At 66.9% G+C, this 54,716-nt stretch carries 59 protein-coding genes (1 of these 59 running past the window's edge); 29 read left to right on the top strand and 30 right to left on the bottom strand.

Features of this window, described 5'->3' with window-relative positions; genetic code table 11:
- The 3 genes from V6M37_RS15545 to V6M37_RS15535 form a co-directional block, all read left to right on the top strand.
- Positions 1-710 carry the 3' portion of a DMT family transporter gene (locus V6M37_RS15545; protein WP_332674828.1) on the top strand. The gene continues 184 nt to the left of window position 1, outside the view, so only the last 710 of its 894 coding nucleotides appear in the window; the start codon falls outside the window, past its left edge; it ends in the stop codon at positions 708-710.
- A 6-nt stretch (positions 711-716) separates the two neighbouring features.
- Positions 717-1,532, top strand: a complete 816-nt coding sequence (locus tag V6M37_RS15540; RefSeq protein ID WP_442881021.1) for a zinc-dependent peptidase — start codon at positions 717-719, stop codon at positions 1,530-1,532.
- A 187-nt stretch (positions 1,533-1,719) separates the two neighbouring features.
- The gene (locus V6M37_RS15535) at positions 1,720-2,172 is read left to right on the top strand and encodes a host attachment protein (RefSeq protein ID WP_332674850.1); all 453 of its coding nucleotides are present in this window, start codon (positions 1,720-1,722) and stop codon (positions 2,170-2,172) included.
- 112 nt (positions 2,173-2,284) lie between these two features.
- On the opposite strand, the gene V6M37_RS15530 is transcribed toward V6M37_RS15535, so the two are convergent.
- Positions 2,285-2,764: an aminoacyl-tRNA deacylase gene (locus V6M37_RS15530; protein WP_332674824.1), complete on the bottom strand. Its 480-nt coding sequence runs from the start codon at positions 2,762-2,764 to the stop codon at positions 2,285-2,287.
- 217 nt (positions 2,765-2,981) lie between these two features.
- Between V6M37_RS15530 and V6M37_RS15525 the strand changes: the two genes are divergently transcribed.
- Positions 2,982-3,623: a glutathione S-transferase family protein gene (locus V6M37_RS15525; protein WP_332674823.1), complete on the top strand. Its 642-nt coding sequence runs from the start codon at positions 2,982-2,984 to the stop codon at positions 3,621-3,623.
- 104 nt (positions 3,624-3,727) lie between these two features.
- Here the strand turns inward: V6M37_RS15525 and thpR are convergent, their stop codons facing one another.
- Genes thpR through ipdC form a run of 4 tightly spaced genes read right to left on the bottom strand, consistent with a single transcriptional unit; the run spans position 3,728 to position 7,158 of the window.
- On the bottom strand, positions 3,728-4,294 hold the full coding sequence (thpR, locus tag V6M37_RS15520) for an RNA 2',3'-cyclic phosphodiesterase (protein WP_332674821.1): 567 nt from the start codon (positions 4,292-4,294) through the stop codon (positions 3,728-3,730).
- Positions 4,287-4,784 (bottom strand): 2-C-methyl-D-erythritol 2,4-cyclodiphosphate synthase, encoded by a 498-nt coding sequence (gene ispF, locus V6M37_RS15515; protein ID WP_332674819.1) that lies wholly within the window; start codon positions 4,782-4,784, stop codon positions 4,287-4,289. Before ispF ends, thpR begins: the two co-directional genes overlap by 8 nt.
- 1 nt (position 4,785) lies before the next feature.
- The gene (ispD, locus tag V6M37_RS15510) at positions 4,786-5,487 is read right to left on the bottom strand and encodes a 2-C-methyl-D-erythritol 4-phosphate cytidylyltransferase (RefSeq protein ID WP_332674817.1); all 702 of its coding nucleotides are present in this window, start codon (positions 5,485-5,487) and stop codon (positions 4,786-4,788) included.
- A 51-nt stretch (positions 5,488-5,538) separates the two neighbouring features.
- A complete protein-coding gene (ipdC, locus tag V6M37_RS15505) occupies positions 5,539-7,158 on the bottom strand; it encodes an indolepyruvate/phenylpyruvate decarboxylase (RefSeq protein WP_332674816.1) in 1,620 nt (539 codons plus the stop codon).
- Positions 7,159-7,394: 236 nt separating this feature from the next.
- Here ipdC and amrB point away from each other — a divergent pair, with 236 nt between their 5' ends.
- From amrB to V6M37_RS15470, 7 genes are all read left to right on the top strand, one after another.
- A complete protein-coding gene (amrB, locus tag V6M37_RS15500; RefSeq protein ID WP_332674815.1) occupies positions 7,395-8,222 on the top strand; it encodes an AmmeMemoRadiSam system protein B in 828 nt (275 codons plus the stop codon).
- Positions 8,200-8,745, top strand: coding sequence for an AmmeMemoRadiSam system protein A (amrA, locus tag V6M37_RS15495; RefSeq protein ID WP_332674814.1), 546 nt, complete (start codon positions 8,200-8,202; stop codon positions 8,743-8,745). The genes amrB and amrA overlap by 23 nt, the downstream gene beginning before the upstream one ends.
- Before the next feature lie 151 nt (positions 8,746-8,896).
- Entirely contained in the window at positions 8,897-9,970 is a 1,074-nt protein-coding gene (gene amrS, locus V6M37_RS15490) for an AmmeMemoRadiSam system radical SAM enzyme (protein ID WP_332674812.1), read from the top strand.
- Positions 9,971-10,069: 99 nt separating this feature from the next.
- On the top strand, positions 10,070-10,804 hold the full coding sequence (locus tag V6M37_RS15485; RefSeq protein ID WP_332674810.1) for a dienelactone hydrolase family protein: 735 nt from the start codon (positions 10,070-10,072) through the stop codon (positions 10,802-10,804).
- Positions 10,805-10,903: 99 nt separating this feature from the next.
- The gene (gene mfd / locus V6M37_RS15480; RefSeq protein ID WP_332674808.1) at positions 10,904-14,371 is read left to right on the top strand and encodes a transcription-repair coupling factor; all 3,468 of its coding nucleotides are present in this window, start codon (positions 10,904-10,906) and stop codon (positions 14,369-14,371) included.
- Between the two features lie 253 nt (positions 14,372-14,624).
- Positions 14,625-15,047 (top strand): VOC family protein, encoded by a 423-nt coding sequence (locus tag V6M37_RS15475; RefSeq protein ID WP_332674806.1) that lies wholly within the window; start codon positions 14,625-14,627, stop codon positions 15,045-15,047.
- 53 nt (positions 15,048-15,100) lie between these two features.
- Entirely contained in the window at positions 15,101-15,331 is a 231-nt protein-coding gene (locus tag V6M37_RS15470) for a hypothetical protein (protein WP_332674805.1), read from the top strand.
- A gap of 20 nt (positions 15,332-15,351) precedes the next feature.
- Here the strand turns inward: V6M37_RS15470 and V6M37_RS15465 are convergent, their stop codons facing one another.
- Both V6M37_RS15465 and V6M37_RS15460 read right to left on the bottom strand, forming a co-directional pair.
- Positions 15,352-15,831 (bottom strand): BBE domain-containing protein, encoded by a 480-nt coding sequence (locus V6M37_RS15465; protein WP_332674803.1) that lies wholly within the window; start codon positions 15,829-15,831, stop codon positions 15,352-15,354.
- On the bottom strand, positions 15,741-16,208 hold the full coding sequence (locus V6M37_RS15460; RefSeq protein ID WP_332674801.1) for a hypothetical protein: 468 nt from the start codon (positions 16,206-16,208) through the stop codon (positions 15,741-15,743). Before V6M37_RS15460 ends, V6M37_RS15465 begins: the two co-directional genes overlap by 91 nt.
- 231 nt (positions 16,209-16,439) lie before the next feature.
- Here V6M37_RS15460 and gor point away from each other — a divergent pair, with 231 nt between their 5' ends.
- Entirely contained in the window at positions 16,440-17,849 is a 1,410-nt protein-coding gene (gor, locus tag V6M37_RS15455) for a glutathione-disulfide reductase (protein WP_332674799.1), read from the top strand.
- A gap of 27 nt (positions 17,850-17,876) precedes the next feature.
- On the opposite strand, the gene V6M37_RS15450 is transcribed toward gor, so the two are convergent.
- The 4 genes from V6M37_RS15450 to V6M37_RS15435 form a co-directional block, all read right to left on the bottom strand.
- Positions 17,877-18,956, bottom strand: a complete 1,080-nt coding sequence (locus tag V6M37_RS15450) for a sulfate/molybdate ABC transporter ATP-binding protein (protein ID WP_332674797.1) — start codon at positions 18,954-18,956, stop codon at positions 17,877-17,879.
- On the bottom strand, positions 18,953-19,849 hold the full coding sequence (gene cysW, locus V6M37_RS15445) for a sulfate ABC transporter permease subunit CysW (protein ID WP_332674795.1): 897 nt from the start codon (positions 19,847-19,849) through the stop codon (positions 18,953-18,955). The genes V6M37_RS15450 and cysW overlap by 4 nt, the downstream gene beginning before the upstream one ends.
- Positions 19,846-20,736, bottom strand: coding sequence for a sulfate ABC transporter permease subunit CysT (gene cysT / locus V6M37_RS15440; RefSeq protein ID WP_332674793.1), 891 nt, complete (start codon positions 20,734-20,736; stop codon positions 19,846-19,848). The genes cysW and cysT overlap by 4 nt, the downstream gene beginning before the upstream one ends.
- A gap of 83 nt (positions 20,737-20,819) precedes the next feature.
- Positions 20,820-21,830, bottom strand: coding sequence for a sulfate ABC transporter substrate-binding protein (locus V6M37_RS15435; RefSeq protein ID WP_332674792.1), 1,011 nt, complete (start codon positions 21,828-21,830; stop codon positions 20,820-20,822).
- Positions 21,831-22,209: 379 nt separating this feature from the next.
- Here V6M37_RS15435 and V6M37_RS15430 point away from each other — a divergent pair, with 379 nt between their 5' ends.
- Together V6M37_RS15430 and V6M37_RS15425 are read left to right on the top strand one after the other, a co-directional pair.
- Positions 22,210-22,881 (top strand): tetratricopeptide repeat protein, encoded by a 672-nt coding sequence (locus V6M37_RS15430; RefSeq protein ID WP_332674791.1) that lies wholly within the window; start codon positions 22,210-22,212, stop codon positions 22,879-22,881.
- Positions 22,865-23,167 (top strand): DUF1330 domain-containing protein, encoded by a 303-nt coding sequence (locus V6M37_RS15425; protein ID WP_332674790.1) that lies wholly within the window; start codon positions 22,865-22,867, stop codon positions 23,165-23,167. The genes V6M37_RS15430 and V6M37_RS15425 overlap by 17 nt, the downstream gene beginning before the upstream one ends.
- Here the strand turns inward: V6M37_RS15425 and ylqF are convergent.
- A complete protein-coding gene (gene ylqF / locus V6M37_RS15420; protein ID WP_332674789.1) occupies positions 23,155-24,069 on the bottom strand; it encodes a ribosome biogenesis GTPase YlqF in 915 nt (304 codons plus the stop codon). The genes V6M37_RS15425 and ylqF overlap by 13 nt on opposite strands.
- Before the next feature lie 88 nt (positions 24,070-24,157).
- Here ylqF and V6M37_RS15415 point away from each other — a divergent pair, with 88 nt between their 5' ends.
- The 4 genes from V6M37_RS15415 (at position 24,158) to amaB (ending at position 27,553) form a co-directional block, all read left to right on the top strand.
- Positions 24,158-24,718: a DUF1415 domain-containing protein gene (locus tag V6M37_RS15415; protein WP_332674788.1), complete on the top strand. Its 561-nt coding sequence runs from the start codon at positions 24,158-24,160 to the stop codon at positions 24,716-24,718.
- Positions 24,719-24,804: 86 nt separating this feature from the next.
- Entirely contained in the window at positions 24,805-25,617 is an 813-nt protein-coding gene (locus V6M37_RS15410) for a class I SAM-dependent methyltransferase (protein ID WP_332674849.1), read from the top strand.
- Positions 25,618-25,708: 91 nt separating this feature from the next.
- The gene (locus tag V6M37_RS15405; protein WP_332674787.1) at positions 25,709-25,990 is read left to right on the top strand and encodes a hypothetical protein; all 282 of its coding nucleotides are present in this window, start codon (positions 25,709-25,711) and stop codon (positions 25,988-25,990) included.
- A gap of 57 nt (positions 25,991-26,047) precedes the next feature.
- Positions 26,048-27,553 (top strand): L-piperidine-6-carboxylate dehydrogenase, encoded by a 1,506-nt coding sequence (amaB, locus tag V6M37_RS15400; protein ID WP_332674786.1) that lies wholly within the window; start codon positions 26,048-26,050, stop codon positions 27,551-27,553.
- Positions 27,554-27,568: 15 nt separating this feature from the next.
- Here the strand turns inward: amaB and V6M37_RS15395 are convergent, their stop codons facing one another.
- The 3 genes from V6M37_RS15395 to V6M37_RS15385 all read right to left on the bottom strand — a co-directional run bounded on the left by V6M37_RS15395 (position 27,569) and on the right by V6M37_RS15385 (position 30,262).
- The gene (locus V6M37_RS15395) at positions 27,569-28,867 is read right to left on the bottom strand and encodes a hemolysin family protein (protein WP_332674785.1); all 1,299 of its coding nucleotides are present in this window, start codon (positions 28,865-28,867) and stop codon (positions 27,569-27,571) included.
- Positions 28,868-28,934: 67 nt separating this feature from the next.
- Complete coding sequence (locus tag V6M37_RS15390) at positions 28,935-29,474, bottom strand: YaeQ family protein (RefSeq protein ID WP_332674783.1); 540 nt, start codon at positions 29,472-29,474, stop codon at positions 28,935-28,937.
- 11 nt (positions 29,475-29,485) lie between these two features.
- A complete protein-coding gene (locus tag V6M37_RS15385) occupies positions 29,486-30,262 on the bottom strand; it encodes a hypothetical protein (protein ID WP_332674782.1) in 777 nt (258 codons plus the stop codon).
- A 190-nt stretch (positions 30,263-30,452) separates the two neighbouring features.
- Here V6M37_RS15385 and V6M37_RS15380 point away from each other — a divergent pair, with 190 nt between their 5' ends.
- Positions 30,453-31,445 carry a serine/threonine protein kinase gene (locus V6M37_RS15380; RefSeq protein ID WP_332674781.1) on the top strand — a complete coding sequence of 331 codons (993 nt, stop codon included), beginning with the start codon at positions 30,453-30,455 and terminating at the stop codon, positions 31,443-31,445.
- A 13-nt stretch (positions 31,446-31,458) separates the two neighbouring features.
- Here the strand turns inward: V6M37_RS15380 and V6M37_RS15375 are convergent, their stop codons facing one another.
- Complete coding sequence (locus V6M37_RS15375; protein WP_332674780.1) at positions 31,459-31,959, bottom strand: HAD domain-containing protein; 501 nt, start codon at positions 31,957-31,959, stop codon at positions 31,459-31,461.
- A 198-nt stretch (positions 31,960-32,157) separates the two neighbouring features.
- On the opposite strand from V6M37_RS15375, the gene fabI reads away from it, so the two are divergent.
- The 3 genes from fabI to folE are packed head-to-tail and all read left to right on the top strand — an operon-like array spanning position 32,158 to position 34,253.
- Entirely contained in the window at positions 32,158-32,937 is a 780-nt protein-coding gene (fabI, locus tag V6M37_RS15370) for an enoyl-ACP reductase FabI (RefSeq protein ID WP_332674778.1), read from the top strand.
- 18 nt (positions 32,938-32,955) lie between these two features.
- Positions 32,956-33,552 (top strand): hypothetical protein, encoded by a 597-nt coding sequence (locus V6M37_RS15365; protein ID WP_332674776.1) that lies wholly within the window; start codon positions 32,956-32,958, stop codon positions 33,550-33,552.
- 59 nt (positions 33,553-33,611) lie between these two features.
- The gene (folE, locus tag V6M37_RS15360; protein WP_332674774.1) at positions 33,612-34,253 is read left to right on the top strand and encodes a GTP cyclohydrolase I FolE; all 642 of its coding nucleotides are present in this window, start codon (positions 33,612-33,614) and stop codon (positions 34,251-34,253) included.
- A 15-nt stretch (positions 34,254-34,268) separates the two neighbouring features.
- Here folE and V6M37_RS15355 read toward each other — a convergent pair whose 3' ends face one another.
- From V6M37_RS15355 to V6M37_RS15340, 4 genes are read right to left on the bottom strand one after another with little or no spacing between them, the layout of a single operon-like run.
- Positions 34,269-34,613, bottom strand: a complete 345-nt coding sequence (locus V6M37_RS15355) for a DUF3301 domain-containing protein (protein WP_332674773.1) — start codon at positions 34,611-34,613, stop codon at positions 34,269-34,271.
- An 11-nt stretch (positions 34,614-34,624) separates the two neighbouring features.
- Positions 34,625-36,220, bottom strand: a complete 1,596-nt coding sequence (locus tag V6M37_RS15350) for an inorganic phosphate transporter (protein WP_332674772.1) — start codon at positions 36,218-36,220, stop codon at positions 34,625-34,627.
- Between the two features lie 39 nt (positions 36,221-36,259).
- Positions 36,260-36,616 (bottom strand): nucleotide pyrophosphohydrolase, encoded by a 357-nt coding sequence (locus V6M37_RS15345; protein WP_332674771.1) that lies wholly within the window; start codon positions 36,614-36,616, stop codon positions 36,260-36,262.
- Positions 36,613-37,458, bottom strand: coding sequence for a 23S rRNA (adenine(2030)-N(6))-methyltransferase RlmJ (locus V6M37_RS15340; RefSeq protein WP_332674768.1), 846 nt, complete (start codon positions 37,456-37,458; stop codon positions 36,613-36,615). Before V6M37_RS15340 ends, V6M37_RS15345 begins: the two co-directional genes overlap by 4 nt.
- A 214-nt stretch (positions 37,459-37,672) precedes the next feature.
- On the opposite strand from V6M37_RS15340, the gene V6M37_RS15335 reads away from it, so the two are divergent.
- From V6M37_RS15335 to V6M37_RS15315, 5 genes are all read left to right on the top strand, one after another.
- Positions 37,673-38,215, top strand: a complete 543-nt coding sequence (locus tag V6M37_RS15335; RefSeq protein ID WP_332674766.1) for a gamma carbonic anhydrase family protein — start codon at positions 37,673-37,675, stop codon at positions 38,213-38,215.
- 396 nt (positions 38,216-38,611) lie between these two features.
- A complete protein-coding gene (locus tag V6M37_RS15330; protein WP_332674765.1) occupies positions 38,612-39,319 on the top strand; it encodes an SIMPL domain-containing protein in 708 nt (235 codons plus the stop codon).
- Between the two features lie 94 nt (positions 39,320-39,413).
- The gene (locus tag V6M37_RS15325) at positions 39,414-39,686 is read left to right on the top strand and encodes an MliC family protein (protein ID WP_332674764.1); all 273 of its coding nucleotides are present in this window, start codon (positions 39,414-39,416) and stop codon (positions 39,684-39,686) included.
- Positions 39,687-39,823: 137 nt separating this feature from the next.
- Complete coding sequence (locus tag V6M37_RS15320; protein WP_332674762.1) at positions 39,824-40,366, top strand: C40 family peptidase; 543 nt, start codon at positions 39,824-39,826, stop codon at positions 40,364-40,366.
- Between the two features lie 118 nt (positions 40,367-40,484).
- A complete protein-coding gene (locus tag V6M37_RS15315; protein ID WP_332674760.1) occupies positions 40,485-40,892 on the top strand; it encodes a CBS domain-containing protein in 408 nt (135 codons plus the stop codon).
- A 27-nt stretch (positions 40,893-40,919) separates the two neighbouring features.
- Here V6M37_RS15315 and ftsB read toward each other — a convergent pair whose 3' ends face one another.
- The 4 genes from ftsB to V6M37_RS15295 all read right to left on the bottom strand — a co-directional run bounded on the left by ftsB (position 40,920) and on the right by V6M37_RS15295 (position 45,202).
- A complete protein-coding gene (ftsB, locus tag V6M37_RS15310) occupies positions 40,920-41,195 on the bottom strand; it encodes a cell division protein FtsB (RefSeq protein ID WP_332674759.1) in 276 nt (91 codons plus the stop codon).
- 160 nt (positions 41,196-41,355) lie between these two features.
- On the bottom strand, positions 41,356-42,645 hold the full coding sequence (gene eno / locus V6M37_RS15305) for a phosphopyruvate hydratase (protein WP_332674758.1): 1,290 nt from the start codon (positions 42,643-42,645) through the stop codon (positions 41,356-41,358).
- A 72-nt stretch (positions 42,646-42,717) separates the two neighbouring features.
- Positions 42,718-43,557 (bottom strand): 3-deoxy-8-phosphooctulonate synthase, encoded by an 840-nt coding sequence (gene kdsA / locus V6M37_RS15300; RefSeq protein WP_332674756.1) that lies wholly within the window; start codon positions 43,555-43,557, stop codon positions 42,718-42,720.
- Positions 43,558-43,567: 10 nt separating this feature from the next.
- Entirely contained in the window at positions 43,568-45,202 is a 1,635-nt protein-coding gene (locus V6M37_RS15295) for a CTP synthase (RefSeq protein ID WP_332674755.1), read from the bottom strand.
- A 25-nt stretch (positions 45,203-45,227) separates the two neighbouring features.
- On the opposite strand from V6M37_RS15295, the gene V6M37_RS15290 reads away from it, so the two are divergent.
- Entirely contained in the window at positions 45,228-46,445 is a 1,218-nt protein-coding gene (locus V6M37_RS15290; protein ID WP_332674753.1) for a polysaccharide pyruvyl transferase family protein, read from the top strand.
- A 107-nt stretch (positions 46,446-46,552) separates the two neighbouring features.
- Here V6M37_RS15290 and V6M37_RS15285 read toward each other — a convergent pair whose 3' ends face one another.
- Genes V6M37_RS15285 through V6M37_RS15275 form a run of 3 tightly spaced genes read right to left on the bottom strand, consistent with a single transcriptional unit; the run spans position 46,553 to position 49,513 of the window.
- Positions 46,553-47,095 carry a hydrolase gene (locus V6M37_RS15285; protein ID WP_332674750.1) on the bottom strand — a complete coding sequence of 181 codons (543 nt, stop codon included), beginning with the start codon at positions 47,093-47,095 and terminating at the stop codon, positions 46,553-46,555.
- A gap of 11 nt (positions 47,096-47,106) precedes the next feature.
- Positions 47,107-49,071 (bottom strand): acetoacetate--CoA ligase, encoded by a 1,965-nt coding sequence (locus tag V6M37_RS15280; protein ID WP_332674749.1) that lies wholly within the window; start codon positions 49,069-49,071, stop codon positions 47,107-47,109.
- A 37-nt stretch (positions 49,072-49,108) separates the two neighbouring features.
- Positions 49,109-49,513: an acyl-CoA thioesterase gene (locus tag V6M37_RS15275; RefSeq protein WP_332674748.1), complete on the bottom strand. Its 405-nt coding sequence runs from the start codon at positions 49,511-49,513 to the stop codon at positions 49,109-49,111.
- A 143-nt stretch (positions 49,514-49,656) separates the two neighbouring features.
- Between V6M37_RS15275 and V6M37_RS15270 the strand changes: the two genes are divergently transcribed.
- A complete protein-coding gene (locus tag V6M37_RS15270; protein ID WP_332674745.1) occupies positions 49,657-51,300 on the top strand; it encodes an electron transfer flavoprotein-ubiquinone oxidoreductase in 1,644 nt (547 codons plus the stop codon).
- A 91-nt stretch (positions 51,301-51,391) separates the two neighbouring features.
- On the opposite strand, the gene V6M37_RS15265 is transcribed toward V6M37_RS15270, so the two are convergent.
- From V6M37_RS15265 to V6M37_RS15255, 3 genes are all read right to left on the bottom strand, one after another.
- Positions 51,392-51,871, bottom strand: a complete 480-nt coding sequence (locus V6M37_RS15265; protein WP_332674743.1) for a TlpA family protein disulfide reductase — start codon at positions 51,869-51,871, stop codon at positions 51,392-51,394.
- Positions 51,868-53,067, bottom strand: coding sequence for a sialidase family protein (locus V6M37_RS15260; protein ID WP_332674741.1), 1,200 nt, complete (start codon positions 53,065-53,067; stop codon positions 51,868-51,870). The genes V6M37_RS15265 and V6M37_RS15260 overlap by 4 nt, the downstream gene beginning before the upstream one ends.
- Before the next feature lie 50 nt (positions 53,068-53,117).
- On the bottom strand, positions 53,118-54,716 hold a 1,599-nt coding region (locus tag V6M37_RS15255), incomplete at its 5' end, for a TonB-dependent receptor (protein WP_332674740.1).

Genomic DNA, 54,716 nt, shown 5'->3' with positions numbered 1-54,716 from the left:
GGCCGCAACTCAAGTCGGGTTGGCGCGCGGTCCTCCTGCTGGGCTTGCTCGGCGTCGGCGGATACAACACTTTCGCGTATATCGCGCTGCAATACACGACCGCGACGAGCGCGACGCTGCTCAACTCCTTCACACCGGTCGCGACGATCGCGCTGGCGTTCGTCCTGCTCGGCAAACGTCTGAGTCGGCTCGAGGCGGTCGGCGTCATCGTGTCGCTCGCCGGGGTCATGACCCTCGTCGCGCGCGGCAGCCCCGAAACCCTTCTCGGCTTGTCGCTCAACACCGGCGACCTGTGGATGCTGCTCGCCGTGTTGATCTGGGGCATCTACACGGTCGGCCTGCAGTGGCGGCCGGCCGGCGTCCATCCGATGCTGATGCTCGCCGCCTTCACCGTCGTCGGCGTCGCGGCGCTGGTTCCGGCCTACGCGTGGGAAGTCGCGAGCGGCCGTCATGTCGCTGCGAGCTTCCCGGCGATCGCCGGCATTCTCTACGTCGGAATCTTCCCGGGCTTCCTCGGATACGTGTTCTACAACGCCGGCGTCGCGGCCGTCGGCCCGAGCCGCGCGTCGCTGTTCATCCACCTGATGCCCGTCTTCGCGGCGATTCTCGCTGCGGTCTTTCTCGGCGAACGGCCGGCCCCGTACCACTTCGTCGGCATCGCGCTCGTCTTCGTCGGCATTTTGCTGACCACCCGGAAGCTCGGGCGCTGACCGATGATCCTGGAATTTCTTCGCAAATGGCGGCGCGCGCGCAAGCTCGCCGTGCTGACGGTCCCGCTGCCGATGTGGCGCCGGGTCGAAGCGGGATTGCCGTTTCTCGATTACCTCGACGCCGATCAGCGCGAGCGGCTGCGCGAACTCGCCCGCGGCTTCCTCGTCGAGAAGCAGTTCCACGGCGCGCAGGGTCTCGTGCTGCGCGACGACATCCTGCTCGCGATCGCGCTGCAGGCTTGTCTGCCGATTCTCCAGATCGGCCTCGACGCGTACCGCGGTTGGGTCGGCGTCGTCGTCTATCCGGGCGATTTCATCATTCCGCGGCACGAGATGGACGAGAGCGGAGTCGTCCATGAATACGACGACGAAGTCCTCGGCGAAGCCTGGGAGGCCGGGCCGGTGCTGGTGTCGTGGCACGACGAAGGCGACGCGCCGACCGGCATCAACGTCGTGATCCACGAGTTCGCGCACAAGCTCGACATGGAGAACGGCGGCGTCGACGGCTTGCCGAAACTGCCGGCGGGGATGAGCCGCAGCGCGTGGGCGGGTGCGTTCAACGACGCGTATCAGCGTTTCTGCGACCAGGTCGACGCGGGCGAACGGACTTTTCTCGACCCGTACGGGTCCGAAAGCCCGGGAGAATTCTTCGCGGTCGCTTCCGAAGCGTTCTTCGAATCGCCCTGCCGGATGGAGCACGATTTTCCCGCCGTCTACGAACAGCTCCGCGGCTTCTACCGCCTCGATCCGGCGGCCGGCGAGCGGCGCGTCCGCGAGGAAAGCGCAAACGACGGACAGGTCCGACCGGACCGCATATTCTGAGATGCCTGCGCCCTTTCTTGGAGATGCGTTTTGCGTATGTGCCGTGACGTAAACCAAGCGTGGCAGGCCGTTTTCGGCGGCGGTTTACGTTCACGTCAAAATCGATTTGCCACCCCCTGAGGCGCCGTCTAAGCTGGAAGGGCAGCAAATGAGTATCAACCTTACTGCTCTTCCCGGAGGACGATTTATGGCTATTACCTGGATTCTGGTTGCCAACGCCAGTCTGGCTAAGCTGTATGCGAACCTCGGCCCGAACAAGGGGCTGACACTGGTCAAGGAACTGATCCATCCGGAAAGTCGACAGAAAAACTCGGAACTGGTCACCGACCGTTCCGGCCATCAGGCGACAGCGGGCAACGGTGCAGGCGGCGGACAGGGGAGCAAGCTGCCGCAGACCGCCCCCAAGACGCACGAAGCTAAGCTCTTCGCACAGGAGATCGCACAGGAACTCTATCTCGGGCGCGCAAAAAACGCGTTTGGCCGCGCCATCGTCTTCGCCCCGCCCGCATTCATGGGCATGCTCAATGCGGTCCTGGACAACCCGACCGCGCAACTGATCACCGACCGTTTCGAGAAGGATTACACGAAGGAATCCGAGCCGGTGCTCCGCGAGCGCCTCGCTTCCTGCCTTTTCCTCTGATTCGTCGACCGTCTCCCGTCAGGAGACGAAGGGACCGCAGCGCGCGGTCCCGATGAGCCGCGGGGCGCTTGGCGCCCCGCTTCGTTTTGTTGCGTCCCGGTCTCGCCGCGACTCAGTGCCGCCAGTGATGTTCGCTGAAATGCACGTGCTGCGCGTCCTCCATCATCGCCATGAAATCACTGCGGCTCATCTGGATCAGCTTCTCGTGGTCGCCGGCTTCGAAATAGATCTCGTCCTGATCGGCGAGACTGTCGTCCATCACCATCCGCATCCCGTACGCCGCCCCGAGGGGCGGAATCGCACCCGGCTCGCAGTCCTCGAACAGCGTCGAGATTTCATCCTCGCTGACGAAGCGCAACTGCCGGTTCATCTCCTTCCCGAGCCAGCCGAGATGCACGTGATGAGTCGATGGCAGGACCGCCATTAGGTATCCGTCCTCATCCTCCAGCACCACGGACTTGGCGAGACAGTTTCCCGGCACGCGCGCGAGCTGCGCCGTTTCCATGCTGCTGTGCGAATGCGGATGCGTGAGCACGTCGTAGCGCAAACCGTGCTCGCTCATGTACTCGTTAACTTTCGACGCGATCGCCATGGTCGTTCTCCTCGCTTTCAACCTCCGGGCAACGGGGCGTGTTGCCAATCGTTCGCGGATCGTTCGTCCCGCCGCAGCTTCTGCCGCGGCCCCGGCCTGTTTCATTTTAGGACGCCGAGTGCCGGCCTGCCGGCTCGATGAATGAGCGTGCTTGCGGCCGGACGGGAGCGGGACTAGAAAGAAAATCCCAGCCGAATACACTCCCGGAGGTGTCGCGATGGCCTTGCGTTTCTATCACGGCGGCGGTTCTCCCTATTCCTGGCGGGTGTGGCTCGCGCTCGAACACAAGGGAATCCCGCACGAGCAGAAGATCCTGTCGTTCGATGCGGGGGACCTCAGGAAGCCGGATTTCCTCGCGATCAACCCGCGCGGGAAGGTGCCGGCGATCGTCGATGACGGCGTGTCGCTCTACGAATCCGCGGCAATCCTCGAATATCTCGACGAACGCTACGACGAGCCGCCGCGGCTCTTTCCTGGCGACATCGGGCGGCGGGCGCTGATCCGCCGGATGGTGCGCGAGGCGGACCAGTATGCCGCCGACGCATTGGAGGACCTCGTGACCGAGGTCCTCTACACCGAGCAGATGCGATGGCGCGCCGAGCCGATCACGCATGCGCGCGACGCATTTGTCGGCGAACTCGACCGCTGGGAATCGACGATCCACGGGGACACGCTCGCCGGCGAACTGTCGGCGGCCGACTTCACGCTTTACCCGATCCTCGCGCTCGCGTTGCGGATCGAGAAGCGCAAGCCCGACCTCGCACTCCGCGCACGGATCGGACCGAGAACCGCCGCGTGGATGCGGCGAATTGAAGGGCTGCCGTACTTCGCGCGGACCTGGCCTTCACACTGGACGTGAGGCGTTCGGGGCCCGAACTCCCGCTCGCGTCGACGACGTGGAAGCCTTTTGAAACCGTTCAAATACCACCGTTCAGGCACCCGGGTGAAGAGCGACGCCGTAGGTCAGCCGCCCGTCCCGTGGCTCGCCGTCCACTGCCGGATCGGCGTGTACTGCGCACCGTCTTCGCGGCGTTGCGACGCCATCAGCGCGAAGCCGTCGACGCGCCACTCGATCGGATCGACGGACCGCTCGGGCAGCGCGGCGCGGGCATTACGCAAAAGCGTGACGTGCGGCGCGAAGCTGCGCTGTTCGACCGGAAACCCCGCGGCCGCGAGTTCGCCGTTGAGGCGGCCGACGAGCGCCGCGAGCGCCGGCGGCGTTTCATGCGCGCCGGCCCAGACGATGCGGTTGTGCCGCCAGCCGCCGAGACGATCGAGCGCGAGCGTGAATGCCTCGGCGCCGACGCGGTCGCCGACGGCGAGCAGCGCGGGAAGGCGTTCCTGCGCCACGTCGCCGAGGAACGCAAGCGTGATGTGCAGCGTGTCGCGGCGCATCCGCCGGCCGTCGCACAGCGCGTGCGCTTCCCCGCCGAGCGTGTACAGCCGTTTCGCCACCGGCGCCGCAGGCCACAGCGCGAAGAACACGCGCGCGGGCCGCGCCGGTTTCGCGACCGGCGACACGTCAGCCATCGGCCCGGTCCAGCGCGAGCAGCGCGACGACCTGCGCAGCGATGCCTTCACCGCGACCGGTGAAACCGAGCTTCTCGGTCGTCTTGCCCTTGATGTTCACCGCGGACGGGTCGACCCCGAGGTCGGCGGCGATGTTCGCGACCATCTGCGGGGCGTGGGGCAGGATTTTCGGCGCGCGGCAGATTACCGTCGCGTCGATGTTAACGACCGCGAAGCCGGCCGCGCGGACCGCGGCAAACGCTTCGCGCAGCAGCACGCGGCTGTCGGCGCCGGCGTGGGCCGGGTCGGTATCGGGAAACAGCCGACCGATATCGCCGAGGCCGGCCGCGCCGAGCAACGCGTCGGTCAACGCGTGCAGCAGCACGTCGGCGTCGGAGTGTCCCAGCAGGCCGCGCTCGTGCGGGATCTTCACGCCGCCGACGATCAGCGGGCGGCCCGGCACCAGCGCGTGCACGTCGAAACCCTGCCCGATGCGGAACGGAACGCTCATCTCAGCCCTCGCGGTTCGATAGGATCCACTCGGCCAGATGCAGGTCGAGCGGGAAAGTGACTTTCAGGTTCGTCGCGTCGCCTTCGACGAGTCTCGGGTGCAGGCCGGCCGCCTCGAGCGCGCTCGCCTCGTCGGTGACGTCCGACGCCGCCTCGAGCGCGCGGCGCAACATCACGTAGCGGAACATCTGCGGCGTCTGGGCGTGCCACAGCATGTCGCGCGGCACGGTCCCGATTGCCCGGCGATGGCCGTCCGCCCGCTTCAGCGTGTCGGCGACCGGCACCGCGAGCAGGCCGCCGACCTCGTCGCCCGCTAGTTCGCGGACGAGCTTCTCGATGTGCCACGGCGCAAGACACGGCCGGGCCGCGTCGTGGACGAGAACCCAGTCGGACTGCTCCGCCTCGCGCGAGATCGCGCGCAGCCCGGCGAGCACGCTGTCAGCGCGCGTGGGACCGCCGCAGAACAGCGGCACGAGCTTCGGCCCCAGGGCCGACCACTCGTGGCGGCCCCATTCGGCGTCGCCGACCGACAGCACGACGAACACCTTGTCGATCTCGGGCGCGCCGCACAGCACCGACAGCGAATGGAAGATCAGCGGCTTGCCGAGCAGCGGCAGGTATTGCTTCGGACGGGCCGCGCCCATGCGGCTGCCGCTGCCGGCCGCCGGGACGAGCGCGAAATGTTTCGGATGGAAATTTTGCATGGCGCGGATTCTAACCGTGCCGCCGCCCGCCGAATGCCGCGATCTTCGCGTTCACTTCTGCGTCAGGCGCTTCACCCCGGCGACGAAGCGCGCGAGCGTATCCGACAGCACGCCGCGCGGAATCATCGCCTCGATCAGCTGGAAGCGGCCCCGCGTCGCGATCGCGTGTTCGAGCGCGTCGCGCAGCTCGGCGCGCGTGCGCACCCGCAGCCCGTCGCCGCCGAGTCCCGCCGCCATCGACGCGAAGCCCCAGTCGTCGAGGTTGTTGAACTCCGATTCCGGCTGGAACGTCCGCAGCATCTCCCACGACGAATTGTTCAATATGAGCACGATCGGGTCCCAGCCGTAGCGGCGGCAGTTCCCGAGCTCCCACCCTGTCATCTGGAAAGCGCCGTCGCCGACGAGGATCAGCGGGCGTTGGCCCGACGCGGCCTGCAGCCCGAGCCCGGCCGGCACGCCGAAGCCCATCGTCGCGTAATACGCCGACGCGACGAGCGCGGTCGGCTCGATGTCCATCGCGGTGAACAGGCAATCGCCGGTGTCGGCGGCGATCGGCATGCGGCCGTGCGCGTCCATCAGGTCGTTGATCGCGATCGCGATGTCGTTCGGCGTGATCGGCTCGGCGTCCGCCTTCAGGCCGCGCGGGTAACTCCGGCGCTCGACCGGCACCGCCCGCGCGGGCTCGGCGGCCCGTTCGAGCAGCGCGTCGACGAAAGCATCGAGCGGTATGTCCGCGTAGGTGTGGTAGCCGAGCGACACGCGCTGGTCGAGCGCCTGGATCGTCTTGCGCAGGTCGATCTGGCGCGACGACACGCCGAAGTTCGTGTCCGAGATGATCACGCCGAGCAGCAGCAGCGCGTCCGACTGTTCGACGAGATCGGTGACTTCCGGCCGCCCGGCGACGCCAAGATAAGTGCCGACGAGCGGCGCCTCGATGCCGGACAGCAGACCGCGGCCGAGAATGCTCGTGACGACCGGTACGCCGAGGCGGCGCGCGAGCTCGCCGACTTTCGTCTCGAGCCCGAAGCGCCGCACCTCGACGCCGACCATCAGGACCGGCGACGACGCCCCGCGGATCCGGGCGAGGACTTCGTCGACGCAGGCCGCGAGCGCTTCCCGGTCGGCCGGCTTCGACGCCTCCGCGACGACCGGCTCGCACGGCACACCGACCATGTCGCGCGGCAGTTCGATGTAGACCGGGCGCGATTCGCGCAGGCAGCGCGCGAGCACCCGTGCGATCTCGCGCGGCGCAGTGCGCGCATCGGTGAGCCGCGCCTGGTCGCAGGTGATTTCGCGGTAGATCTCGAACTGGGAATTCAGTGTCTTCGCTTGGTGGTGCAGCAGCAGGCCGGACGTCGCCTCGCCCAAACCCGGCGCCCCCGAGATCACGACAACCGGCGATTTCTCGGCATAGGCGCCGGCGACCGCGTTTACCATGTTCAGCGCGCCCGCGCCGTACGTGACCGCGGCGACGCCGAGCCCCGACCGGAAGCGCGCCGTCGCGTCCGCCGCGAAGCCGACTCCGGGTTCATGGCTGAGCGTGTGCAGTGGCAGGATCCGCGACTCCTCGATGATCTTGAAGAACGGCAGCGCGAAATCGCCGGGAATGCCGAAAATTTCGCGTGCGCCGTGGTCGCGCAACGCAGTCAGAAGAACTTGGGAGAGATTCATGATGACTCCATGCACGGGTTGAAGCGTCAGGTTACCCGCGTACGCGAGGCAGTTTATTTTCTTTTACGCCGCCAGAACGCAATCTTCTGCCCCGACAATTTTCCATACCGCCTGTTGTCGTCGCGCCCGGACTCGTTGCGTGCACCGGCGGGCACGGGCGCTTCCCGCGCGGCCTATAATGCCCGTAGCCGCAACGTCCCCCGCGGCTCCGGTTCTCGTTTTCAGCAAGGGATCCCATGGCTACTGCTTCGATTCGCCCGGCCGCTGTCGCCGGGCAGTTCTACCCGGACAACCCCCAGGTGCTGCAGGCCCAGATCGGCGAGATGCTGTCGGCGGCCGTGCCGCTCGAAATGGTTTCGTCGCCGAAAGCCCTGATCGTGCCGCACGCCGGTTACGTCTATTCCGGTCCGGTCGCCGCGACGGCCTACGCCACGCTCGGCTCGCTGCGCGACACGGTCCGCCACGTCGTCCTGCTCGGGCCCGCGCACCGCGTTCCGGTCGCCGGCTTCGCGCTTCCGGCCGCCCAGTTCTTCTCGACGCCCCTCGGGCTCGTTCCGCTCAGCCACAGCGACTGGCGCATGTTGCGGGAGCGACCCGACGTCGTCGTCGATGACCGCCCTCACGCATTCGAGCACAGCCTCGAAGTGCAGCTGCCGTTCCTCCAGACCGTGCTCGATTCGTTCGAACTGACACCGCTCGTCGTCGGAAACGCCAGTCCCGCCGCGGTCGCCGACGTTCTGACCCAGCTCTGGGGCGGCCCCGAGACGCTGATCGTGATCAGCTCCGACCTGTCGCACTACCACCCGTATTCGCACGCTCAGGCGACCGACCGCGGCACCGTCGGGCAGATCCTGAAGATGCGCGCGCAGCTCGACCACGAGCAGGCGTGCGGCGCGACGCCCGTGAACGGCCTGATCCAGGCCGCTTCGCAGCAGGGTCTCGAACCGCAGCTGCTCGATCTGCGCAACTCCGGCGACACCGCCGGCGACCGGGCGCGCGTCGTCGGCTACGCAAGCGTCGCCTTCTGCGAGTCTCCCGCCCATGCTCCTGCTTCCCGACACTGAACTCGGTCCGACCCTCCTCGATCGCGCGCGCCACGCGATCGAGCACGAACTCGGCGTCAAGGGCGTCTCGCCCGCGGAAGATCTGCGGCTCGCGAACCGCGGCGCAACCTTCGTGACGCTGCGGCTCTCCGGTGACCTGCGGGGTTGCATCGGCAGCGTCCGGGCACAGCGCGCGCTCGGCGACGACGTCGTCGTCAACGCGATCGGCGCCGCGACGCGCGACCCGCGCTTCCTGCCCGTCGAGGCGCACGAGCTGAACGATATCCGGGTCGAAGTGTCTTTGTTATCGGAACCGCAGTTCCTCGAGTTCGCGGACGAAGACGACCTGCTCGCTCAGTTGAGACCGGGCATCGACGGTTTGATGCTGTTCGGCAGCTGCCGCAGCGCGACCTTCCTGCCGCAGGTATGGGAGCAGCTTTCCGATCCGCGCGACTTTCTCGACGCGCTCCTGCGAAAGGGCGGCCTCCGCTCGATGCAGAACGTGATGGCCGCGACTTACACAGTGCGGAAATGGCGGGAATGATCGACGGCGATGAGCGCGAATCTGCCGCTTACGTCGGCTGGCGCAAGCCGCGGCGGCGTATCGGAACGCCATAGAAACCATCGGTTCCACCTTTCGACAGCAGGCGCTTCGGACCGCGGATGGCGCGCCGAAGCGATGAACGGTGAGGCCGATGAATCATCCGGGACGCCACTGGCACAGACTCGACGACGACCGCATCCAATGCGACGTCTGTCCGCGTTACTGCAAACTCCATGAAGGCCAGCGCGGCGCATGTTTCGTGCGCATGCGCGAAGCGGACGAGGTCGTGCTGACGACCTACGGGCGCAGTTCGGGCTTCTGCATCGACCCGATCGAGAAGAAGCCGCTCAATCATTTCTACCCCGGCACCAGCGTCCTCTCGTTCGGCACTGCCGGCTGTAACCTCGCGTGCAAATTCTGCCAGAACTGGGACATCTCGAAGTCACGCGACATGGACCGGCTGATGGACCAGGCGTCGCCCGATGAGATCGCGCGCACCGCCGAGCAATGGGGCTGCCAGAGCGTCGCCTTCACGTACAACGACCCGGTGATCTTCCTCGAATACGCGGTCGACGCCGCGAAAGCGGCCCACGCTCGCGGACTGAAGACCGTCGCGGTCACCGCCGGCTACATCACCGCGGAGGCGCGCGGCGATTTCTACTCGGAGATGGACGCGGCGAACGTCGACCTGAAGGGTTTCACCGACGAGTTCTACGTCAAGTTGTGCGGCGCGCATCTACAGCCGGTGCTCGACACGCTGAAATGGCTCGTCCATGAGACCGACGTCTGGGTCGAGATCACGACGCTGCTGATCCCGGGTCAGAACGATTCGGACGAAGAACTGACGGCACTTTCCCGCTGGGTCGCGAAAGAACTCGGCACCGAAGTGCCGCTGCATTTCACCGCGTTCCACCCCGACTTCAAGATGCCCGATACGCCCGCGACGCCGCCGGCGACGCTATCGCGCGCGCGGAAGATCGCGCTCGGCGAAGGTCTCAAGCACGTCTATACCGGCAACGTGCACGACACCGAAGGCGGGACGACGCGCTGCACGGGCTGCGGCACGCCGGTCATCAGGCGCGACTGGTACGAGATCCTCGACTACGCGCTCGACGACCACGGCGCGTGCCTCGCTTGCGGTACGCCGCTCGCCGGACGTTTCGGGCATTTCGGGCGGGCCTTCGGCGCGCGCCGGATTCCGGTCGCGATCCGCCGGAGCGCCTGAATCGCCGGGCCGCCGGGCCGCTTGTTCGCGCGACATCGCCGTGCGATCCTCGCGTCATCTCATATCGTCCGGCAGCCCTGCCGACGGAGCGGGAGCGACGTGAAACTGCGACACACGACCATCAGCATCCCGACGGGGACCGCCTGGCTCGAAGGAGACCTCTGCCATGCGCCGGACGTGCGCGGCCTGGCGGTGCTGCTGCGCGCCGCGGGCGGGCCGCGAGCGAAGTCGGTCGAGGTCGCGGTCGGCGAAACGCTGCAGCAGGCCGGATTCGCCACGCTGGTCATCAACCTGCTGACCGCCTACGAGGAAACCCGCGACCCCGACGCGCGCTTCAACGTGCCGCAAATGGCAAGCCGGGTTCTCGCGGTCGCCGAGTGGGTGGGCCATCAGCCGCCGCTCGCCGGCCTCGCCGTCGGGCTCGTCGCGTGCGGTACCGCGAGCGGCGCGGCGGTCCGTGCGGCGTGGAAGTCCCCCGAACATTTCGCCGCGATCGTCTGCGGCGCGGGCCGACCGGACCTCGCGGGTGCCACGCCGCTGAACACCTTGACGACGCCGGTGCGCTTCGTCGTCGGGGGCGACGACCCGCACACGCCGATGCTGATGAACGCCTACGAGCATCTCGGTGCGCCGCGGGACTGGCAGACGCTCGACGGCGTCGGCGAGCATTTCGTCGAACCGGGCGCGATCGGTGGGCTCGCCCGACTGGCCGCCGACTGGCTCGTGCTGCAGCTCCCGCCGCCGCAGAGCGCGGCGCCGGCGCCATTCACGGCGCCCTCATCCCTGGCGGCGGCCGGGTCGCCGACACGGAACCGGCACGCTTCGGACGACTGATTCAGGCGCTGTGCTCCCAGCCCGGCGTGGCTCCGGGTCGATCGCCTTATAATCGTCCCCCTGCATTTCTCGCCGCCACGGCCCGTCCACGCCCATTCGATGCCCCATCCGCTCGACTCCCTGCTGCCGCAACTCGCGGCTATTGCCCTTCCCAAAGCCGGCGCGCGCGTCGACCTGCCCGCCCTTGCCGGCTCGTCGGACGCGCTCGCCGTGGCGCAACTCGCGACCCGCGGCCGTCGCCTGCTGCTCGTCACCGCGAACCCCCTCGATGCGCAGCGCTTGCATGAAGAGATCGCGTGGGTTGCGCCGAACCTGCGCACACACCTGCTGCCCGACTGGGAAACCCTGCCGTACGACAGCTTTTCGCCGCACCAGGACCTGATTTCCGAGCGCCTGTCGACACTCTACGCGGTGAGCCGCGGCGAAGCGGACATCGTGCTCGTGCCGGCGTCGACCGCGCTGTACCGGATGGCGCCACCGGCGTTTCTCGCCGCCTACACGTTCTTCCTGAAGCAGGGCGAACAGCTCGACGTCGAGCAGCTGCGCATGCAGATGGCGACTGCGGGCTACACGCACGTGACCCAGGTCGTCAGCCCCGGCGAATTCTCGGTGCGCGGCGGCCTGATCGACCTCTTCCCGATGGGCGCGGCGCTGCCGTTCCGCATCGACCTCTTCGACGACGAAGTCGAGAGCATCAAGACTTTCGACCCGGACTCGCAGCGCACCGTCTACCCGGTGCCCGAGATCCGGATGCTGCCCGCGCGCGAGTTTCCGATGGACGACGCCGGGCGCACGCGGTTTCGCAGCCGCTTCCGCGAAACGTTCGAAGGCGACCCGTCGCGCGTGTCGCTGTACAAGGACGTCTCGAACGGCATCGCGCCGGCCGGCGTCGAGTATTACCTGCCGCTGTTCTTCGACGACACCGCGACGCTGTTCGACTACCTCCCCGCCGACGCAGCCGTCGTCCTTCATTGCGACGTGCCGGCGGCGATCGACGCGTTCTGGCGGGACGCCCGCTCGCGCTACGACTTCCTGAAGGGCGACCGCAGCCGCCCGGTGATGCCGCCGGAAGCGCTCTTCCTCGGCCAGGAGAATTTCTACACTGCGCTGAAGGATCGGCCGCGAATTCACATCGGCGCGCGGGACGAGCCCGCGTCGGGCGGCGCGGCAGCTACCGCTGCGCCGCTGCCGGATGTATCAGTCGAGCGCAAGGCGACCGACCCGCTGCACCGGCTGAAGCAGTTTCTCGACAGCGGCTGGGCGGGCGGCGGCGGCCGCGTGCTGCTCCTCGCCGACGCGCCCGGCCGCCGTGAAACGATGTCGGATTTCCTCGGCGAATACGGATTGAAGCCGGCCACGAGCGCGGATTTCGCGGCCTTCCTCGCGTCGGACGCGCCGCTTGCGCTCGGCGTCGGCCCGCTCGTGAACGGCTTCGTGCTGCCCGACGCGAAGATCGCTGTCGTCACGGAGTCGGAGCTGTACGCGACCACCGCCCGCACGCGCCAGCGGCGCGATGCGCGCAAGGCCGCGACGATGGAAGGCTGGTTGCGCGACCTTTCCGAGCTCAAGCCCGGCGACCCGGTCGTGCATGTGTCGCACGGCATCGGGCGCTACCTCGGGCTTATCCACATGGACCTCGGCGAAGGCCAGACCGAGTTCCTGCATCTCGAATACGCGAACGGCGACAAGCTCTACGTGCCGGTATCGCAGTTGCACGTCATCACGCGCTACGCCGGCGCGGACCCGGAGGCGGTCGACCTGCACCGCCTCGGCTCGGGCCAGTGGGAAAAGGCACGAAAAAAGGCGGCGATGCAGGTGCGCGACACCGCGGCGGAGCTTCTCGCGCTCTACGCGCAGCGCGCCTCGCGCCCCGGCCACCGCTTCGATTTCAAGCCGCACGACCTCGACGCGTTCGCCGAAGGCTTCGGCTTCGAGACGACGCCGGACCAGCAGGCCGCGATCGACGCGGTCGTCGAGGACATGAAGTCCGGCCGGCCGATGGACCGCCTGGTCTGCGGCGACGTCGGCTTCGGCAAGACCGAAGTCGCGTTGCGCGCGGCGTTCATCGCGGTCGCCGACGGCAAGCAGGTCGTCGTGCTCGCGCCGACGACGCTGCTCACCGAGCAGCATTACCAGCTTTTCGCCGACCGCTTTGCCGACTTCCCGATCCGCATCGCCGAGCTGTCGCGCTTCAAGAGCGCGAAGGAGCAGGCCGACGCGCTGAAGCTGCTCGCCGAGGGCAAGGTCGACATCATCATCGGCACGCACCGCCTGCTGCAGAAGGACGTCGTGTTCAAGCGCCTCGGCCTCGTGGTCATCGACGAAGAGCACCGTTTCGGCGTGCGGCAGAAAGAGGCGCTGAAGGCGCTGCGCAGCGAGATCGACATCCTGACGCTCACCGCGACGCCGATCCCGCGCACGCTCGGGCTCGCGCTCGAAGGCCTGCGCGAGTTCTCGGTGATCGCGACGGCGCCGCAGAAGCGCCTCGCGATCAAGACTTTCGTGCAGCGCTTCAGCAAGGGTATCGTGCGCGAGGCGGTGCTGCGCGAGTTCAAGCGCGGCGGACAAGTGTATTTCCTGCACAACGAAGTCGAGACGATCGAGAACGTCCGCAACGACCTCGCCGAGCTGCTGCCCGAAGCCCGCATCGTCGTCGGCCACGGCCAACTGCCCGAGCGCGAGCTCGAACGCGTGATGCGCGACTTCACCGCGCAGCGTGCGAACCTCCTGCTCTGCACGACGATCATCGAGACCGGCATCAACATCCCGACCGCGAACACGATCCTCATCAATCGCGCCGACCGTTTCGGCCTCGCGCAGCTGCACCAGTTGCGCGGCCGCGTCGGTCGCAGTCACCACCAGGCCTACGCGTATCTCCTGACCGACGCGCACGCGAAGCCGAGCGCGCAGGCGCAGAAGCGGCTCGAGGCGATCACGATGATGGAAGACCTCGGCTCGGGCTTCTACCTCGCGATGCACGACCTCGAAATCCGCGGCGCCGGCGAAGTGCTCGGCGAGAACCAGTCCGGCGAAATCCAGCAGGTCGGCTTCAGCCTGTACACCGAGATGCTCAAGCGCGCGGTGCGCGACCTGCAGGCGGGCAAGGAGCCCGATCTCACGCAACCGCTCGACGTCGTCTCCGAGATCAACCTGCACACGCCCGCGCTGCTGCCGAACGACTACTGCCCGGACGTTCAGGAACGGCTGACGCTCTACAAGCGCCTCGCGAACTGCGAATCCGACGACGAACTGCGCGGCGTGCAGGAAGAACTCATCGACCGCTTCGGCGACCTGCCCCCACAAACCCAGGCGCTGATCGAAAGCCACCGCCTGCGCCTGCTGGTGAAGCCGTTCGGCGTCGCGAAGCTCGACGCGAGCGACGCGCAGATCAGCGTCCAGTTCGGCCCCGAAGCACCGATCGATCCCGCGAAAGTCATCTTCCTGATCCAGAAAGACCGCAACACGAAGATGTCCGGCCCGGACCGCCTGATCCGCAAAGCCACCCTGCCGAACTTGAAGCAGCGCGTCCAGGGCGTGAAGGAGCTGCTGGACGCCGTCCGGGCGTGATCGCCGGCCGGGCCGCGCAGGCGCCCGGACCGATGAATCGCGCCGGCGCGGGCGATCAGCCGGGCGGCTTGACGGGTCTTCTCAGATAGGTCGCGGCGGGGATGATCCGGGGCGGCTTTCAGCTCCTGTTCAAGAGGAAGACTGCCGACTACATTGAATCGCACGGTCTCGTGCAGCGTATGGCACGGCCGCCATTCGATCGGGGTCGCTTCTGGCCACCGCTTCGAACTTTCCTGTTTTGCCGGGGGAACAGATGAAGGCGCGCATTACGGTCATCACGATCGGCGTCGATGACCTGGAAAGATCCCTCCGCTTCTACCGCGACGGGCTCGGCCTCGCGACGCAAGGGGTTGTCGGCGCCGAATTCGAACATGGCGCGGTGGCGTTCTTCGACTTGCAGGGCGGACTGAAGCTCGCGATCTGGCCTCGCGCGAGCATCGCGCATGATGCCGGGATCGCCGCCGGCCGTCCCGCTTCGACGGAATTCACGCTCGGTCACAACGTCGCCTCGAAAGACGACGTCGACGCAGTGATGGAGCAGGCGCAGGCGGCGGGAGCGAAGATCGTCAAGGCGGCGCAACAGACGTTCTGGGGCGGCTACGCGGGCTATTTCGAGGATCCGGACCGCCACTTGTGGGAGGTCGTGTGGAATCCCGATTGGGCGGCGCCGGACTAGCGCGAAGCGCCTCGCCCGCCGCCGCCGCAGATCGGGCCCGGTCGGAGCGGAAGATGAAGGCGTACCGGAATCTGAGCGGAAAGTCGGGCATCGTCGCATTCGAGATCGGCGACGACTTCGTGAGCGTCGTCTTCCGGGATGACCCGCTGCCCTATGTGTATTCCGCGTCGCAGATACCGCCGGCGAAGATCGCGCAGATGAAGGCTCTCGCGCTCGCCGGGCGGGGCTTGGCGAGCTTCATCAGCCGCAACGCCGATGTCAGCGACGCCTACACCCGCCCCTGACGTCGCGCGCGGCCGCGTATTCACTGCTTGATGTTCTGGTTCATGTGAAACACGTTCTGCGGATCGTACCGGCGCTTTATCTCCCTGAGCCGCTCGTAGTTTTCGCCGTACGCCGCGGCGACGCGCTCGCCTTCGTCCTCCGTCATGAAGTTCACGTAAGCGCCACCCGATGCGTACGGCGCCGAGGCGCGGAAAAGATCGCGCGCCCACCGGATGCACTCCGCGTCCTGCGCGGGGTCGTCGCAGCGCGCGTGAACGTTCATGACGAACTTCGCGTCCCGCGCGAGGTACGCGGTCGCGTTACGCGGGACGCGGTTGGGCGCGCCCGCTAGATGGCCGATCAAGATTTCGCATTGCGGCGACGGCAGCCTGCCCGCATGCTCGATCTTCGTGTGGAGCGCCGCGTCGCTCAGCTGGGTGAAGTTGTGGGATTTCCAGTAATTCCGCGCGCCGGGCGCGAGCAGCGGGTCGAACGCCTTCTGCCAGTCGACGTATGGCATCTCGCCGACATGCGCGCCGTGCGCGTCGCCCAGCGCGGAAGCGGCGCAAGTGCCGCTTCCGCGTGCGCCGCGTCGCCGCAATACGCGAGCGCGACGACGACGACCTTCGCCCCGTGCACGTCCGTCGGGAGGAACGGCAACGGCGGCGCGTGGCGCAGCACGATCCACGCCGTCAGTTCCTCCGGTGCGTGTGCGACGAAGTCGCGGTAGCCCGTCAGTACCTGTATCGCCTGCGCGAACGGATAGACGGTCAGGCCGGCGACGATGTTCGGGCCGAGCGCATGCAGGGCGAATTCGTAGCGCATAACGACGCCGAAATTGCCGCCGGTGACGGCGGCCGCGAGCGGCGCAGCCTGTTCGTTGGATAACGCGTTCATCCGTATCTCCTCCGCCGGCGTGGGCAAGACTTGTGAGAAGCCGGCACGACTGGCGTACGGCCGCCGTCGAACGGAGATTACCGGGCGGGGTCGGAGAAAAAGGCATCCGGGTCCGGGGATTGCCAGTCGGGGGCGACCGGTTCGCGAGGCGCACACGCCCGCGCCTCACGCCGCAGTCTAGGAAAACCTCTGCGGAAAATCGCGACCGCGGGCGCTTTGCAGGAGAAAAACATGACCGACTTCGACGTCCAGCTCTTCGTCATCGGCGCCGGCTCGGGCGGCGTGCGCGCGGCGCGCGTCGCGGCCGGCTTAGGAGCACGCGTCGCGATCGCGGAAGAGCGTCGGCTGGGCGGCACCTGCGTATCGCGCGGATGCATCCCGAAGAAACTGCTCGCCTACGCCGCGCATTACCGCGAGGACTTCGAGGACGCGGCGGGATTCGGGTGGTCGGTCGCGCAACCTACCTTTTCATGGGAGCGGCTGGTCGGCAACAAGAATCGCGAGATCGACCGACTGAACGGGGTGTATCGCGAGCTTCTCGAAGGGGCACGCGTCGACATCCTGCAAGGGGGCGCGAAGCTCGCCGACGCGCACACCGTGTCAGTCGACGGCCGCATGGTGACCGCCGAACACGTGCTCGTCGCGACCGGCGGCCGCCCGTTCAAGCCGGATCTGCCGGGGATCGAACATGCGATCACGTCTGACGAAGCGTTCGAGTTGCGCGAGCTGCCGCGACACATCCTGCTGATCGGCGGCGGCTACATCGCTGTCGAGTTCGCGGGGATCTTCAACGGGCTCGGCGCCGACGTGACCCTCGCCTATCGCGGCGAGCAGATCCTGCGCGGCTTCGACGACGACATCCGCCGGCACCTGAACGCGGAAATGCGGAAAATGGGCGTCGCGATCCTGCTGGAGACCGACCTCGCGGGCATTGTCCGGCGCGACGACGGCGCCCTCGACGTCGAGTGGTCGCGCGGGTCGGGGCGACCGGACGTATTCGACACGGTGATGTTCGCGACCGGGCGCAAGCCGAACACCGAGGGGCTCGGCCTCGCCGAGCTCGGCGTGAAACTCGACGACGACGGCGGAATCGTCGTCGACGACTGGCAACAGACCAACGTTCCCGGCATTCATGCAGTCGGCGACGTGACGAACCGAATCGCGCTGACGCCCGTCGCGATCCGCGAGGGCTTCGCGGTCGCGGCGACCTTGTTCGGCGGCCGGCGCACGCGTGTCGATTACGACAATCTGCCCTCCGCGGTCTTCAGCCAGCCGCCGATCGCGACCGTCGGCCTGACCGAAGCGCAGGCGCTGAAACGGTTCGACGAGGTGGACATCTACCGCAGCGACTTCCGCCCCCTGCGGCACACGCTGAGCGGGCGGGACGGACGGAGCCTCGTCAAGCTCGTCGTCGAGACGGCTTCGCAGCGCGTCGTCGGCGCCCACATGGCAGGCGCCGACGCGCCCGAGATCATCCAGGGGATCGCGATCGCGGTGAAGATGGGCGCGAAGAAATCGGATGTCGACGCCACCATCGGCATCCATCCGACCGCCGCCGAAGAGTTCGTGACCTTGCGGGAGAAGGAGACGAAGCGACGGCATGACGATGTCGACGCTGCGCCCGGCGAGCGGAAGCGTTGAACCGCTCCCGTTCCCGTTCGACTCGGATCAGAACAGGAACGGCTGCTTCGCTGCCGGCTGCGTCGACGCGCTGCTCGCGTCGACCGCAAAGACTTTCGCCTGCCGCGGCTTGAACCACACCGTCCGTCCCGCGGCCAGGTCGAGCGTCGCGGCGCGCTCGCGCGTCAGTTCGACCTCGATCATCTCGGCCTCGTGTTCCAGTTCGACGCGCACCAGCGGCCCGATGCGGTGCACATGGCTGACGAGCGCCTTCATGCCGCCCGAAATAGGCGCGGCGTCGAGTTCGATGTCGTGCGGCCGCACGAACGCGATCGATCCGGCTTCGGGCGCGTCCCCTTCCCGCTCGACCTCCGCCCAGCCGCCGTGCATCCGGCTGTGGAAGACGTTCACGTTGCCGAGGAACTGGTAGACGAACGGCGATGCGGGGCTCGAATACACGTCGTCCGGCGAACCGATCTGCTCGATGCGCCCGCGGTTCATCACGACGACGCGGTCGGCGACTTCGAGCGCCTCTTCCTGGTCGTGCGTGACGAACACCGACGAGATATGCATTTCGTCATGCAGCCGGCGCAGCCAGCGACGCAGCTCCTTGCGCACTTTCGTGTCGAGCGCGCCGAACGGCTCGTCGAGCAGCAGCACTTTCGGCTCGACTGCGAGCGCGCGCGCGAGCGCGATGCGCTGGCGCTGCCCGCCCGACAACTGCGACGGATAACGCTGGGCAAGCCAGTCGAGCTGCACGAGTTTCAGCAGGTTCATCACGCGGTCGCGGATCTCGGCTTCCGACGGACGCAACTTCCGGGGCCGCACGCGCAGGCCGAACGCGACGTTCTCGAACACCGACATGTGCCGGAACAGCGCGTAGTGCTGGAACACGAAACCGACCTGGCGTTCACGCGCATGGACGTGCGTCGCCTCCTCGCCGGCGAACAGGACGTTTCCGCCGTCGGGCGTCTCCATGCCCGCGATGATGCGCAACAGCGTGGTCTTGCCGCAGCCCGAGGGCCCGAGCAGCGCGACCAGCTCACCGGTGGGGATATCGAGGGACAGATCGTCGAGCGCGACGAAATTGCCGAAGCGCTTGCTGATGTTGCGGATTTCGATGCTCATGGGCGTTCCGTGGCGACGGCTGGGGGCAGTTCGATTTTTTTAGGCGGCAGTTCAGCGGTCAGCATCTCCGTTTCCTTGCGCATCCGCCATTCGACGATCGTTTTCGCGACGAGCGTCACGAGACCGAGCAGTGCGAGCACGGTCGCTGCCGCGAACGCGCCGATCTGGTTGTACTCGTTGTAAAGGATCTCGACGTGCAGCGGCAGCGTGTTCGTCTCGCCGCGGATGTGGCCCGAGACGACGCTGACCGCACCGAATTCGCCCATCGCCCGCGCGTTCGCGAGGATCACGCCGTACATCAGGCCCCACTTGATGTTCGGCAGCGTCACGCGCCAGAACATCTGCCAGCCCGACGCGCCGAGCGACACCGCGGCTTCTTCCTCGTCGCGGCCCTGCGCCTGCATCAGCGGGATCAGCTCGCGCGCGACGAACGGGAAGGTCACGAACAGCGTCGCGAGGATCATGCCGGGCAGCGCGAAGATGATCTTGATGTCGTTCGCCGCGAGCCAGTCGCCGAAGAAGCCCTGCGCGCCGAACAGGATGATGAAGATCAGGCCGGCGACGACCGGCGACACGGCGAACGGCAGGTCGATCAGCGTCGTCAGGAGGCTCTTGCCGCGGAACTGGAACTTCGCGATCGCCCACGCCGCAGCGACGCCGAACGCGATGTTGAACGGCAGCACGAGCGCGGCGATCGTCAGCGTCAGCAGCATCGCCGACTGCGCCTCGCTGTCCTGCAGCGCGTCCCAGTACGCCTGCGCGCCCTGCGCGAACGCTTCCCAGAACACCGCGATCAGCGGCAACACGAGGAACAGGAACAGGAAGCCGAGCGCGATGCCCGTCAGCAGCAGGCGGACCCAGCGCGGCTCGGCGGTTGCACGGCGTGCGGTCATGGCCGGGCCCCCGCGAGCGCGAGCCCGTCGGCCGCGGCGTCGCCGTCGCGGCTCTTCGAATGCCGGTTCGCCGCCCACCACTGCAACAGGTTGATGACGAGCAGCATCACGAACGAGATCACGAGCATCACGACCGCGAGCGCCGTCGCGCCGAGGACGTCGTACTGCTCGAGCTTCGAGATGATCAGGAGCGGCGTGATCTCGGAGATCAGCGGCATGTTGCCGGCGATGAAGATCACCGAGCCGAACTCGCCGATCGCGCGCGAGAACGCGAGCGTGAAGCCGGTGAGCCACGCCGGGAATATCCCCGGCAGCAGCACGCGGGAGAAGGTCTGCCAGCGGCTCGCACCGAGCGACGCCGCGGCCTCTTCGACTTCGGGCTCGATGTCCTCGATGACCGGCTGCAGCGTGCGCACGACGAACGGCAGCGTCACGAAGATCAGCGCGACGACGATGCCGGCCGGCGTGAAGGCGATCCTTATGCCGAGCTTCGCGAGCTGCTCGCCGACCCAGCCGTTCTCGGCGTAAAGCGTCGCGAGCGTGATGCCGGCGACCGCGGTCGGCAGCGCGAACGGCAGATCGACGAGCGCATCGACGAAACGCTTGCCGGGAAACGGATAGCGCACGAGCACCCACGCGACGATCAGTCCGAACAGCGCATTGACCGCCGCCGCCGCGAACGACGCGCCGAAGGTCACGCGGTACGACGCGAGCGCGCGGTCGCCGGTCGCGGTCGCCCAGAAATCCGCCCAGCTCAACTGTCCGGTTATCAGGATCATTCCGGCCAGCGGGATCAGCACGAGCAGCGTCAGATACGTGAGCGTGTAACCGAGTCCGAGGCGGAAACCGGGCAGCACTCCATCGGGTTTGGCGGTGGCAGGAAACATGTAAGGCGCGTGAGGTGGAGAGGCGGGTTCACAAAACGATGCGGCCCGCCTGAGCGGGCCGCGTGAGCGCAAGCGCGCGGATTCTACTTCTGAACGTAGATCTGGTCGAACGTGCCGCCGTCCTTGAAGTGCGTCGCCGCCGCCTTGCTCCAGCCGCCGAACACTTCATCGACGGTGAAGGTCTTGATCGGCGGGAACTGCGCCGCGTGCTTCTTCAGCACTTCCGGGTCGCGCGGACGCAGGTAGTTGTTCGCGGCGTTCTCCTGCCCTTCCTTCGACCACAGGTACTCGAGATACGCCTGCGCGACCTTGCGCGTGCCCTTCTTGTCGACGACCTTCTCGACGATCGCGACCGGGAATTCCGCGAGGATCGACTGGCTCGGATAGACGACTTCGAAATCGCCGCGCCCGAACTCGCGCGCGATCAGTTCGGCTTCCGATTCGAACGTGACGAGCACGTCGCCGATCCGGCGCTGCATGAACGTCGTCGTCGCGTCGCGTCCGCCGGAACCGAAGAGCGGCGCGCTCTTCAGCCAGTTGGAGACGAACTCCTGCGCCGTCTTGTCGTTCCCGCCGGGCTGCTTCAGCGCGTAACCCCACGCGGCGAGATACGAATAGCGGCCGTTGCCGGTGTTCTTCGGGTGCGGAATGATGACCTGGACGGCGCCCGGCTTCGCGATGTCGTTCCAGTCCTTGATGCCCTTCGGATTGCCCTTGCGCACGATGAACACCATCGTCGAAGTGTAGGGCGACGCGTTGTCCGGGAAGCGCTTCGCGTAGTCGGTCGCGACGAGCCCTTTCTCGGCGAGGAAATCGACGTCCGTGGCCTGATTCATCGTCACGACGTCGGCTTCGAGTCCGTCGGCCACCGCGCGGGCCTGCTTCGACGAGCCGCCGTGCGACTGCCGCACCTCAACCTTCTCGCCGGTCTTTTCCTGCCAGTACTTCTGGAACAGCGGGTTGTAGTCCTTGTAGACATCCCGCGCGACGTCGTACGAGACGTTGAGCAGGTTTTGCTGGGCGTGCGCCCCGCCGACGAAGAAGACACCGACGGAGACCCCGACAGCAAGCAGCAGACCGGGCAATCTTTTCATAAGGACAATCCAGTGGAATCGGAACGGCGCCACGATAGCCGAAGGCATCCGCGCATTCAATGCATACAGACCCCTTTTTTTATAACCGCGCGATATAAGAATCTTTGGGGGTGTTTTGCAAAATCCATAAAACCCGTTATTCATGCCCCAACGTGAGGCGGCTAAACTCGACCGGTCTTGAGTCGAGTTCGAGATTGCGAAACTTACGATGCCCCGCGACGCCGCAATACGCTGCCCCAACTGCAAAGCGAACGAATGTCGCCGGTCGGCGTGGCTTTCGTCCGCCGAGCGACGCGCCCACCGGCACATGCATCCCTATCGCTGCCGCCAGTGTTCGCATCGTTTTCATCTACGCGACAGGGTGCCGGTGCGCCACGGAATGATCGTCGGCGGAGCGCTGGTGTCGCTTGCGTTCATCGTTGTCGCGACCGGAACGCTGCTCCACTGGAGCTACGATGTCGCGCCCGACGCAGGACCGGTTTCCGAGGTTGAACCGGTGGACCCGTACACGCTGAGATCGGCGCAACAGGGCGATGCCGAGGCGCAATTCCGGATCGCGCGCATCCTGCTCTCCGATCCGGTCCCGGATCGCAAGAACGCTTCCGAAGCGGTCCGATGGCTCACCGCCGCCGCGGAGCAGGACCACACCGGCGCGATGGTCCAGCTCGGAAAGCTGTATCGCAGCGGCGTCGGCGTGCTGCAGAACTTCGGCAATGCGGCGAAATGGATCGAGACTGCGGCGGTCCTTGAGGATCCCGCCGGGATGCATGAACTCGGGCGGTTGTATCGCGACGGCGTCGGCTTCGACCGCGATGCGGTCAAGGCCTACATCTGGTTCAGCCGTTCCGCCGCGGCCTTCAACACCGCTGCGGTGCGCGACCGCGACGACGTCGCGCGCGGGCTGAGCGACGAACAGTTGGAGGATGCGCAGCGCAAGTCCGCGGTCGCAAAAAAGGCGCCGGCGGGCGACGGCGCCGGGGAGCCCGGGCTCGCGGGGAAAATCAAACTGAGTTCGACGGAGGAAACGGAAAAGAATGGAACAACCGAGTGACAGCCGCGCATGCGTGATCGGCCACATCACCGTTAGGGATCCCGACAAGTGGGCGGAATATCGCCGTCAGGTCCCTGCCACCCTTTCCGACTGGGGCGGTGAACTCGTCTTTCGCGGCCGAAAGATCTCCGTCATGAGCGGCGAGCATGCCCACGCGGAGACCGTCGTGCTCCAGTTTCCCGACGCCCGCTCGCTGCATGGGTGGTTTCAATCGCCCGCGTACCAGGCGCTCATTCCGTTGCGTCAGCAAGCCGCAGACGTCGTTCTGGTCGGCTACGAGTCCTGACCGGGCTCACCGCCGGAGGGAGCGGGAACCAGACGAGGCTGCTCGAGCATCGCGCGCCGGCTGTCCGGCGTCTCGAGGCTGATTCGCCCGAGCGTGCCGCTGCGATAATCGTTCAGCAGGATTTGCGACGCCTTCTCGAGATCGGGCGCGCCACCCTTCAGTCGGCAGCCGCGACGCGCGGCAACCGTTTCGACGACCCCGACGGCATCGAGCGCGTCGAGCCGCTCGGGCGCAATCTTGTAACGCGACGCGAGCAGCGACGGATAACGGTCGAGCAGCAAGCCGGCGAGGAAGGTCGCGACCTCCTCGTCGATGACCGCGTTGCGCCCAATCGCGTGGCTCGCGGCGAGCATGAAGCCGTCCGAGTCGTGCTCGATCTTCGGCCACATCATTCCCGGCGTGTCGGTGATCGTCATGTGCGAGCCGAGATCGAAGGTCTGCTGCGACTTCGTCACCGCCGGCTCGTCGCCGACCTTCGCGACGCGGCGCTTCAGCAGCGCGTTCATCAGCGTCGATTTGCCGACGTTCGGGATCCCCATGATCATCATGCGCAGCAGCTTCGTGCCGTCGCTGCGGTGCGGCGCGAGGACCTGGCAAAGCCCCGGCACCCGCGCGACGTCGCCCGGTTTCTTGCACGACAGCGCGACCGCCTTCACGCCGGGCTGGCGGTCGTAGTACTCCATCCACGCGCGCGTCGCGACGGGGTCCGCGAGATCGGCCTTGTTCAGCACCTTCAGGCACGGTCGCTGACGAAAGCGACGCAGCTCGTCGATCATCGGGTTGCTGCTCGCCTCGGGCACGCGCGCGTCGAGCACTTCAATGACGACGTCGGTCATCGCCATCGTCTCGGCCGCCTTCTTGCGCGCGGAGGTCATGTGACCGGGGAACCACTGGATCGACATCTGGAATCAAAGCCCTGGAGAAGGCGCGCATTATCGCCTCGTTCGCCGGCCACTTGGGGCAAAATGGCGGACTTTCGAGGGAATACGGATGAATCGTGACGAGGTCGTTGCGTCGACGCGGCAGTGGCTGGAAAAGGCGGTGATCGGGCTCAACTTGTGCCCGTTCGCGAAGTCGGTGTATGTGAAGAACCAGGTGCGCATCGTCGTCAGCGACGCCAGGCACGCGGACGAGTTTCTCGAGGAGCTCGACCGCGAGCTCGAATTCCTCGCCGCGGCCGACCCGCAGGACGTCGAGACGACGCTGCTGGTCCATCCGACCCTCTTCCGCGACTTTCTCGACTTTAACGAGATCGCCGGGATCGCCGAGGAAGCGGTCGCCGAGCACGAGCTCGAGGGCGTCATCCAGGTCGCGAGCTTCCATCCGCGCTTCCAGTTCGACGACACGGCCGAGGACGACATCGGCAACTACACGAACCGCTCGCCGTACCCGACGCTGCACCTGCTGCGCGAAGAGAGCGTCGAGCGCGCGATCGAGTCGTACCCGGACGCCGACACGATCTACGAGCGCAACATCGAAACGCTGAAGAAGCTCGGTCACGACGGCTGGAACGCGCTCGGCGTTCCGGCGCCGAAGGACGACCAAGAGTGAGCGGAGCGCGCGCAACGGCAAAACGGCCGCAGGCCGACCGGGCGAAGACGAGCCCGGCCGGGACCGAAGAACGACCGGCGGCGGCGCTGCCGGAGCTGCGACCCGGCCAGTCGGCCGAGCTGCTAAAGGAACTCCACATCCTCACGCGCGACGGCAAGCTGAACCAGGACAGCCGTCGCAAGCTGAAGCAGGTCTACCACCTCTACAACTTCATCGAGCCGCTGCTCGAGGAAGTGCTTGCCGCGCAGGGCGACCTGACGCTCGCCGACCACGGCGCCGGCAAGTCCTACCTCGGCTTCATCCTCTACGACCTGTTCCTGAATGCGCGGGAAGCGGGACATGTGTACGGCATCGAGACCCGCGACGAGCTCGTCGCGAAGTCGCGCGAACTCGCGGCGCGACTCGGCTTCGAGCGCATGAGCTTCCTCAACCTGTCGGTCGAGGAGTCGATCGATTCGCCCGAACTGCCCGAGCGCATCGACGTCGTCACCGCGCTGCACGCATGCAACACCGCGACAGACGACGCGATCCGCTTCGCGCTGGAAAAGCGCGCCCGCTTCATCGTGCTCGTCCCGTGCTGCCAGGCGGAGGTCGCCGGGGCGCTGCGCCGGCACAAGAACGAATCGTTCGGCAGGACACCGCTGTCCGAAATCTGGCGCCACCCGATCCACACGCGCGAATTCGGCAGCCAGCTGACGAACGTGCTGCGCTGCCTGCTGCTCGAATCGCACGGCTACCAGCTGACGGTGACCGAGCTCGTCGGCTGGGAGCATTCGATGAAGAACGAGCTGATCATCGCGCGGTCAACCGGCCACGCGCGGGGGAACGCTCGCGAGCGCCTCACGCAGATCCTCGCCGAGCTCAATCTCGAAGAGATGACTCCCCGGTTCGTCTACTGATCTGCGGCGGCAGCTTCCATCACTTGATCTGCGCGAAGCAAATCGGCGGCAACGCCCGGTAAGCTCAAGTCCTTTTCGAGGCCCGATCACCATGCCCGACCTACCCTTTCCCGTCATCGTCGCCACCCTCTTCCTGTTCGGCTGCCTCGCGATGCTGCACGTCCACATGCGCCAGCAGGAGCGCCTGCGCGCGCTGCCGCTGCGGGACGAGTTTCTCGCCGGGCGTCCGGCCGCGGCAGCGGCGTGCGCGCGCTGCACGTCCACCGACAAGCGCGAATTCGGCCTCGGCGACGGTGAAAACGCGCAGCGCGTCGTCGTCTGCGCGAAATGCGACCGCCCGATGTACCGCTACCACCAGCCGAAGCAGGACTAGAACGTTCCGCCCGTCCGCGCGGTCAACCGCGAGTTGGCCGACGTGGAGGACCGGAACATGGACGTCATTCCCCTGCTCACCCGGCTCGGCGTGCCGACCGGGATCCTCGACCGCGGCGACCTGCCCGTCCGCAGCCCGATCGACGCGAGCATCCTGGCGCACCTCTCGCCGACCTCCCCCGCCGAAGCGAGCACCGCCGTCGAGCGCGCTCGCACAGCCTTTCTCGCGTGGCGCGAAGTTCCACCGCCGCGCCGCGGAGAGTTCGTGCGCCGCTACGGCGAGGTGTTGCGCGCCCACAAGGCCGACCTCGGCGAGCTCGTGACCATCGAATCCGGCAAGATCCGCCAGGAGGGGCTCGGCGAAGTGCAGGAGATGATCGACGTCTGTGACTTCGCGTGCGGGCTGTCGCGCCAGCTTCACGGCCTGACGATCGCGAGCGAGCGCCCCGGCCACCGGATGATGGAGCAGTGGCATCCGGCGGGCGTCGTCGGCGTCGTCTCGGCGTTCAATTTTCCGGTCGCGGTGTGGGCGTGGAACGCGATGCTGGCGTGGGTGTGCGGCGACAGCGTCGTGTGGAAGCCGTCACCTCGCACGCCGCTCTCCGCGCTCGCGTGCGCGTCGCTGTTCCGGGCGGCGTCCCGTGACTTCGCCGACGTACCCGACGGGCTGCTCGAAGTGCTGATTGGCGGCAATGGGCTCGGCGAAAGCCTTGCCGACGATCCGCGCGTCGCGGTGCTCTCGGCGACCGGCTCGACCGCGATGGGCAAAGCGCTCGCGCCGCGCGTCGCCGCCCGACTCGGGCGCTCGATTCTCGAACTGGGCGGCAACAACGCCGCGATCGTCTGCCCGAGCGCGGACCTCGACCTCGCGGTGAGGGCGATCCTGTTCGCCGCGGCCGGCACCGCGGGACAGCGCTGCACGACGCTGCGACGGCTGATCGCGCATGAGTCGATCGCCGACGCGACCGTCGAGCGGCTGCGGGTGCTCTGGCAGCGCATCCCGGTCGGGAATCCGCTCGATCCGGCGACCCTGGTCGGCCCGCTGATCGACGCGGACGCGGGAAAGGCGATGGACGACGCCCTCGCCGAAGCGCGCCGCTCCGGCGCCACGGTGTGGGGAGGCGAAGCCGTGCCGGTCGAAGGCTGCAACGGTGCGTGCTACCGCCGTCCGGCGCTCGTCGCGATGCCGGCGCAGACGCCGCTCGTGAAGCGGGAGACGTTCGCGCCGATCCTCTACGTGATGCGCTACCGCGACTTCGACGACGCGATCGCGCTGCACAACGGCGTGCCGCAAGGGCTCGCGTCGTCGATCTTCACGCGCGACCTGCTCGAGGCCGAGCGCTTCCTGTCGGCGACCGGCAGCGACTGCGGCATCGCGAACGTCAATATCGGCCCGTCGGGCGCCGAGATCGGCGGCGCGTTCGGCGGCGAAAAGGATACCGGCGGCGGGCGCGAGTCCGGCTCCGACGCGTGGAAAGCCTACATGCGCCGCACGACCTGCACGATCAACTATTCCGCGGCGCTGCCGCTTGCGCAGGGGATCCGCTTCGCACTCGACAACTGACGACGCGCTGCTCGGTCACTCCTTCGGCGTCGACGCGCGGGTGACGAGCAGCTGGTCGATGCGGTAATTGTCGATGTCGACGACCTCGAACTTGTAGCCGCCGTAACTCACCGAGTCGGTGCGCTTCGGCACCTTGCGCAGCATGTACATCATGAAGCCGGCCATCGTTTCGTAATTCTCGTGGCCGACGAACTCGTCGATGCCAAGCACATGCATCACGTCCTCGATCGGCGTGATGCCGTCGATCAGCCACGAGTCCTCGTCGCGCTTGACGATCAGCTCCTCCTGGAACGCGCTGCCGAGCTCGCCCATCACCGTGTTCATAATGTCCTGCAGCGTCAGCAGCCCGACGATCAGCGCGTACTCGTTGACGATCATCGCGAAATCCTCGCGCGCCGCACGAAAGCGCTCGAGGGCTTCGAACAGCGTGAGCGTGTCGGGAATTACCAGCGCGTTGCGCACGACCGGATCGGCACGCAGCGACAGCTTCTGGCCCGACAAGATGCGCGCGAAGATGTCCTTGGAATCGACGTAGCCGACGACCGTGTCGATCGTGTTCTCGCACACGGGAAACTTTGCGTGGGGCTGCGCAACGAGCTTCGCGCGGATGCTCTCCTCGCTCTCGCTCAAGATGAAGTGGACGATGCTTTCGCGGTTCGTCATCGCCGACGGGACGGTGCGCGAATCGAGCTCGAACACGTTGACGATGAGTTCGCGCTCCTGCTTCAGCAGCGCGCCCGTTTGCGCGCCGACGTCGACCATCGCGACGATTTCGGCGGAGGTGACGCTCTCGGTGCGCACGTTCGGCAGCTTCAGCAGGCGGAACAGCCAGTTCGCGAGCCCGTCGAACAGCCACACCAGCGGCGCGAACGCGACCACGCAAAAGCCCATCGGCTTGACGACCGCGACGGCGACGCGCTCGGGCGCCACCATGCCGAGCCGCTTCGGCACGAGGTCGGAGAACAGCACGAAGAGCGACGTCACGATGACGAACGACACGACGAAGCTCGCGCTGTCGAGCAGCGGGCCGTCGTAGACGAGCCGCAGGATCTGCGCGACTGCGGGCGACAACGCGGATTCGCCGACGATGCCGCCGAGAATCGCGATCGCGTTCTGGCCCAGCTGGACGACGGTGAAGAAATGGCCGGGGTTGTCCTGCAGCGCGAGCACGCGCTCCGCGCCGGGGCTTCCCTGCTGCGCCATCAAGCGGAGCCTGATCTTGCGCGAGGCCGCGAGCGAGATCTCGGAGATCGAAAAGAACGCGCTGGACGCGATCAGCAGCGCGATGACGAAAATCTGGTTCGTGAAGTTCACATTAACCGCTCCCCCGGCGATGCCGTCCGACCCGATACGGAAGCGGCTTGCCCAAAACGCTCTGCGCTCAGGCCCCCTTCAGGCGCACCGGTTCGACGAGAACCGTTTCCCGACCGTTCGTCACCCATACCTGTCCGTCCTGCAGCGTACATTGCAGCCGCATGCTGCGGTCGACGAGGGCTGCGAGCGCGGGCGCGGCATCGGCGGGTAGATTCCATACCGTCAGGTTCGCCTGGCGCGCGAGTTTGTCGCGGACGCCGTTCCACCAGATGTCGGCGGCGCGGCCGTAGCTCACGACGACGACGTCGCGCGCGCGGCCGCAGGCCTTGCGGATCCACTTCTCGTCCGGCTGCCCGACGTCGATCCAGCGCTCGATCGCGTCGGTCAGATCCTTCTGCCACAGGTCGGGCTCGTCGTCGACGCACAGGCCCTTGCCGAAGCCGAGCGCCGGGTCCGCGTACATCGCGAACGCAAGCACGCGCACCATCATCCGCTCGTCGGTCTCGGACGGATGACGCGCGATCGTGAAGCCGTGATCGCCGTAGTAGTGGCGGTCCATGTCCGCGACCGAGAGTTCGGCCTTGTAGATCGTTGCCTTGAGCGCCATCGCCGCCGCCTTCAGTGCGTCGAGCCGCCGGCGCGGCGCGCCTGCTGCCAGCCGAGCACCGCCTGCGTCGCATACGCCATCACGCGGTCGCGCACGGCTGCCGGCAATTCGTTCGACAGCGCGGCGAACAGCTCCTCGTTCATGTCGCGCGCGAGGCCGTCCGCGGCCAGCCCTTCGGACAGACATCGGATCTGGACGTGGGCCAGCGCGTCGGCGACGAGCCGCCAGCCGAGTTCGGGCATCGTCGTGGCCAGCGCGGTCATCATGCCGCCGAGCCGGACCAGGATCGTCGTCGCCTGCTCGCGCTCCTCACTGGCGATCATCGCGTGCCACAGCGTGAGATGGATCGCGCGCCGCAGGTCGATCTTGAAGTCGATTGCATTGCCTTCGAAAGCGTCGATCGCGGCAAACTGCTGCTGGAATTTCGCCTCCTGCTGCGGGTCGAGTCCGACGCGCAGCGCGCCGACCAGTTCGGAAAGACCCGGAATCGCGACGAGCCCGAACGCTTGGCTGTACGCGAGCCCCCACTGGTCGAGCCCGGCGACGATCAGCGCGAGGCGCAACGCGCGTGCGTCGTCGCCGCCGGCCGCGCTCCAGTTGCGCAACGCGACCGAGAGCTCCCCGACGCCGCGCACGCGTCCGGCGTCGTCCTCGTTCAGCGTCAGGCGGAACACTTGCGAGAACGCGTCCTGCGCCATGCGCGCGGCGAGCTTTTGCACGTCGGCGGGCGCGAGCGCAAGGAGCCCGTCGGCGGGAATCGGTGAAGCGGGCGGCGCGAAGGAAGTCATGCTTCGGTTCCACGTAAAGGCCGGTATTCTGAAGGCCTACCGGCTTCACGGCAAATCGCCCGCTCAGGCGTGGCGTCGCCGTCGTATATCGAGCCGGGCACGCTGCCGGCGACATTTCCGCCGAAGCGCGCTTGTGGATTCATCCATTGCTGACAGAATGGGGTCCCGATTGCCGCCCCCCTCTGCGCCCATGACCCCCACCCCCTTCGCGAATCTGACACCGGACCTCATCCTCGATGCGATCGAGAGCGTCGGGCTGACGCCGGACGGACGAATGCTCGCACTGAACAGCTACGAGAACCGCGTCTACCAGGTCGGTATCGACGACGCGCCGACGGTCGTCGCGAAGTTCTATCGCCCCGAGCGCTGGACGGACGACGCGATCGGCGAGGAACACGCTTTCGTTGCCGAACTCGCCGAGCGTGAAATCCCCGTCGTCCCGCCGCTGCGGCTGCGCGGCGCGACCTTGCATTCGCATGGCGGCTTGCGTTTCGCGCTGTTCCCGCGCATCGGCGGCCGCGCGCCCGAGCTGTCGGACCCGGCGACGCTCGAATGGATGGGGCGCTTCATCGGCCGCATCCACGCGGTCGGCGCCCTCGCGCCTTACCGGGCGCGCCCGAGCCTCGACATCACCAACTTCGGCGAGGAGCCGCGCGACTGGCTGCTCGCGCACGATTTCATTCCCGATGACCTGCTGCCGGCATGGCGCAGCACGATCGACCAAGCGCTCGACGGCGTCCGGCGCTGCTTCGACCGCGCGGGCGAGGTCGCGCGCATCCGCTTGCACGGCGACTGCCACGCGGGCAACGTGCTGTGGAGCGAAACACGTGACTCTGCCGGGCCGCAGTTCGTCGATTTCGACGACAGCCGGATGGGGCCGGCGGTGCAGGACTTGTGGATGCTGCTGTCCGGTTCGCGTGAAGAGATGGGACGCCAGCTCGCCGACGTGCTCGCCGGTTACGAGGATTTCCACGACTTCGCGCCGCGCGAGCTGCACCTCGTCGAAGCCTTGCGGACGCTGCGCCTGATCCATTACTCGGCCTGGATCGCGCGCCGATGGGACGACCCGGCGTTCCCCGCGGCCTTTCCGTGGTTCAACACCCAGCGCTACTGGCAGGACCGCGTGCTCGAACTGCGCGAGCAGGTCGCGCTGATGGACGAACCGCCGCTGTGGTCGAGCTGAAGCCGGGCTGAAATCAGGCGCGGCGCAGGAATGACGGCGGCTGCGCGGCGGGCCTCGGGGTGCCCGAGCGGAAATCGTCGAGCATCCGCCGCAAGGCGCCCGCATCCTCGTCGGTGAAGCCGCGCTTGAAGTCGGTCAGAAGCAGTCGCGAGCGCGTGAACCAGTTGCCCGGCGCGTCGTCGAGCGCGCACCAGCTCGCGGACGGGACGTCGGGCACGTGCTGCCTGAGCCATGCCATCGCCTCGCGCTCCCGCAAGCCGTGGAGTTCCGAGCCGTGCTTCGGGATCAGATGCGGCGTCGCGCCGGCGACACGCCCCCGCAGGTCTTCGGAGAAGCGGCTGACCAGTTTCGACAACGAAAACAGCACGCGCCAGTCGGACGCGATCACGATCCGCGCTTCCTCGTAATCGCGCACGACCGCCTCGATCAACGGCAGGCAGCGAAAATCCTCGACCTCCCCCCAGGGGTGGGTCACCCCGTCGAAATCCATGAAGATATAGGCAGGCTGAGTCATCGGACGACGCGCGGGATTAGGGGGCGATTCGGCGCCTAATCCAAAACGGGGCAAATTCGAGGCCTGCTAGAATGCTGCATTGCGTCATCAACTGCAAGTTCGGCGGCGCGACCAATAAATGAAGCAGCTCGGGGGAACCCGACCGCGTCCCGAAGCCGAGGCTGCGCGCCTGTCCACCACCCGTTACGGAACGTTCTCATGAAGCCCCTCGTGAATCTCGAAGGCAAGATCGGCCTGATCACCGGCATCGCCAACGAAAAGTCGATCTCGACCGGCGTCGCCGAAGCCTGCGCCGAAGCCGGCGCGAAGCTGATCCTCACTTACCAGAATGAAAAGACCCGCGCGTTCATCGAGCCGGTCATCGCCCGGCTCGGCATCACCGACGCCTATCTGATGGACGTCACCCGGCCGGAAACGCTCGCCGACGTCTTCGCGCGCATCGATGCGACCCACGGCAAGCTCGACTTCGCGATCCACAGCATGGCGTTCGCGAAGCGCGACGATCTGCATGGGCGCGTCGTCGACACGTCGGCCGACGGTTTCGCGATGGCGATGGACGTCTCGACGCATTCGTTCGTGCGTCTCGCGAAAATGGTCGAGCCGCTGTTCGAAAAGGCCGGTGGGGGTTCGCTCGTGACGATGACCTATCTCGGCAGCGAAAAGGTCATCGCGAACTACGGCGTGATGGGCCTGTGCAAGGCCGCGCTCGAAGCGGCGACGCGCTACATGGCGTACGAACTCGGCGCAAAGAACATCCGCGTCAACGCGGTTTCGCCCGGTCCGCTGATGACCCGCGCAGCCTCCGGCATCGCCGGCTTCGACGGCCTGATGGCCGCGGCGGTCGAGCGCTCGCCGATGCACAGCCTCGTGACGCCCGAGGACATCGGTGCGCTGACGGCCTTCCTCGTGTCCGACGCGGGCCGCCTCGTGACCGGCGGCGTCCATTTCGTCGACGCCGGCTACAACATCATGGCCTGATCGCGCGGGTTTCCGCAGGTGACCGACGTCGCGGACGCCCGCGAAAGGATGGGCCGGGAGCCGGTGTTACTGCCGGATCCCGTCCCCGTCCATCCGCTGCTCGCCGGCCAGGCCGAAATCGGCCGCGGCGAGTACAGCATCGTGCTCGACCACGACGACGCGGAACGTGTGTACAAGGTCGTCAGCTCCCCCGCGGACCTCTTCCTCTACACGGCGGACGACCGTCCGCGCGGCCCGCACTTCCCGGTCGTCTACGCGAACCACGGCGCGATCGGTCGCGCGAGTTCGGGCTACCCGTTCCATCTGCTCGAAATGGAACGCCTTTTTCCCCTTCGCGAAGGCAGCCCCGCCGCGGACCTCGCGAACCGGCTGATCGAAGCCTACTGGTTCGCGTGTCAGCAATGGAGCCGCCTCGGGCCCGACATGGGGCGGATCGCGCTGTACCACCTCGCGGTGACGCCGGCGGACATGCCCGACAGCCTGAAGCAGGCGCTCAAGGCGCTGTCGGACTTCGTCGAGGACTATCAGGTCCTGCCCGACATCCTCAACGCGAACAACCTGATGGCGCGCGCGGATGGGACGCTCGTTTTTTCCGATCCGGTCTTCATCGCCTGAAACGGGGCCGCGGCGGGCCGGGGGTATGATGTCCGCCCCAGTCACCCCCGGATTCGGCCATGTCGGACTGTCACGACCATCCCCCCGAGCTGCCGGGCCGCGCCGAAATCGGCATCGCTCGCACCGGAAGTTTCGATCCGGCGGCTTTCGAACAGGCCGTCAATGATCTGCTGAAAGCGTGCGGCGTCGCGCCCGACACGCCGCACATGGGCCGAACCGCGCCCCGGGTGCGCGAACTGTGGCAACGGCGGCTGCTCGGCGGCTATGAGCTGGATCCTGCCGAAGCACTCGGGGACGGCTTCGCCGACGAGCGAACCGACATGGTCGTGATCCGCGGCATCGCGGTGCACGGCGTCTGTCCCCACCACCTCGTGCCGTTCCGCGGCGTCGCCCACGTCGCCTACCTGCCGGGCGGCCGGCTGCATGGGTTCGGGCGCATCGCGCGGCTCGTCGACGCGATCGGGCACCGTTTCACGTACCAGGAATGGATGACGCGCGATATCGCCGACGCGCTGCTCACGCACGGCCGCGCGCGCGGCGCCGCCTGCATCATCGAAGCGGAACAGCTTTGCCTGCTGCTCGGCGAGGATCGCCGCGGCGACGAACGGGTCGTCACGCAAGCGTTTACCGGCGAGTTCGAGACCCGCGACACGCTGCGCGCGGAATTCCTGCACGCGGTATCGCTGCGCGTCGGGCGCTGAGCCCGACGGCCAGCGTCAGTAAAGCGTGAAGGTCGATGCCCGCGTCGGACCGAGGTCGACGTCGAGCATGACGACGCGCTCGCCGAGCAATACCAGGCTGCCTCGGCGCCGGTCGTTGCCCGACGACGAGAACTCGAAGTCGTAGACGCGGCGCAAGCGCAGACGGCCGTCGTCATCGCGTGCCGCACGCACCGACCGCCGCGCGACCGTCTCGTCGAGAAGCTGCACGTCCTCGCGCCGGCACGCGGCGCGCGCCGCTTCGACCGCGACGTCGCGCGCCCGCACGCTGTCGAACCAGTACCAGCCGAGCGCGCACAGCAGCGCGAAGCCGAACAGCTCGATCGCGGAGACGGACAGCATCGGGCGTTACCTCAGGGGGACGGAAGGTCGAGCATCATGCCGCGGATCGCGAAGAACATCACGCTTCCGAGCACGGCCGCCGCGGGAACGGTCACGAGCCACGCCGACACGATGCGCCGGATCTGCGAGCGTTTGACGAGTTCGTCCTTATAGACCTGCCGAAGCTGCCTCCGCTCGGACTTCGAAAAATTCGCCGGGTCGAGTTGCCGCTTCGACCGCTCCTTGAGCTCGCTCAGCATCTCGCCCTTCGCCGCTACGCCGGCCCTGGTGAAGCGCGCAATGAAGGCTTCGATCGCGTCCTGGTCGGCGTCCGGGTGATGCGCCTTGATGTCCGCAATCATGCGTGCCTCGCGTCCGAGCAGGTACTCGCGCAGAAAGCCGACGCCGAATACCGCGCCGACCGCGATGTGCGTCGAACTGACGGGCAGCCCGAAGGCGCTCGCGATCAGGACCGTCACCGCGGCGGACATCGCGACGCAGAACGCGCGCATCTGGTCGAGCTCAGTGATCTCGCTGCCGATCGTGCGCACGATGCGCGGGCCGAACAGCGCGAGGCCGACGCAGATCCCGAGCGCACCGATGAGCATCGTCCACAGCGGCACCGGCAGCTGCGGCGCGCGCATCACGCCGCCGTGACCGAGCTCGACGACGATCGCCGACAGCGGCCCGACGGCGTTCGCGACGTCGTTCGAGCCGTGGGCGAAGCTCAGCAGCGCCGCGGCGACGATCAGCGGCAGCGTGAAGAGTCGATTGACGCTCTTGCGCGTGTTCGCGATCGATCGCGCGCGACGCGCGACGAGCGGCCGGGCGACGAAGAACACGACGACACCTGCCGCCACGCCGACGAGCAGCGCGTCGACGAGATCGATCTCGAGCAGCCGCGTGCGCCCCTGCATCAGCAGGTAGCTCGAGAACGCGAAGGCCATCGCGGCGAGGAGGTAGGGCACGGTGCAGATCGCGGCCCCGACCATGTCGGCCTGGAACAGGATGCGGCGCTTGATCAGGTAGAGGAATCCTGCCGCAACCGCACCGCCGAGCAGCGGCGACACGATCCAGCTCACGACGACCGCCATGATGACCTGCCAGTTGACGACGTCGGCGCCGTGCGCCGCGACGCCGGCGCCGAGCAGCGCGCCGACGATCGCATGCGTCGTCGACACCGGCGCGCCAAATGCGGTCGCGACGTTCAGGAACAGCCCCGCGCCCATCAGCGCGGCGAGCATCGACCAGATCAATGCTTCACGGTCGACGATCCGCGCCGGGTCGAAGATGCCGCTGCGCATCGTGCCGACGACCTCGCCGCCCGCGATCAGCGCCCCGGCGGCCTCGAACATGGCCGCGATCGCGAGCGCGACGCCGAGGCTCATTGCGCGGGCGCCGACCGCGGGCCCGACGTTGTTGCCGACGTCGTTGGCGCCGATGTTAATCGCCATGTAGCCGCCGAGCACCGCCGCGATCGCGAGGATGACCGCGTTTTCGCCGTCGGCGACACGCGCCGCGAACAGCATCGCGCCGATGATGTAGATCAGCGCAAGGCCCAGCCTCAGGATCTCGCCGCTACCCTTGCGCGACGCCTGCTCGATCTGCGAGATATGCTCGAATTCCACCGGAGATCCGTGACGAAGGTGCCGACGATGGCGCCGGCTTCAGAGTTTGTCGTATTTTTCGTGCCGCCCCCGCGCCTTCTCCACCGGGTAGCGCGTGGTATTGATCGCGAGCTTGCGATGCGAGGCGTCGGCGAGGTCTATGTCCAGCACGTCGGCAAGGCGGACGAGGTACAGCAGCACGTCGGCGAGTTCCAGCGCGACCGCCTCGCGTTGCTCGGTGGACAACGCCGCCGACGCTTCCGGCGTCAGCCACTGGAAATGCTCGATGACCTCGCCGGCCTCGCCCGACAGCGCCATCGCCAGATTCTTCGGCGTGTGGAACCGCTCCCAGTCCCGTTCGGCGGCGAACGCGCGCAGCGCATCGCGCAGCATCAGCAAACTGTCCGGCGTGCTCATTCGATGTGATGCTCCAGGTCGAAAGCGCCGTTGCCGTCTTCGCCGAGGTTGCGCGCGAGCCACGGCATCGCGGCTTCGAGGATTTCGGGCAGGATCCACGGCGGATTGACGATGTACAGGCCGCTGCCGAACATCCCGAAACCGTCCCGCGACGGCTTCGAGACCGCCAGGCGGACGTCGAGCCAGCTTTCGGCCCCGAGTCCGGCGAGCCGCCCGGGGAGCTGGCGCGCTTCGGTGCGCGCGAGCATCGGGTACCAGACCACGTACGTGCCGCCGGGAAAACGCTTCATCGCGTCGGCAACCGTGTCGACGACCCGCCGGTAGTCGTCCTTGACCTCGTAGGGCGGATCGATCAGCACGACGACGCGTCGCGTCGGCGGCGGCAGCAGGCTGCGCAGTCCGGCGAATCCGTCGGCCTTGCGCACCAGCACGCGATCGCCGTCGTGCGCGAAAGTCTGCCCAAGCAGCGCGGCGTCGGCCGGGTGCAGTTCGAACAGCCGCATCCGGTCCTGCTCGCGCAACTGCGTCATCGCGATCGCGGGCGAACCGGGATAGAACGTCAGTCGCCCGTGCCCGTTGAACTGCGCCAGCGCATCGAGATACGGCCGCATCTGCGCAGGCAGGTCGTCCCGCTGCCACAGTCGTCCGATCCCGCTCGCGAACTCCGCGGTCTTGCCCGCCTGCTCGCTTTCGAGCGCGTAACACCCCGCACCCGCATGCGTGTCGATGTACCACCACGGTTTGTCCTTCCGGTTGAAATACCGCAGGAGTTCGACGAGCACGAAGTGCTTGAGGACATCGGCGTGATTACCGGCGTGGAAGGCGTGACGATAGCTCAGCATGAAGGGGAATTCGGTCGAAGCGGGGCGGGAATGCTATCACTGCGCCGGGCGCAAGGCTCGAGGCGACAAGGCCGTTCTCGCCCCGTTGCGGGCAGTCCGTCGGACCGGGAGCAGCGAAAATCGCGCCCGACGTCTTGCCGCGCAACCCCATCCCCTTGATATCATTGCATCCCCGCACTGCTGCAGCGCGGCACCCTATAAAGAGAGACGAGGAATGGCGATATACGCCCTTGGAGACCGCACGCCCCGCTTTGGGGAAGGCTGCTGGGTCGCCGACAACGCAACCGTGATCGGCCGAGTGGAAACCGGCAGCAACGTCAGCATCTGGTACAACGTCGTGATCCGGGGCGACAACGATCCGATCCTGATTGGCGACGACACGAACATCCAGGACGGCTCTATCCTGCACAACGACGACGGCGTGCCGCTCGTCATCGGCTCGCACGTGACCGTCGGTCACATGGCGATGCTGCACGGGTGCACGATCGGCGACGGCACGCTGATCGGCATCAACGCGGTCGTGCTGAACCATGCCGTCATCGGCAAGAACTGCATCATCGGCGCCAACGCGCTCATCCCGGAAGGCAAGGTGATCCCGGACCGGTCGCTCGTCGTCGGCTCGCCCGGGCGCATCATCCGCGAACTGACGGACGAGGACATCGAGGGGATCCGGAAAAACGCCGCGAACTACGTCGCCAACGCGCGCATGTACGCGACCGAATCGCGCCACATCAACCCGTTCGGCTCGCCGAAGTAGCGCCCCTCGGGCTCGCGCACCGGTGTGCCGGAGCGCATCAGCCAGATCAACGCGGCGAGGATCATCGTCCCGCCGGCGACAGTTCGGCGCGATCGCCTCGCCGAGAAAAACGGCGGCGAGAACGAACCGTGACGACCGGTTCCAGCGTCGCCGCATCGGCGGCGCCGAGCTTGCTGCCCCCCGCGAAAAGCCGAAAGCTTGCCGAACCGGGCGAAGACGGTCAACGGAGCCGCGCGCCGGTCAACGGAGCCGCGCGAGGAGGTGTCGCGGATACCGGAAACCGCTCGCGACCGTGCCGTATTCGTGTTTTTTTTACAAGCCATTACAGCGGACCGCCCACGCCTTGTGGAAGCGGCTGTACACTGCGCCCCGGATTTACCCATACGGATTTTCGATATGTGTCGCGCCGCGAGCCGGTACTTGCGCTTCTTGCCGACTGCTTTCGTGCTCGCTTTCGCACCCTTGTCCGCCGTCGCGCACCCGTCCGCGGAACCGGCGATTCCAACGGTCGAACTGTCTGCCGAAGCGAGCCGACCGGCCCCGAACGACATGGCGATCGCGAACGCCTACTTCGAGGCGAGCGGCACCGACCCGGCGAAACTCGCGGACCACGTCAATGGCACCGTCGCGTCCGCGCTCGAAGAGATCCGACGGTCCCCCGACATCAAGGTCAAGACCGCGGGAACGGGCACCTATCCCGTCTACGGCAAGGACGGACGGCGGATCGAAACCTGGCGGATGCGCTCCGAGCTTCAACTCGAGAGCCGCAACCTCCCCGCCCTCGCGAAACTCCTCGGAAAGCTCCCGGCGAGCCTCGCGGTGTCCGGGCTGGTGATGCAACCCGCACCCGAGACACGTAAAAACGTCGCCGACCAGGTCGCCACCGATGCGCTCCGCGCCTTTCAGGTGCGCGCCAAGACGATCGCCGACACGCTCGGCCGGGCCTACCGCATTCGCCAGCTTTCCATCGGCTATGGCGGCGGGCAGCCGATTCGTCCAATGAAATCGATGGCCTTCCGCGCCGAGGCGGCGCCGATGCCGATCGAAGCCGGTGAAACCGAGATCGTCGTAACGGTCAACGGAACGGTTGAACTGACCGATTGACCGCAGCGCGTCTTTCCCCCCACTCCTTCCTCATGGAGCAGCGAACCTGAAATCCCGTACCTTCGCCCTCGCCGGCCTCCTCGCGGCCGCCGGAATGCTGGCCACTACCGCCTATACCCGCGAGACGTCCCGGACGGTCGGCTACTCATGCCCCGACGGCGAACGCTTCACCGTCGAGTTCCACCAGGACCACATTCGCCTGCGCACCGGCGCGGGAATCTTCGCGCTGGCAGTCGATCCCTCCGCGTCCGGCGAGAAGTATTCCGACGGTTACACCGTTTTTTCGGCAAAGGGCTCGCAGGCGCAGCTCGAGCGCCCCGGCGTCGCGCCGCATACGAACTGCATGTCGCTAAAGCAACCGATCTGATCGGGCGCGGCCGGCAGGCGGCGGGCTACGATCCGCACAAGTTCGCGTTCCGCGGCCGACGCGCTGCAGCACGCGCCGGCCTGGACGGCCCGTAAGCCTTCAACTATCGTTCGGGCGAACGTCACCGGACCTCACCGATGCCATTTCGCTTCCGAAATCGCCTGGTCATCGTTGTGCTCATTGCGTTGCTCGGCGCGTGCAGCAGTGTGCCGCCGACGTCATCGACCGGGACGCCCGGCGCAGCCGGAATGGAAACGCCGCGGAGCGGCAGCGAATACTTCTCGCTCGACGACCATCGGCAGTCCCAGGAGATGGTGATCTTCGCGCTCGGTCTGCTCGACACCGGCTATCGTTTCGGTGGCCGCAATCCGGACGCCGGGCTCGACTGCAGTGGAATGGTCAGCTACATCGTCGAACAGGTCAGCGGCCGGCGGCTACCGCACAACGCCGCGCAGATCGCCGAGCGGACGCGGCCGATCTCGATCGCGGCGCTGCAGGCCGGCGACCTAGTATTCTTCAATACGCGCGCCCGCAAGCACTCGCACATGGGCATTTACATGGGCGACGGAAAGTTCGTCCACGCTCCATCGAGCCGCGGGGCGGTGCGTATCGAGCGGCTCGACAACCCGTATTTCAAGCCGCGAATCGACGGCGCCCGGACCCTGCTCGCCGAAAACTGACCACCGGGGCCCGCGACAGGGCGGCGCCGACCCGAAGATCGGGCGCAAGTCCGGCGCCGGAAGCGATGACCTTCGTTCACCAGGAGGATGAGACATGCTCGCACGCAGGATTCGGGATGTGATCAGGGATCAAAAGATTCTCGTCGGTGAAGCCGACATGACGGTGCGCGACGCCACACAACGCATGGCCGCGGCGCACGTCGGAGCGATCATGATCGGCCGGGACGGACGCCTCGTCGGGATCTTCACCGAACGCGACGCGCTGGTCCGCGTGCTGGCGGCGGGACTCGATCCCGACACCACGCGGCTCCACCAAGTCATGACGGATCACCCGCTTGCGGTGACACCGGACACGCTGCTCGGCCACGCACTCCACCTGATGCACGACGGCGGCTTTCGCCATGTCCCCGTCGTCGAGGACGGGCAACCCGTCGGGATGGTATCGGCCCGTGACGCGCTCGGGATCGAGATGGTCGCGTTCGAGGACGAATTGCACCGGCGCGACATCATCACGCAAGTGCTGTGATGGTTCTGCGCGGCGCGCGCTCGCGGATTACGGCTTCTTGGGGATGTGGACGAAAATTTCGTTGGGCTTCGTCAGGCCAAGTTCGAAGCGTCCCCGCTCCTCGATCGCCTCGTTGCCCGACTTGAGATCGCGCACTTCGGCTTCGAGGCCGGCGTTGCGTTGCTCGAGTTCCTGATTCCGCTCGCGCTGCGCATGGAGTTGCCGGTCCACGTCCCACACGCGGAGCCAGCCGCCCTTGCCGAGCCATAGCGGGTACTGCAGGACGATCACCAGCACGGCGAGGACGATCACGGGCCAACGCATAGTCGAAGGGATTGCAGAAGCGCCGGCGACGGAACGGTCGCAAGCGAAACAGCGTTATTCATCGGGTCCGGACTGCAACGAGGCCGGCGGTTGAGCGCCGGCCTCCCTTTTTACTGCGCGACGACCGGCGCGACAACGCCGGTCACACGACCGGATACGCTCAGCGCACCCGCAGATTGTAGAACGCGCGGCGTCCCGGATAACTGACCGTGTCGCCGAGATCTTCCTCGATCCGCAGCAGCTGGTTGTACTTCGAGATCCGGTCCGAACGCGACAGCGAGCCGGTCTTGATCTGCATCGCATTGAGGCCGACCGCGATGTCGGAGATCGTCGAGTCCTCGGTCTCGCCCGAGCGGTGCGAGATCACTGCGGTATAGCCCGCGCGCTTGGCCATCTCGACCGCCGCGAAGGTTTCCGTGAGCGTACCGATCTGGTTGATCTTGATGAGGATCGAGTTCGCGATGCCCTGGTCGATGCCCTGCTCGAGAATCTTCGTGTTCGTCACGAAGAGGTCGTCGCCGACGAGTTGCAGACGGCGGCCGAGCTTGTCGGTCAGCGTCTTCCAGCCGGCCCAGTCGTTCTCGGCCATGCCATCCTCGATCGAAACGATCGGGAAGCGATCGGCAAGCGTCGCGAGGTAATCCGCGAAGCCTTCGGACGTCAGCGTCAGCCCTTCGCCGGCGAGCACGTACTTGCCGTCCTTGTAGAACTCCGACGCCGCGCAGTCGAGCGCGAGCAGCACGTCACGGCCCGGCTCGTAGCCGGCCGCCGCGATCGCGTCCTGGATCATGTTCAGCGCTTCCTCGGTGCCGCCGACGTTCGGCGCGAAGCCGCCTTCGTCGCCGACGGTCGTCGGGTAGCCTTTCTTGTCGGTGAGCTTCTTCAGGTGATGGAAAATCTCGGCGCCGCAGCGCAGCGCCTCGCGGAAGTTCGGCATCGACACCGGCATGATCATGCATTCCTGGATGTCGAGGCTGTTGTTCGCGTGCGCGCCGCCGTTGATGACGTTCATCATCGGCACCGGCATCGCCATCGGCCCCGAGCCGCCGAAGTAGCGGTACAGCGGCAGGCCGGCCTCCTCGGCAGCGGCCTTCGCGATGGCCATCGACACGGCGAGCGTCGCGTTCGCGCCGAGGCGCGACTTGTTCTCGGTGCCGTCGAGCTCGATCAGCGTGCGGTCGATGAAGGCCTGCTCTTCGGCGTCGAGGCCGATCAGCGACTCGGAAATCTCGGTGTTGACGTTTTCGACCGCCTGCAGGACGCCCTTGCCGAGGTAGCGCCCGGCGTCGCCGTCGCGCAGCTCGATCGCTTCGCGCGAGCCGGTCGACGCGCCCGACGGCACCGCGGCGCGCCCCATGACGCCGGATTCCAGCAGGACGTCCGCCTCGACCGTCGGGTTGCCGCGGGAGTCGAGGATCTCGCGGGCAATGACATCAACGATTGCACTCATGAATTTTTCCTGTCGTTCTAACGGGATGAAAAACTTCGGAATGGGATGGCGGCGCGAGGACGCGCCGGCCGTTCAGCGCGCCGTTTCGAGGGAACCGTGCGACTTCACGACGACGTCGATTTCCTTCAGCGTCGCGAGCAGCGCCTTCATCGCCGGTAGCGGCCACGCGTTCGGGCCGTCGGACAGCGCCTTCGCCGGGTTCGGGTGCGTTTCCATGAAGAGGCCGGCGATGCCGACCGCGACGGCCGCGCGGGCGAGCACCGGCACGAATTCGCGCTGTCCGCCCGACACCGTGCCCTGCCCGCCCGGCAGTTGCACCGAGTGCGTCGCGTCGTAGACGACGGGGCAGCCGGTCTCGCGCATGATCGCGAGGCTGCGCATGTCGGAGACGAGGTTGTTGTAGCCGAAGGACGCGCCGCGCTCGCAGACCATGATCGTGTCGGCGCCACCGTTCGCCTCACGCGCCTTGTCGACGACGTTTTTCATGTCGCCGGGTGCGAGGAACTGGCCTTTCTTGATGTTCACCGGCTTGCCGCTTGCAGCGACCGCGTGGATGAAGTCGGTCTGCCGGCACAGGAACGCGGGCGTCTGCAGGACATCGACCGCCGCGGCGACCGCCGGCACTTCGTCGATCGCGTGCACGTCGGTCAGCACCGGCACGCCGAGCTGTTTGCGCACGTCGGCGAGGATTTCAAGCCCCTTCTCCATGCCCATCCCGCGGTACGACTTGCCGGAGCTCCGGTTCGCCTTGTCGTACGAAGACTTGTAGATGAACGGAACGCCGAGCTCCGCGCAGATGTCCTTCAACGCGCCGGCGGTCTCGAACGCCATGTCACGCGACTCGATCACGCAGGGACCGGCGATCAGGAAGAACGGCTTATCGAGGCCGACCTCGAATCCGCAAAGTTTCATCTCGACTCCTTCAGGCCGACGCCGGCTGCTTGCGCGCGAGCGCGGCCTTCACATATGCAGTGAACAACGGGTGGCCTTTGCGCGGGTTCGACGTGAATTCCGGATGGAACTGGCAGCCGACGAACCAAGGGTGATCAGGTAGTTCGATCATTTCGCACAGGTCCGTGCCCGGCGCGCGGCCGGAAACCCGCAGGCCCTTCGCTTCGAGTTCGGCGAGCAGCGTGTTGTTCACTTCGTAACGGTGCCGGTGCCGCTCGACGATGTCACCTGCGCCATACACTTCGCGCGCGAGCGAACCTTCGGTGAGGTGGCAGACCTGCGCGCCCAGGCGCATCGTGCCGCCGAGGTCCGACGCTTCGCTGCGCTTTTCGACCTTGCCGCTGCGGTCCTGCCATTCGGTGATCAGGCCGATCACCGGATAAGACGTATCGCGCTCGAACTCCGTCGAATGGGCACCCTTCATGCCGGCCACGTCACGGGCGAACTCGACGACCGCGAGTTGCATGCCGAGACAGATGCCGAGGTACGGGACCTTGTTCTCGCGCGCGTAGCGGATCGCCGCGATCTTGCCTTCGGTGCCGCGCTTGCCGAAACCGCCCGGAACGAGGATCGCGTCCATCTTCTCGAGCACCTCGCAGCCGTCGCGTTCGATGTCCTCGGAGTCGATGTAATGGATCTTGACCTTGCTCTCGCTGTGCATCCCGGCGTGCGACAGCGCCTCGATCAGCGACTTGTACGACTCGGTCAGGTCGACGTACTTGCCGACGAACGCGACGTCGACCGCGTACTTCGGCTTTTCGAGCACGCCGATGAGGTTCTCCCAGACGGTCAGGTCGGCGGCGCGCGCGAGGATGTTCAGCTTGTGACAGACGATCTCGTCGAGCATCTGGTCGTGCAGCATGCCCGGGATCTTGTAGATCGAGTCGGCGTCCAGACACTCGATGACTGCTTCAGGCATCACGTTGCAGAACAGCGCGATCTTGCGCCGCTCGTCCGCGGGAATCGAGCGGTCGGCGCGGCACAGCAGGATGTCGGGCTGGATGCCGATCTCGCGCAGTTCCTTGACCGAATGCTGCGTCGGCTTCGTCTTCAGCTCGCCGGCGGTCGGGATGTACGGCAGCAGCGTCAGATGGATGAAGCAGGTGCTGTTGCGGCCTTCCTCGATGCCCATCTGGCGGATCGCTTCGAGGAATGGCAGAGACTCGATGTCGCCGACCGTCCCGCCGACTTCGACGATCGCGACGTCCGCGCCTTCCGCGCCGCGCTTGATGTATTGCTTGATCTCGTCGGTGATGTGCGGGATCACCTGCACCGTCTTGCCGAGATATTCGCCGCGGCGCTCCTTCTTGATCACCGCCTCGTAGATCTGGCCGGTCGTGAAGTTGTTGCGCTTGCTCATCCGGGCGCTGGTGAAGCGCTCGTAGTGGCCGAGATCGAGATCGGTCTCGGCGCCGTCTTCGGTAACGAACACCTCGCCGTGCTGAAACGGGCTCATCGTGCCCGGGTCGACGTTGATGTAGGGATCCAGCTTGAGGTGGGTAACCTTGATGCCGCGGGATTCGAGAATGGCCCCGAGCGAGGCTGCCGCGATGCCCTTGCCCAGGGAGGACACGACACCGCCGGTAACGAACACGTATTTGGTCATGGGAACGCTGATGCGGGAAAGCGCGATGATAACCGAAGACGGTAGCCCGCCGGAAGCGACGCCGGCCGGCTGCGCGAGACCGGGCGCTGCCCCGGCCGGCACATCGAGCATGGCGTGTTCCGACTCGACCGGACGCGGCGACGCGAAGTTCCCCCGGCTCGTCCTCTTCGGGGCATTCGACCGCCACAACTTCGGCGACCTGCTGCTCGCCCACTGCGCGGCGGCGCGCCATCGCGAACGCGAGCCGCTCTTCGCGGGCCTCGCCGCACGAGACCTGACGGCCTTCGGCGGCCACCGCGTCGAGCCGCTGGGAAAGGTGCTTGAGTCGCTTCGCGATGAAGTCGTCGAACTCGTGCACGTTGGCGGGGAGGTGCTGACGACGACCGCGTGGGAAGCCGCGGTAATGCTGCGAAGCTCCGCCGATGCCGCCGCAGCGATCGCGGCTTATGAGCGGGATCCGGACGCGCGCCGGGACTGGGCCGCGCGGACGCTGCGCAGCGGCCGACGTGTCCCCTATGTCATCGATCGCAACCTGCTACCGTCCGGCTGGACCGTCCATTTCGACGCCATCGGCGGCGTCGTGCTCGACACGCTGAGTCCCGACGAACGCGCAGAAGTATTCCGCGCGCTGAAGTCCGCCGCGTCGGTCAGCGTGCGCGACCGCCGCACTGCCGAAGCGCTTCGCGAAGCCGGCATTCGCGCCGATCTCGTACGCGATCCGGCCGCTGCGACCGCCGCCCTCCTCGGGGACGCGATCGCGGCACGGGCGCGCACCGGCGAAGTCGCGGCGTTGTCCGCTCGAATGCCGGACTGGATCGCGCTACAGCTCGCCGCCGACCACGGCGACGACGCCTCACTCGACCGGCTCGCACAGGCGCTGCATGAACGCGCGACGCTCCGCGACTGCGGGGTCGTCCTGTTCCGCGCAGGTCTTGCCCCGTGGCACGACGACCGCGACACGCTCGAGCGGCTGTCCAGGCGCCTGACCGGGCGGCCGGTCGCGATCCTCGAGTCGGCGCACCTGCTCGACATCTGCGCCCTGCTCGCCCGAGCGCGCGCTTACCTCGGCACGAGCCTGCACGGCTGGATCGTCGCCGACAGCTTCGCCGTGCCGGCGTGTTGTCTCGTGCGCGGCGCGCGCGACAAGGCCGCGGCCTATGTCGACACCTGGTCGCCGCGCCCGCGCAAATGGCGCACGCTCAATGACGCCGAGCTGCTCCCGCCCCCGGCTGCCTCCCGCTAATCGCGCCTTCGGCACCCGCTCAGGAGGATGTCCGCTGCGGCAGGACCGACCCGGAAGAGTCCCCGAGCGACTTCGCGACGACGACTACGCGTCGCTCCGCGGGCGCGTCAGCGGATGAATTCGCGGTTCACTTCGCGGAAAAGCTCGGTGCCGCCGCGCTGCAGCCATTCGAAGGCGACCATCTCGCGGGACACGATTTCGATGCCGTGATGGCGCATCCGGGCGAACGCGAGGTCGCGGTTGGCCGGGTCGCGGGAACCGGACGCGTCGGCGACGACGAAGACTTCCTTGCCCGCCCAGCGCAGGTCGAGCGCGGTCTGCTGGACGCAGACATGCGCCTCGGTGCCGCAGACGACCACCTGTCGGCGCCCGTTGACCGCCGTCGGCTCGAGGCAACCGTCGGCGGCTGCCGAAAAGCACTCCTTGGTCACGAACTCGGCGCCGGCCGCGGCAACCTTGACCGGCTCCAGCGTGTAGCCGATCTTCGCCGGAAAATGCTCGGTCACGACAACCGGGACTCCGACGCGCGCAGCAACGCCCGCGAGCCACGCGCAGTTCGCAGCCACCCGCGGCCCGTCGTGGATCAGCGGCGCGAGCCGCTCCTGGACATCGATGATCAGCAGGACGGACGACGCACGGGTCATCAACATCGAAGTTCTCCTCAGCTTTTCAGTTCGGCGCGGTCCCTGAAATGCTCCAGGGCCGCGGGGTTGTCGAGCGCATCCAGATTCTTCACCGGCTGGCCGTGGATCACATTGCGCACGGCGAGCTCGACGAGTTTGCCGCTCTTCGTGCGCGGAATGTCGGCGACCTGCAGGACTTTCGCCGGCACGTGGCGCGGCGTGGTGTTGTCGCGGATCGTCTGCCTGATGCGCGCGACGAGTTCGTCGTCCAGCGCGCGCCCGGCGCGCAGCTTCACGAACAGGACGACGCGCACGTCGCCTTCCCAGTCCTGCCCGACGACGATCGCTTCGACGACCTCGGGCAGCTTTTCCACCTGGCGGTAGATTTCGGCGGTCCCGATGCGCATCCCGCCGGGGTTGAGCGTCGCATCCGACCGACCATGGATCACGAAGCCCCCGCGGGCCGTGATCTCGCAGAAATCGCCGTGATGCCAGACGTTGTCGAAGCGCTCGAAATACGCCGCGTGGTATTTCGAGCCGTGCGGATCGTCCCAGAATCCGAGCGGTATCGCCGGGAACGGCTTCGTGCAGACGAGTTCCCCCCGCTCGCCGCGCACCGGATAACCCTCGTCGTCGAAAACCTCGACTGCCATGCCGAGGCCGCGGCACTGGATCTCGCCGCGCCAGACTGGCAGGATCGGGCAGCCGAGCACGAAGCACGAGACGATGTCCGTTCCCCCCGAAATCGACGACAACCACAGGTCCGGCTTGATCGCGCGATACACGTAGTCGAAGCTTTCCGGCGTCAGCGGACTGCCGGTGCTGAGCATCGCCCGGACGCTGGCGAGGCGGTGCGTTTCGCGCGGCTGCAAGCCGAGCTTCGCGATCCCGTCGATGAATCTCGCCGACGTGCCGAAATGCGTCATCCCTTCGGCGTCGGCGTAATCGAACAACACGGTCCCGTCGGCGATCAGCGGCGAGCCGTCGTACAGCAGCAGCGTCGCGCCGGAAGCGAGGCCCGACACCAGCCAGTTCCACATCATCCAGCCGCAGGTCGTGAAATAGAACAGGCGGTCGCCCGGTTTCACGTCCACATGCAGCAGGTGCTCCTTTAGGTGCTGCAGCAGCACGCCGCCCGCGCCGTGCACGATGCATTTCGGCGCGCCGGTCGTGCCCGACGAATACAGGACGTAGAGCGGCTGGTCGAACGGCAGCCGCTCGAATTCGATCCCGGTGACGTCGTGATGGGGCGCGAGGAAGTCGGCGAGCATGCGCGCGTGAGCAATTCCGCCGAGGTCGTGTTCGGCGCGGATATACGGCACGACGACGACGCGGCTCACCGAAGGCAGTTGCCGCACGATGTCGCCGAGCTTGCCGAGCCCGTCGATGACCCGGCCGTTGTAGAAGTAGCCGTCGGCCGCGATCAGCACCTTCGGCGCGGTTTGCCGAAAGCGGTCGAGCACCCCCTGGACGCCGAAATCCGGCGACGCCGACGTGAAGATCGCACCGATGCTCGCGGCCGCAAGCATCGCGACGACCGTCTCGGGCATGTTCGGCATATACGCGGCGACGCGATCGCCGCAGACGACGCCCGCTTCGCGCAGCGCCGCGGCGAAGCGCGCGACTTGGCGGTAGAGCTCGCCGTGCGTGAGGCGATTCTTGACTTCGTCCTCACCCCAGAAAACGAGCGCGTCGGTGTCGTCGCGGCTGCGCAACAGGTTCTCGGCAAAGTTCAGGCGCGCATCCGGGAACCACCGTGCCCCCGGCATCCGGTCGCCGTCGACGAGGACTCTTTCGCCACGCTCGCCGATCACGCCACCGAACTCCCACAGGCTCACCCAGAATTGCTCGGGACTCGCGATCGACCAGTCGTGCAGCGCGTCGAAATCCGGCAATCTCACGTCCCAGCGCTGTTCGGCGCAGCGCCGGAATGCCGTCAGGTTCGAAGCTGCGATGCGCTCCGCGGACGGTGCCCAAAGCGGCTGATCGGGGCAAGGCGTCATGGCAGTCTCCGGTGCCCGGGATTCGGGGAGCGTCAAATCAGAGCATTGAGCGAAGCCGGTCGGGCAACGGCACCGACTTGTTTGTGCGATTGTCCATCCACACGACCTTTGCGGCGCCCTCGGCGAAAAGCCTGTCGTCGCCTTCGACGAAAAGCTCGTACCACGTCATCAGGCTGCTGCGGCCCGGCTCGCCGCCGTAGACTTTCACGATCACGGTCGCGGGATAATTCACCGGTATCAGGAACGTGCAGCTCGCAGTGATGATGACGGCTCCGGCGGGCTCAGTGGGACCGACCGGGAAATCCATCTGTTCGATCCACTCGACCCTTGCCTGCTCGAAGAAGCGGAAGTAAACGGTGTTGTTAACATGGCCGTAAAAATCCATGTCTCCCCACCGAACGGGAATCCGGGCCGTGTGCAGGAGCTTGCGCGCGTCGTCCATGAAAGAGCATCCCCCTGTTGGTTGCATTCGAAGGCTAATGTAACATACGGTCCCGTATGGGTGGCGGCGAACCTGCTTTGCGCGGCCGCGGAGTCATCAGCCCGACTACAAATCGATAAGCGGGGACAGAAATGGAGAATGGGATGGAACGCGAATCAATGGAGTTCGATGTCCTGATCGTCGGCGGCGGCCCGGCCGGCCTTGCCGCGGCGATCCGGCTCAAGCAGCTTGCCAACGAGAAGGGAACGGAGCTGGCGGTCTGCCTGATCGAGAAGGCTTCCGAGATCGGCGCCCACATCCTCTCCGGTGCGGTCATGGACCCGCGCGCGCTGACCGAACTCGTTCCCAACTGGAAGGAACGGGGCGCCCCGCTCAATACCGCGGTCACCGAAGACCGCATGATGTTCCTCGACGAAAAAGGCGCCCGCAAGGTGCCCAACAACCTGTTGCCGGGCTGTTTCCTGAACCACGGCAACTACATCGTGCGCCTCGGCAACGTCGCGAAGTGGCTCGGCGAGCAGGCCGAAGCGCTCGGCGTCGAAGTCTACCCGGGCTTCGCCGGCGCCGAGATCCTGTACGACGAGAGGGGCGCGGTCAAAGGCGTCGCGACCGGCGACATGGGCGTCACGCGCGAAGGCGAACACGGGCCGGCCTACCAGCCGGGCATGGAGCTGCACGCGAAGTACACGCTGTTCGCCGAAGGCTGTCGCGGGCACCTCGGCAAGCAGCTCGAAGCGAAGTACAACCTCCGAAACGGCGTCGACCCGCAGACCTACGGCATCGGCCTAAAGGAGCTGTGGGAAGTGCCGGCCGACCGTCACGTGCCGGGCCTCGTCGTGCACACGGCCGGATGGCCGATGCCGACGGACACCTACGGCGGGGGCTTCGTCTATCACCTCGAGGACAAGCTCGTCGCGGTCGGCTACGTCGTCGGCTTGAACTACTCGAATCCGCACCTCGCGCCGTTCGAGGAGTTCCAGCGTTACAAGACGCACCCCGAGATCCGCAAATTCCTCGAAGGCGGCAAGCGGCTCGCGTACGGCGCGCGCGCACTGACCGCGGGCGGCCTGCAGAGCCTGCCGAAGCTGGTGTTCCCGGGCGGAGCGCTCGTCGGCGACGACGCCGGCTTCCTCAACGCCGCGCGGATCAAGGGCAGCCACGCGGCGATCAAGTCGGGCTCGCTCGCGGCCGAAAGTGCGTTCGCCGCGCTCGCGGCCGAGCGCAGCGGCGACGAACTGGCGTCGTACCCGGACGCCTTCCGCGCGAGCTGGCTGCACGAGGAACTGCACAAGACGCGCAACTTCAAGCCATACATGAAGAAGGGCCTGTGGATGGGTTCCTTGCTGTTCGGCATCGACCAGCAGGTCTTCCGCGGCAAGGCGCCGTGGACGCTGCACAACACCGCCGACCACACCGCACTGAAGCCCGCGTCCGAGTGCTACAAGATCACGTATCCGAAGCCCGACGGCGTGCTGACCTTCGACCGCCTGTCGTCGGTGTTCCTGTCGAACACGAACCACGAGGAAGACGAGCCCTGCCACCTGCAGCTCAAGGATGCGTCAATCCCGATCAAGGTGAACCTCGCGAAGTACGACGCGCCCGAGCAGCGCTACTGCCCGGCCGGCGTCTACGAGATCGTTCGCGACGCCGACGGCACGAACCCGCGCCTGCAGATCAACGCGCAGAACTGCGTCCACTGCAAGACCTGCGACATCAAGGACCCGCTGCAGAACATCAACTGGGTCACCCCGCAGGGCGGTGAAGGGCCGATCTACCAGGGGATGTAAACGACGCACCGCGGCGACCGGCCGTGCCGCGGGAGGCGCTTTCCCGTCCCGCCCGACCGTAGAAGGCCCCGCCCGCGCGGGGCCTTCGTTTTCAGTTCGCGGCCGTGGTGAGGCCGAGCGACCGGCGCGCGTCGGGCTCGGCGACGACGCCGGAAACCGCGTGTTTGCCGCCCCGCCCGTCGAATATCAGCGTACGCGGCAGCTCGCCGCGCCAATTCGGATCGAGCGCGTACGCGAGGGCTTCGGGCGCGGCGTCCCCGTACGCATACCGTGCGCCGGGCACCGCGAGGCGATCGAGCGGCTCGGCGAGACGCGGGGCGGCGGGCTCGACCGCGACGGTGACGAGCCGCAGTTGCGGATGGGCGCGCACCATCTCCGAGAACAGCTTGAGATTCTTCTTGCAATAGACGCAGTCGTACGACCACAGCGCAACGATCGTCGGACGGTCGTGACTGGCCGGATTCGCGATCTTCTCCGCCGCGGCACGATCGAGAATGGCGAAGTCTGCGGCAAGGGCGAGCGGTGCCGCGAGACACCAGCCCACGGCGGCCAATAAACGGATCCATTTCATTTCAGTTCGTACCCCTTCATGCCTTCCATCCCGGTGCGCCAGAACGCGAACAATTCGTCCCCGCGGCGCAGCACGCGGGGCTGATCGGAAGCCCCCGCCGTCGACGCCAGTTCGATCGCGCGGAAATGTCGCCCACCATCGTCCGACAGCTCGCCGCGCAGTCGCGTGCGTTCACCGTCGAATTCCTTCCAGACGATTGCGATGCGGCTGCCGCTGGCGCCGATGTCCGCGTGCGCCGCACGGTCGCCGCCGATCGCACGCTGCCCTTCGACGCGCCCGCCCGCGAGCCGGCCGTAGAACACGCGCGCTTCTCCGTCCTTCTCGTTGAACCAGACGGCGTGCCGCGTCCCCTCCGGCGCGACCGCGAGCGACGGCCCGTGGTGCGGGCAGGCGTCGATCCGCCAGCGGTCGAACGTCGCGCGCGTAACCTCGCCGGCCGCACCGTCCGGTCCGATCTTCGCGAGCGCATGGTCGCGCTCGTTCGGCTCGAAAACGTGCCGCCACAGCACGAGCGGCAGGCCGTCGGTGTCGTTCGCGATCGCGATCCGGCAGCACTCGCAGGAATGATCCGCGACCTTCACTTCGGGCCGGAACGTCCGCCCGCCGTCGTCGGACAACGCGGCATACACCGCCGCGCCGCGATACTCGCGCTCGTCCGCCTGCGCGGTTTCGAGGTCCCGCTTGTCGATCCATGCCACGAGGACCTGCCCGCTCCCCGTGACTGCCAGCGTCTCGAAGCGATGCGTGATCTCCCGGCGATCGCGATGCACGGTGGTCGGCTCGCCGAACTGCCGCCCGTCGTCGGAACGCGCGAATCGGATTTCGCCGGTATAAGGCTTCGCGAGCGGGCGCGTCCATGACACGAGCACGCCGCCGTCACGCGCGAACGCGAGCTTCGGACGGTTATCGCCGTCGGCGGAGATCGCTTCCGGCGCCGCGTTGACGGTGGCGGGCTCGCTCCAGGTCGCGCCTTCGTCGGTGCTTCGATAGAGCAGCACGTGCTGTCCGCCCTTCGATACCGCGTAGAGCGAGCCGTCCGGCGCGAACGCGGCGCTCGTGCCGAGTTCGGGTTTCGCCGGCTTCGCGCTCCCGTGCGGGTGGACGTGGCCCTGAGCCGCGGCGTTGGCGGCGAAGCCGAGCGCCAGCAGCGCGACGCCGGCGAAGCGGAGGAAGCGGCCGGGCCGGATTTCTTTCATCGCGCGACCTCCCGAGTGCGAGCGAGCGCGGGGCAAACCGATGTTGCACGTCACCATTTCGCCTCGACTCCCGCAATCACCGTGCGCGGCAGGGCAGGCGAATACGCCGGCGTGCTGTTGGTCGAGAGCTGCGCACTGTCGGCGTAACGCCGGTCGGTGAGATTGTTGACGCTGCCGAACAACGAGACTTTCGGCGTCAGCGCAAAGTTGCCGCGCAGGTTGAAGACGTTGTGCCCGCCGTATTTCACCGTGTTCGCGTCGTCGAGCCAGTACGAACCGATCCCGATCCACTCGAACTGCGCGCGCAACGCATCGGTCGGCGTCCACGTCAGGCGCGCGTTCGAGATGAAGCGCGGCGCGCTCTGCTGCTCGTTGCCACTGAAGTCGCCTTGGTTCGTCGTCCAGTCGACGAATTCGTGCTTCGCGTACGACAGCGCGACATCGAGCCGCAGGTTGCGCACGACCGGCGCACCGAGCCCGAGTTCAACGCCGCGATGCCGCGTCTTGCCGGCATTCGTCGCGATGGTCTGCGTCGTTACCGGATCGCGCTGGCTGACGATGTCGTCGCGCTTCGTCAGTTCGTAAGCGACGAGATCGTAGGAGACGCCTGCCGCCACCCCGCGCACGCCCAGTTCGTACTGCTCGGCCTTGATCGCGTCGAGTTCGAGCGCGGACTGCGCGAGGGCCCGGGCAGCGGCGAGACTCCGCGGCACGTCAAGTACGCCGTTCCTGTCGCGAATCGAGGTCCGCGACGGCCGGAAGAGCTGTGACTCCGACGGCGCACGAAAGCCCTGGTTGTACGACGCGAAAAGATGGGTCTGGACACCGAGCGCATAAGTCGCCCCGAGCTTCGGCGTCGCACGGCGGAAACTGACGCGACTATCGCTCGACTGGCCATAGAAGCTGCTGTCGACCCGAATAACGTCACCGACGAATTTGTTGTCGAAATCGAAGCGCATGTCGTCGTAGCGCAGGCCCGCGGTCAATCGCAGCTTTTCGGTCGGCGAGATCTCGCCGTGCAGATACGGCGAGATGCCGCGGTACTCGACGTCGTAGTCGTAGATCCGCGGGCCGACCCGGTAGGCGATGAATTCCTCGCTCGCCCCGGCGCCCCGCGTCGTCGGATCGACCCGGTTCTCGCGCCGGCTGCCGGGACTGACATCGAGGTCGACGCCGGCGATCAATCGCGCGCGCAGCGGGACGAAATCCTGGCGCCACTTCGCCATCAGCCCGTACGACCGGTTTTCCGTCTTCGCGATCGACGGATCGAAGCGCAGCGCGAAGCTCGCGAGCAGGTCCATGCTGTTGTCGCGCACGTATGGGGTGATCGAAAGCAGCGAGTCGCCCATGTCACGCTCGTAGCTCGTCGACAGTCGCAGCGCGCTGACCTCGCGGAATGCGATCGGCAGGTAGTTCCTCGTCGGGTCGTGCTTGTAGTCGCCGCGGACGAGCGGCGAGTTCGCGCCGGTCTCCTGGTCGATCTCCGAAAAGCCGAGCACCGTCTTCAGCAATGTGCTGTCGCCGATGAAATGATCCCAGCGCAGCGTGCCGCTCTTGCGGTCGTACCCGGTGTCGTCGCGCCAGCCGTCGGTCTTCGTCAGGTTGAGGTCGCCCCGCCAGCCGCCGTTTTCATAGCCGTTCCCGCCGCT

The organism is Aromatoleum sp., assembly GCF_036675785.1.
Classification (GTDB): Bacteria; Pseudomonadota; Gammaproteobacteria; order Burkholderiales; family Rhodocyclaceae; genus Aromatoleum.
Note: the sequence above shows the minus strand (reverse complement) of the source record. Positions and strands in the feature narration are given on the sequence as shown.

What these genes read in the sequence shown, in the direction of transcription:
- V6M37_RS15325 (WP_332674764.1), top strand. Translation starts at nt 39,414, where the DNA reads ATGCTGGCCACTACCGCCTATACCCGCGAGACGTCCCGGACGGTCGGC.
- V6M37_RS15265 (WP_332674743.1), bottom strand. Translation starts at nt 51,871, where the DNA reads ATGAAATGGATCCGTTTATTGGCCGCCGTGGGCTGGTGTCTCGCGGCA.
- amrB (WP_332674815.1), top strand. Translation starts at nt 7,395, where the DNA reads ATGGCTACTGCTTCGATTCGCCCGGCCGCTGTCGCCGGGCAGTTCTAC.
- cysT (WP_332674793.1), bottom strand. Translation starts at nt 20,736, where the DNA reads ATGTTTCCTGCCACCGCCAAACCCGATGGAGTGCTGCCCGGTTTCCGC.
- thpR (WP_332674821.1), bottom strand. Translation starts at nt 4,294, where the DNA reads ATGGCTGACGTGTCGCCGGTCGCGAAACCGGCGCGGCCCGCGCGCGTG.
- V6M37_RS15290 (WP_332674753.1), top strand. Translation starts at nt 45,228, where the DNA reads ATGATAACCGAAGACGGTAGCCCGCCGGAAGCGACGCCGGCCGGCTGC.
- ipdC (WP_332674816.1), bottom strand. Translation starts at nt 7,158, where the DNA reads ATGAATCTCTCCCAAGTTCTTCTGACTGCGTTGCGCGACCACGGCGCA.
- V6M37_RS15345 (WP_332674771.1), bottom strand. Translation starts at nt 36,616, where the DNA reads ATGAGCACGCCGGACAGTTTGCTGATGCTGCGCGATGCGCTGCGCGCG.
- V6M37_RS15535 (WP_332674850.1), top strand. Translation starts at nt 1,720, where the DNA reads ATGGCTATTACCTGGATTCTGGTTGCCAACGCCAGTCTGGCTAAGCTG.
- V6M37_RS15450 (WP_332674797.1), bottom strand. Translation starts at nt 18,956, where the DNA reads ATGAGCATCGAAATCCGCAACATCAGCAAGCGCTTCGGCAATTTCGTC.
- V6M37_RS15320 (WP_332674762.1), top strand. Translation starts at nt 39,824, where the DNA reads ATGCCATTTCGCTTCCGAAATCGCCTGGTCATCGTTGTGCTCATTGCG.
- V6M37_RS15270 (WP_332674745.1), top strand. Translation starts at nt 49,657, where the DNA reads ATGGAACGCGAATCAATGGAGTTCGATGTCCTGATCGTCGGCGGCGGC.
- V6M37_RS15355 (WP_332674773.1), bottom strand. Translation starts at nt 34,613, where the DNA reads ATGCTGTCCGTCTCCGCGATCGAGCTGTTCGGCTTCGCGCTGCTGTGC.
- V6M37_RS15335 (WP_332674766.1), top strand. Translation starts at nt 37,673, where the DNA reads ATGGCGATATACGCCCTTGGAGACCGCACGCCCCGCTTTGGGGAAGGC.
- ylqF (WP_332674789.1), bottom strand. Translation starts at nt 24,069, where the DNA reads ATGTCGATCCAGTGGTTCCCCGGTCACATGACCTCCGCGCGCAAGAAG.
- ftsB (WP_332674759.1), bottom strand. Translation starts at nt 41,195, where the DNA reads ATGCGTTGGCCCGTGATCGTCCTCGCCGTGCTGGTGATCGTCCTGCAG.
- V6M37_RS15295 (WP_332674755.1), bottom strand. Translation starts at nt 45,202, where the DNA reads ATGACCAAATACGTGTTCGTTACCGGCGGTGTCGTGTCCTCCCTGGGC.
- V6M37_RS15375 (WP_332674780.1), bottom strand. Translation starts at nt 31,959, where the DNA reads ATGACTCAGCCTGCCTATATCTTCATGGATTTCGACGGGGTGACCCAC.
- V6M37_RS15525 (WP_332674823.1), top strand. Translation starts at nt 2,982, where the DNA reads ATGGCCTTGCGTTTCTATCACGGCGGCGGTTCTCCCTATTCCTGGCGG.
- cysW (WP_332674795.1), bottom strand. Translation starts at nt 19,849, where the DNA reads ATGACCGCACGCCGTGCAACCGCCGAGCCGCGCTGGGTCCGCCTGCTG.
- V6M37_RS15405 (WP_332674787.1), top strand. Translation starts at nt 25,709, where the DNA reads ATGCCCGACCTACCCTTTCCCGTCATCGTCGCCACCCTCTTCCTGTTC.
- V6M37_RS15465 (WP_332674803.1), bottom strand. Translation starts at nt 15,831, where the DNA reads ATGCCATACGTCGACTGGCAGAAGGCGTTCGACCCGCTGCTCGCGCCC.
- V6M37_RS15280 (WP_332674749.1), bottom strand. Translation starts at nt 49,071, where the DNA reads ATGACGCCTTGCCCCGATCAGCCGCTTTGGGCACCGTCCGCGGAGCGC.
- V6M37_RS15470 (WP_332674805.1), top strand. Translation starts at nt 15,101, where the DNA reads ATGAAGGCGTACCGGAATCTGAGCGGAAAGTCGGGCATCGTCGCATTC.
- V6M37_RS15260 (WP_332674741.1), bottom strand. Translation starts at nt 53,067, where the DNA reads ATGAAAGAAATCCGGCCCGGCCGCTTCCTCCGCTTCGCCGGCGTCGCG.
- amaB (WP_332674786.1), top strand. Translation starts at nt 26,048, where the DNA reads ATGGACGTCATTCCCCTGCTCACCCGGCTCGGCGTGCCGACCGGGATC.
- fabI (WP_332674778.1), top strand. Translation starts at nt 32,158, where the DNA reads ATGAAGCCCCTCGTGAATCTCGAAGGCAAGATCGGCCTGATCACCGGC.
- V6M37_RS15475 (WP_332674806.1), top strand. Translation starts at nt 14,625, where the DNA reads ATGAAGGCGCGCATTACGGTCATCACGATCGGCGTCGATGACCTGGAA.
- V6M37_RS15390 (WP_332674783.1), bottom strand. Translation starts at nt 29,474, where the DNA reads ATGGCGCTCAAGGCAACGATCTACAAGGCCGAACTCTCGGTCGCGGAC.
- amrS (WP_332674812.1), top strand. Translation starts at nt 8,897, where the DNA reads ATGAATCATCCGGGACGCCACTGGCACAGACTCGACGACGACCGCATC.
- V6M37_RS15285 (WP_332674750.1), bottom strand. Translation starts at nt 47,095, where the DNA reads ATGTTGATGACCCGTGCGTCGTCCGTCCTGCTGATCATCGATGTCCAG.
- gor (WP_332674799.1), top strand. Translation starts at nt 16,440, where the DNA reads ATGACCGACTTCGACGTCCAGCTCTTCGTCATCGGCGCCGGCTCGGGC.
- kdsA (WP_332674756.1), bottom strand. Translation starts at nt 43,557, where the DNA reads ATGAAACTTTGCGGATTCGAGGTCGGCCTCGATAAGCCGTTCTTCCTG.
- folE (WP_332674774.1), top strand. Translation starts at nt 33,612, where the DNA reads ATGTCGGACTGTCACGACCATCCCCCCGAGCTGCCGGGCCGCGCCGAA.
- V6M37_RS15430 (WP_332674791.1), top strand. Translation starts at nt 22,210, where the DNA reads ATGATCGTCGGCGGAGCGCTGGTGTCGCTTGCGTTCATCGTTGTCGCG.
- ispD (WP_332674817.1), bottom strand. Translation starts at nt 5,487, where the DNA reads ATGCAAAATTTCCATCCGAAACATTTCGCGCTCGTCCCGGCGGCCGGC.
- V6M37_RS15435 (WP_332674792.1), bottom strand. Translation starts at nt 21,830, where the DNA reads ATGAAAAGATTGCCCGGTCTGCTGCTTGCTGTCGGGGTCTCCGTCGGT.
- V6M37_RS15530 (WP_332674824.1), bottom strand. Translation starts at nt 2,764, where the DNA reads ATGGCGATCGCGTCGAAAGTTAACGAGTACATGAGCGAGCACGGTTTG.
- V6M37_RS15425 (WP_332674790.1), top strand. Translation starts at nt 22,865, where the DNA reads ATGGAACAACCGAGTGACAGCCGCGCATGCGTGATCGGCCACATCACC.
- V6M37_RS15415 (WP_332674788.1), top strand. Translation starts at nt 24,158, where the DNA reads ATGAATCGTGACGAGGTCGTTGCGTCGACGCGGCAGTGGCTGGAAAAG.
- V6M37_RS15385 (WP_332674782.1), bottom strand. Translation starts at nt 30,262, where the DNA reads ATGACTTCCTTCGCGCCGCCCGCTTCACCGATTCCCGCCGACGGGCTC.
- V6M37_RS15460 (WP_332674801.1), bottom strand. Translation starts at nt 16,208, where the DNA reads ATGAACGCGTTATCCAACGAACAGGCTGCGCCGCTCGCGGCCGCCGTC.
- ispF (WP_332674819.1), bottom strand. Translation starts at nt 4,784, where the DNA reads ATGAGCGTTCCGTTCCGCATCGGGCAGGGTTTCGACGTGCACGCGCTG.
- V6M37_RS15275 (WP_332674748.1), bottom strand. Translation starts at nt 49,513, where the DNA reads ATGGACGACGCGCGCAAGCTCCTGCACACGGCCCGGATTCCCGTTCGG.
- mfd (WP_332674808.1), top strand. Translation starts at nt 10,904, where the DNA reads ATGCCCCATCCGCTCGACTCCCTGCTGCCGCAACTCGCGGCTATTGCC.
- eno (WP_332674758.1), bottom strand. Translation starts at nt 42,645, where the DNA reads ATGAGTGCAATCGTTGATGTCATTGCCCGCGAGATCCTCGACTCCCGC.
- V6M37_RS15340 (WP_332674768.1), bottom strand. Translation starts at nt 37,458, where the DNA reads ATGCTGAGCTATCGTCACGCCTTCCACGCCGGTAATCACGCCGATGTC.
- V6M37_RS15330 (WP_332674765.1), top strand. Translation starts at nt 38,612, where the DNA reads ATGTGTCGCGCCGCGAGCCGGTACTTGCGCTTCTTGCCGACTGCTTTC.
- amrA (WP_332674814.1), top strand. Translation starts at nt 8,200, where the DNA reads ATGCTCCTGCTTCCCGACACTGAACTCGGTCCGACCCTCCTCGATCGC.
- V6M37_RS15380 (WP_332674781.1), top strand. Translation starts at nt 30,453, where the DNA reads ATGACCCCCACCCCCTTCGCGAATCTGACACCGGACCTCATCCTCGAT.